The 46,690-nt window shown below is 55.4% G+C and carries 45 protein-coding genes; 25 read left to right on the plus strand and 20 right to left on the minus strand.

The window, feature by feature from the left end; all coding sequences use genetic code 11:
• A partial coding sequence (locus WEB54_RS12210; protein WP_368055950.1) for a hypothetical protein occupies positions 1–963 on the plus strand: 963 nt, incomplete at its 5' end.
• Positions 964–1,167: 204 nt separating this feature from the next.
• Here WEB54_RS12210 and WEB54_RS12215 read toward each other — a convergent pair.
• The 3 genes from WEB54_RS12215 to WEB54_RS12225 form a co-directional block, all read right to left on the minus strand.
• Positions 1,168–1,989, minus strand: coding sequence for a sterol desaturase family protein (locus WEB54_RS12215; RefSeq protein WP_368055991.1), 822 nt, complete (start codon positions 1,987–1,989; stop codon positions 1,168–1,170).
• Positions 1,990–2,012: 23 nt separating this feature from the next.
• Positions 2,013–2,669, minus strand: a complete 657-nt coding sequence (locus WEB54_RS12220) for an ArsR/SmtB family transcription factor (RefSeq protein WP_368055951.1) — start codon at positions 2,667–2,669, stop codon at positions 2,013–2,015.
• A 220-nt stretch (positions 2,670–2,889) separates the two neighbouring features.
• The gene (locus tag WEB54_RS12225) at positions 2,890–3,348 is read right to left on the minus strand and encodes an ATPase (RefSeq protein WP_368055953.1); all 459 of its coding nucleotides are present in this window, start codon (positions 3,346–3,348) and stop codon (positions 2,890–2,892) included.
• Positions 3,349–3,591: 243 nt separating this feature from the next.
• Between WEB54_RS12225 and WEB54_RS12230 the strand changes: the two genes are divergently transcribed.
• On the plus strand, positions 3,592–4,212 hold the full coding sequence (locus WEB54_RS12230; RefSeq protein WP_368055955.1) for a hypothetical protein: 621 nt from the start codon (positions 3,592–3,594) through the stop codon (positions 4,210–4,212).
• 107 nt (positions 4,213–4,319) lie between these two features.
• On the opposite strand, the gene WEB54_RS12235 is transcribed toward WEB54_RS12230, so the two are convergent.
• Positions 4,320–4,922 (minus strand): thymidine kinase, encoded by a 603-nt coding sequence (locus tag WEB54_RS12235; RefSeq protein ID WP_368055319.1) that lies wholly within the window; start codon positions 4,920–4,922, stop codon positions 4,320–4,322.
• A gap of 280 nt (positions 4,923–5,202) precedes the next feature.
• Between WEB54_RS12235 and xthA the strand changes: the two genes are divergently transcribed.
• Positions 5,203–6,042 carry an exodeoxyribonuclease III gene (xthA, locus tag WEB54_RS12240; protein WP_368055957.1) on the plus strand — a complete coding sequence of 280 codons (840 nt, stop codon included), beginning with the start codon at positions 5,203–5,205 and terminating at the stop codon, positions 6,040–6,042.
• A gap of 55 nt (positions 6,043–6,097) precedes the next feature.
• On the opposite strand, the gene WEB54_RS12245 is transcribed toward xthA, so the two are convergent.
• Positions 6,098–8,728, minus strand: coding sequence for a collagen binding domain-containing protein (locus WEB54_RS12245; protein ID WP_368055959.1), 2,631 nt, complete (start codon positions 8,726–8,728; stop codon positions 6,098–6,100).
• Positions 8,729–9,206: 478 nt separating this feature from the next.
• On the opposite strand from WEB54_RS12245, the gene WEB54_RS12250 reads away from it, so the two are divergent.
• The 4 genes from WEB54_RS12250 to WEB54_RS12265 all read left to right on the plus strand — a co-directional run bounded on the left by WEB54_RS12250 (position 9,207) and on the right by WEB54_RS12265 (position 11,178).
• The gene (locus WEB54_RS12250; protein ID WP_368055314.1) at positions 9,207–9,758 is read left to right on the plus strand and encodes a DUF4402 domain-containing protein; all 552 of its coding nucleotides are present in this window, start codon (positions 9,207–9,209) and stop codon (positions 9,756–9,758) included.
• Positions 9,759–9,863: 105 nt separating this feature from the next.
• Positions 9,864–10,448: a molecular chaperone gene (locus tag WEB54_RS12255; RefSeq protein ID WP_368055961.1), complete on the plus strand. Its 585-nt coding sequence runs from the start codon at positions 9,864–9,866 to the stop codon at positions 10,446–10,448.
• Positions 10,403–10,708: a hypothetical protein gene (locus WEB54_RS12260; protein ID WP_368055963.1), complete on the plus strand. Its 306-nt coding sequence runs from the start codon at positions 10,403–10,405 to the stop codon at positions 10,706–10,708. Before WEB54_RS12255 ends, WEB54_RS12260 begins: the two co-directional genes overlap by 46 nt.
• Positions 10,705–11,178 (plus strand): DUF4402 domain-containing protein, encoded by a 474-nt coding sequence (locus WEB54_RS12265; RefSeq protein WP_368055964.1) that lies wholly within the window; start codon positions 10,705–10,707, stop codon positions 11,176–11,178. Before WEB54_RS12260 ends, WEB54_RS12265 begins: the two co-directional genes overlap by 4 nt.
• 25 nt (positions 11,179–11,203) lie before the next feature.
• On the opposite strand, the gene WEB54_RS12270 is transcribed toward WEB54_RS12265, so the two are convergent.
• Positions 11,204–14,119 (minus strand): insulinase family protein, encoded by a 2,916-nt coding sequence (locus tag WEB54_RS12270; protein WP_368055966.1) that lies wholly within the window; start codon positions 14,117–14,119, stop codon positions 11,204–11,206.
• A 245-nt stretch (positions 14,120–14,364) separates the two neighbouring features.
• Here WEB54_RS12270 and WEB54_RS12275 point away from each other — a divergent pair, with 245 nt between their 5' ends.
• Both WEB54_RS12275 and WEB54_RS12280 read left to right on the plus strand, forming a co-directional pair.
• A complete protein-coding gene (locus WEB54_RS12275; RefSeq protein ID WP_368055967.1) occupies positions 14,365–17,025 on the plus strand; it encodes a helicase-related protein in 2,661 nt (886 codons plus the stop codon).
• A 119-nt stretch (positions 17,026–17,144) separates the two neighbouring features.
• A complete protein-coding gene (locus tag WEB54_RS12280) occupies positions 17,145–17,936 on the plus strand; it encodes an enoyl-CoA hydratase-related protein (RefSeq protein ID WP_368055969.1) in 792 nt (263 codons plus the stop codon).
• Here WEB54_RS12280 and WEB54_RS12285 read toward each other — a convergent pair.
• Positions 17,933–18,562, minus strand: coding sequence for a TetR/AcrR family transcriptional regulator (locus WEB54_RS12285; protein ID WP_368055303.1), 630 nt, complete (start codon positions 18,560–18,562; stop codon positions 17,933–17,935). The two genes, WEB54_RS12280 and WEB54_RS12285, sit on opposite strands and share 4 nt — an antisense overlap.
• A 356-nt stretch (positions 18,563–18,918) precedes the next feature.
• Between WEB54_RS12285 and WEB54_RS12290 the strand changes: the two genes are divergently transcribed.
• The 6 genes from WEB54_RS12290 to WEB54_RS12315 all read left to right on the plus strand — a co-directional run bounded on the left by WEB54_RS12290 (position 18,919) and on the right by WEB54_RS12315 (position 22,088).
• Entirely contained in the window at positions 18,919–19,587 is a 669-nt protein-coding gene (locus tag WEB54_RS12290; protein WP_368055301.1) for a Bax inhibitor-1/YccA family protein, read from the plus strand.
• A gap of 69 nt (positions 19,588–19,656) precedes the next feature.
• Positions 19,657–20,046: a sulfurtransferase complex subunit TusD gene (gene tusD, locus WEB54_RS12295; RefSeq protein WP_368055299.1), complete on the plus strand. Its 390-nt coding sequence runs from the start codon at positions 19,657–19,659 to the stop codon at positions 20,044–20,046.
• On the plus strand, positions 20,043–20,432 hold the full coding sequence (locus WEB54_RS12300) for a DsrE family protein (RefSeq protein WP_368055297.1): 390 nt from the start codon (positions 20,043–20,045) through the stop codon (positions 20,430–20,432). The genes tusD and WEB54_RS12300 overlap by 4 nt, the downstream gene beginning before the upstream one ends.
• Positions 20,432–20,695 carry a hypothetical protein gene (locus WEB54_RS12305; RefSeq protein ID WP_368055295.1) on the plus strand — a complete coding sequence of 88 codons (264 nt, stop codon included), beginning with the start codon at positions 20,432–20,434 and terminating at the stop codon, positions 20,693–20,695. Before WEB54_RS12300 ends, WEB54_RS12305 begins: the two co-directional genes overlap by 1 nt.
• A gap of 65 nt (positions 20,696–20,760) precedes the next feature.
• Positions 20,761–21,078 (plus strand): TusE/DsrC/DsvC family sulfur relay protein, encoded by a 318-nt coding sequence (locus tag WEB54_RS12310; protein WP_368055294.1) that lies wholly within the window; start codon positions 20,761–20,763, stop codon positions 21,076–21,078.
• 29 nt (positions 21,079–21,107) lie between these two features.
• On the plus strand, positions 21,108–22,088 hold the full coding sequence (locus WEB54_RS12315) for a glycosyl transferase family protein (RefSeq protein WP_368055292.1): 981 nt from the start codon (positions 21,108–21,110) through the stop codon (positions 22,086–22,088).
• Positions 22,089–22,119: 31 nt separating this feature from the next.
• Here WEB54_RS12315 and cysG read toward each other — a convergent pair whose 3' ends face one another.
• The 6 genes from cysG to WEB54_RS12345 all read right to left on the minus strand — a co-directional run bounded on the left by cysG (position 22,120) and on the right by WEB54_RS12345 (position 30,228).
• On the minus strand, positions 22,120–23,499 hold the full coding sequence (cysG, locus tag WEB54_RS12320) for a siroheme synthase CysG (RefSeq protein WP_368055971.1): 1,380 nt from the start codon (positions 23,497–23,499) through the stop codon (positions 22,120–22,122).
• Positions 23,500–23,836: 337 nt separating this feature from the next.
• On the minus strand, positions 23,837–25,126 hold the full coding sequence (gene serS / locus WEB54_RS12325; protein ID WP_368055819.1) for a serine--tRNA ligase: 1,290 nt from the start codon (positions 25,124–25,126) through the stop codon (positions 23,837–23,839).
• Positions 25,127–25,202: 76 nt separating this feature from the next.
• Entirely contained in the window at positions 25,203–25,595 is a 393-nt protein-coding gene (crcB, locus tag WEB54_RS12330) for a fluoride efflux transporter CrcB (protein ID WP_368055817.1), read from the minus strand.
• A 122-nt stretch (positions 25,596–25,717) separates the two neighbouring features.
• Positions 25,718–27,034: a replication-associated recombination protein A gene (locus WEB54_RS12335; RefSeq protein WP_368055972.1), complete on the minus strand. Its 1,317-nt coding sequence runs from the start codon at positions 27,032–27,034 to the stop codon at positions 25,718–25,720.
• 5 nt (positions 27,035–27,039) lie between these two features.
• Positions 27,040–27,678, minus strand: a complete 639-nt coding sequence (gene lolA / locus WEB54_RS12340; RefSeq protein ID WP_368055813.1) for an outer membrane lipoprotein chaperone LolA — start codon at positions 27,676–27,678, stop codon at positions 27,040–27,042.
• A gap of 270 nt (positions 27,679–27,948) precedes the next feature.
• On the minus strand, positions 27,949–30,228 hold the full coding sequence (locus tag WEB54_RS12345) for a DNA translocase FtsK (RefSeq protein WP_368055992.1): 2,280 nt from the start codon (positions 30,226–30,228) through the stop codon (positions 27,949–27,951).
• A gap of 284 nt (positions 30,229–30,512) precedes the next feature.
• Here WEB54_RS12345 and aat point away from each other — a divergent pair, with 284 nt between their 5' ends.
• The 3 genes from aat to infA all read left to right on the plus strand — a co-directional run bounded on the left by aat (position 30,513) and on the right by infA (position 32,429).
• A complete protein-coding gene (gene aat / locus WEB54_RS12350) occupies positions 30,513–31,289 on the plus strand; it encodes a leucyl/phenylalanyl-tRNA--protein transferase (RefSeq protein WP_368055811.1) in 777 nt (258 codons plus the stop codon).
• A complete protein-coding gene (locus tag WEB54_RS12355) occupies positions 31,279–32,031 on the plus strand; it encodes an arginyltransferase (RefSeq protein ID WP_368055974.1) in 753 nt (250 codons plus the stop codon). The genes aat and WEB54_RS12355 overlap by 11 nt, the downstream gene beginning before the upstream one ends.
• Positions 32,032–32,210: 179 nt before the next feature.
• Positions 32,211–32,429, plus strand: coding sequence for a translation initiation factor IF-1 (gene infA, locus WEB54_RS12360; RefSeq protein ID WP_008043370.1), 219 nt, complete (start codon positions 32,211–32,213; stop codon positions 32,427–32,429).
• A gap of 169 nt (positions 32,430–32,598) precedes the next feature.
• On the opposite strand, the gene clpA is transcribed toward infA, so the two are convergent.
• Together clpA and clpS are read right to left on the minus strand one after the other, a co-directional pair.
• A complete protein-coding gene (clpA, locus tag WEB54_RS12365) occupies positions 32,599–34,869 on the minus strand; it encodes an ATP-dependent Clp protease ATP-binding subunit ClpA (RefSeq protein ID WP_368055807.1) in 2,271 nt (756 codons plus the stop codon).
• Between the two features lie 21 nt (positions 34,870–34,890).
• On the minus strand, positions 34,891–35,295 hold the full coding sequence (clpS, locus tag WEB54_RS12370) for an ATP-dependent Clp protease adapter ClpS (protein WP_368055976.1): 405 nt from the start codon (positions 35,293–35,295) through the stop codon (positions 34,891–34,893).
• Between the two features lie 688 nt (positions 35,296–35,983).
• Here clpS and WEB54_RS12375 point away from each other — a divergent pair.
• Positions 35,984–36,286 (plus strand): cold shock domain-containing protein, encoded by a 303-nt coding sequence (locus WEB54_RS12375; protein WP_368055803.1) that lies wholly within the window; start codon positions 35,984–35,986, stop codon positions 36,284–36,286.
• 116 nt (positions 36,287–36,402) lie between these two features.
• Here the strand turns inward: WEB54_RS12375 and icd are convergent, their stop codons facing one another.
• Positions 36,403–37,662, minus strand: coding sequence for an NADP-dependent isocitrate dehydrogenase (gene icd / locus WEB54_RS12380; protein WP_368055801.1), 1,260 nt, complete (start codon positions 37,660–37,662; stop codon positions 36,403–36,405).
• 161 nt (positions 37,663–37,823) lie between these two features.
• Here icd and WEB54_RS12385 point away from each other — a divergent pair, with 161 nt between their 5' ends.
• Complete coding sequence (locus tag WEB54_RS12385; protein ID WP_368055978.1) at positions 37,824–38,561, plus strand: pseudouridine synthase; 738 nt, start codon at positions 37,824–37,826, stop codon at positions 38,559–38,561.
• Here the strand turns inward: WEB54_RS12385 and fabV are convergent.
• Entirely contained in the window at positions 38,455–39,636 is a 1,182-nt protein-coding gene (gene fabV, locus WEB54_RS12390) for an enoyl-ACP reductase FabV (RefSeq protein WP_368055797.1), read from the minus strand. The genes WEB54_RS12385 and fabV overlap by 107 nt on opposite strands.
• A gap of 227 nt (positions 39,637–39,863) precedes the next feature.
• On the opposite strand from fabV, the gene WEB54_RS12395 reads away from it, so the two are divergent.
• The 5 genes from WEB54_RS12395 (at position 39,864) to WEB54_RS12415 (ending at position 45,059) form a co-directional block, all read left to right on the plus strand.
• Entirely contained in the window at positions 39,864–40,334 is a 471-nt protein-coding gene (locus WEB54_RS12395) for an NUDIX domain-containing protein (RefSeq protein WP_368055795.1), read from the plus strand.
• A gap of 4 nt (positions 40,335–40,338) precedes the next feature.
• The gene (mnmA, locus tag WEB54_RS12400) at positions 40,339–41,430 is read left to right on the plus strand and encodes a tRNA 2-thiouridine(34) synthase MnmA (protein ID WP_368055793.1); all 1,092 of its coding nucleotides are present in this window, start codon (positions 40,339–40,341) and stop codon (positions 41,428–41,430) included.
• 101 nt (positions 41,431–41,531) lie between these two features.
• Positions 41,532–42,155, plus strand: coding sequence for a high frequency lysogenization protein HflD (gene hflD / locus WEB54_RS12405; protein ID WP_368055791.1), 624 nt, complete (start codon positions 41,532–41,534; stop codon positions 42,153–42,155).
• A 275-nt stretch (positions 42,156–42,430) separates the two neighbouring features.
• The gene (gene purB / locus WEB54_RS12410; protein WP_368055789.1) at positions 42,431–43,807 is read left to right on the plus strand and encodes an adenylosuccinate lyase; all 1,377 of its coding nucleotides are present in this window, start codon (positions 42,431–42,433) and stop codon (positions 43,805–43,807) included.
• Between the two features lie 130 nt (positions 43,808–43,937).
• The gene (locus WEB54_RS12415; RefSeq protein WP_368055787.1) at positions 43,938–45,059 is read left to right on the plus strand and encodes a cupin domain-containing protein; all 1,122 of its coding nucleotides are present in this window, start codon (positions 43,938–43,940) and stop codon (positions 45,057–45,059) included.
• A 172-nt stretch (positions 45,060–45,231) separates the two neighbouring features.
• On the opposite strand, the gene WEB54_RS12420 is transcribed toward WEB54_RS12415, so the two are convergent.
• The 3 genes from WEB54_RS12420 to WEB54_RS12430 all read right to left on the minus strand — a co-directional run bounded on the left by WEB54_RS12420 (position 45,232) and on the right by WEB54_RS12430 (position 46,605).
• Positions 45,232–45,465: a hypothetical protein gene (locus WEB54_RS12420; protein WP_368055785.1), complete on the minus strand. Its 234-nt coding sequence runs from the start codon at positions 45,463–45,465 to the stop codon at positions 45,232–45,234.
• Positions 45,466–45,561: 96 nt separating this feature from the next.
• On the minus strand, positions 45,562–46,041 hold the full coding sequence (locus WEB54_RS12425; protein WP_368055783.1) for a DUF6586 family protein: 480 nt from the start codon (positions 46,039–46,041) through the stop codon (positions 45,562–45,564).
• Positions 46,042–46,044: 3 nt separating this feature from the next.
• Positions 46,045–46,605: a YfaZ family outer membrane protein gene (locus WEB54_RS12430; RefSeq protein WP_368055781.1), complete on the minus strand. Its 561-nt coding sequence runs from the start codon at positions 46,603–46,605 to the stop codon at positions 46,045–46,047.
• Between the last annotated feature and the right edge of the window lie 85 nt (positions 46,606–46,690).

The raw sequence follows: 46,690 nt of genomic DNA on the forward strand, positions 1-46,690 counted from the left end.
CTACGCTATCGCATTAGACTGACGATTCTCAGATGTGGTTTGTGGAGCGCTTACGTGTTAACGTACTTGCCATCACATCAGTCGATAGGCAGTGAAATATTTAAGGGATGTGAAGACGACCGTTTTCTTGCTTTAAACCTAAAAAAGACGGCGCTAAAACCAAATGATGGTCCTAATTATTTATTGTCTGTTTACGAACGTTTTTGCTCGTTTACATCGTCAAAATTGCGTGTTTTGGCGGAATTCCAGGAACTTATTAGAGTACAAGTCCCAGCACATAGCCGATTTATAGATGATTGCGACACATACGAACACGCGAACTGCCCTATTTGTCGGGCGGTTTACTATTATTTACTGCTTATATTTAAAGACTATTGGCGAGGAAGTAGTGCTCTTGAAAGTTATTCAAGACTTTACTCCCTTTGGCTCGATCCATGCCAAATTCGAACTGAGGCCGGATTATACTTTTCGCTAAGTAAGCAAGACTGCGAGCAGCTATTAGAAAATGAACTTTGGCGGCTCCTTAAATGGCTTCTCGCTTATCAATTCAATCTATGTAATACGTCTGGATATCGCGCGATGAATTCTACGGTGAGCCATAATGATTGGTTTCTAAAGTTAGCCCCTTCAGTAGCGGGTATTCGTTCATATAGAGGTAAAACAGAGTTAGTGCTAAAAAATGGTACATCACTGCTGCCTTTCTCTGAAATATTGGCTTTAGTGAACAAAAGTGAAGAAGCTAAAAATTGCCCCAATCAGTCCGATTGGTCTATTTCAGACGAGCTAAAAGGAATACTTCCCCCGCATACAGAATTAACTCAGTACATTGGCATTGTTCAATTCATTCATCAATTGATGGGAAATCAGGTCTCTCACCACGAAATAAGAGCGGCTGAAGAACTATGTGATGGCCGCTATTCCTTTCAATACGATTATCTAGACCAGAAAAAGCTATATAACTAATCGTTTTAATCTTTTATGAGGCATCCTATGATAAGGCATGATTTTTGCGTTTATTAAATATTTCCAAATTTACATGGAAATCACGGAATTAAACTATTGTTAATTGACCATCGTTAGATTTTCCATTTTTATGTGGGAAATCACGTTAAATAGTTGATTTTTCGATCATCGAGTTTCCAATTTTCTTTGGTTGCTTATCTCTTATCAGCGCTGCTCCTGCCTCTCATCCCGGACAGAGTTTTTAAACGGCTGCAGAAGCATGCGACCCAACCGAAGGTCGTTAGAATCCCTGAACTGCTCTATGCCTATTACCATCTTGAGGTGTCCTCCGGTTGGCTGATCGATATAGGTGCCAAATAATCGATCCCACCAGGGAATATTGAAGCCGAAGTTGCTATCGGTTTCCCGGCGGACGATGGAATGGTGAACACGGTGCATGTCAGGTGTCACCAGAAGAAAACGCAGCCAGCGATCAACACTGGCTGGCAAATTGACATTGCCGTGGTTGAACATTGAAGTCGCGTTGAGAATAACCTCGAAGATGATCACTGATACCGCAGGCGCTCCAAGTAACATCACTGCGATGAGCTTGATACCCATGGATATCAGTATTTCCAAGGGGTGAAATCGAAGCCCTGTGGTGACATCGAACTCCAGGTCCGCGTGGTGCATTCGATGCAGCCGCCACAGCCACGGAATCGCATGGAAAAGCCGGTGCTGAAAATAGATGGCCAAGTCCAGAATCAGAACGGACAAGACCAACGCCAGCCATACAGGCGTTTCGACGATATTGAAGAGACCCCAGCCCCGCTCGGAAGCCAAAAATGCAGCTCCGACTCCGGCCAGAGGAAAAACCAGTCGAACCACCATAGTATCGAGGACTACTATCGCCAGATTAGCAGGCCATCGCTGGCGACGGCTGATGCTCTGGTGGCGACGTTCGGCCACGATTTCCCAGACAGCCACCGCCAGTAAAATCACGATGAAAACTGCGCCACGGATCACCGGTTCATGAGTTAACAGCATGTCTGTCAAAGCAATGTCCCCTATCACACAACCGTTAAGCCCGCCGCTTTCCATTCCGGATAACCTTCTTCAAAGCGACGAACCTGGTAACCGAGTTGACGCAAGCGCTGAACAGCCTGGTGCGACAGAACACAATAGGGTCCGCGGCAATAAGCAACAATTTCCTTATCTTTAGGCAGCTTATCCAGCATGTCCTCCAACTGCGCCAATGGGATATTGATGGCTTCAGGCAGGTGCCCTGCTTTAAATTCCATTTCAGGACGCACATCCAATAGTGTCATCTTACCGGTGGTCATCCCCGTCAGCAGCTCATCCCGACTGACCGCCTGTAAAGCTCCAGCAGCGTTATCATCTGCGAATAGCCGACTGACCAGGCGCTCCATCTCAGCCAGGTTTGTTTCGGCCACCTGTCTGAGCAAGGTCACTAGAGTGACGATTCGTTCGTCGGTTAGTCGATAGAGCATTTGTTTGCCGTCACGCCTGGCAGTGACAAGCCCTGCCCTGCGCAGCTGCTGAAGGTGTTGGGATGCGTTACCGACAGACAGGTCAGCCGTTTCGGCCAGTGCCTCTACCGAAGCTTCTGTTTGTGCCAGGCGCTCCACCAACGCCAGTCGGTGACCATTGCCCAAGGCACGGGCAACGGAGGCGAGCGTATCCAGTAGTTCCTGTTTTGAAGTCATTTGAATCTCTCCGGGCGAAGCTCAAGCATCACACTGCTTGACACGACTTCAGAAATCTACCCGTAATTCTATCAATCAATAGAATGATATTAAGTAGAGACACGGTTCTGGATTCAAAACAGCGGGAAAAACGCAAGGTAGCCATGTTGCCGCTCATTCTATTGGTACTCCTGGGCACACTTTGGCTCAGGCAGGATATAAACCCTGGCTTCCCGGATGACTATAGCGTGCGGCCAGCATCAATCTGCTTGGCCAGACGCATGGATTCGTGTTCTTCCATGTCCAGTAGCGATTGCATCAGTTCGCGGGCGTTGGCCGTCTCTGCTTTGCCGATAAGGCTCTTGTACAGATCGATCAACTGGGTGTGATAGTCGAATACTTCTCGGGAAATGCCTTCGTAATCGAGTGTATCGTAAGGGGTATTGCAGGTTCGGTGCGTGGTAACCGGTCCGTTGGATAAATAATCATACACATGGGTTTTCAGGGCTTTTGAGTCGGCCTTTTGCTCAAAAGAAATTACCATTTCTTCCAGGGCCTTTTCGTGATCAGCCAGATATCTTAGTAGTTCCTTTGCCCTTTCATCGGTTTGTGCCTTCATACCGGATTGCATACACCGATTCATCTGGTGGTGAAGCTCTCGACTCCATTCAATGAGGTCTTCAAAGGTTTTAATCTCCATAATAAACTCTCCTTTTGCGGTATATCGATTGGTTTAGCCGGGATCTGATATGCAACCCGCCCTCGGAAATTCAACCATAGGGAACCCTGGTCTTTGTCTGCTGGCCCCCGTTTATAAAACAGATTCCGCAACTAAGGAGGTCTTGACTCATTCCCGGCCCATACTGACTCATAGGGGAACCTAACCCGGGCTGCTATACTCGGAGCCCTATCTCGGAAAAACCGACCAATCAGGAGCTACTGTTTGAACGACCGCTTGAACAAGACTGTCAATTATCGCGAGCTGATACTCAGCGCCGACCAGAAATCCCGCGAGAACAATTTGCCGCACCGTACTTTGACTTACGACGGGGATTCACTGCAGACCGCAGAGCTTAAGCGCTGCATGATGTTGGGTGTCGCCGCTAGAAACGCCCTGACCTTTACCTCCAAGGACCCGCTGCGCAACGCGCCTGAGATTTGTCTGGCGGCCAGCAAAGCCCTGACCGAGGCCGGGTTTGAGCATGAAGTTACCCTGGGCAACCTGATTCGCCGCGGCAAACACCTGGTCAGCAATGTCTCTGCCAATGCGATCACTGAGGCGTTTCAGACACCGGAGTCGACCGCCCGACCCAACTGTTACTGCTGGATAACGCTCAATGACGGCTCAGTCTTCGATTTTGCGCTGCTATCTGAAGTCAAACCCCCGGTCCGTGCCCCCATCCAGAAAGGTCGGGTTCGACCGCCGAAGCCCAAAAAACTTAACCTGGCGGACACGGTGTTGATGCTCAACCCAACCGAACACGGCCCACTCTACAGCTTTGTACCCGAACTCGTAGGTTATGAAGTCTTGCAAGAGTTAGTAAACCGCACTCCGGGGCGCTGATTTCTGACCAGGCAACTGATGTGGATACTCAGGCCATCAATGATGGCTGAATTTGATCAGGTGCCAGCAGAACCACTGATACTGCCAGCTCCACGGAGCTTAATTGACTACCGTGTAGATGAAATAGGGGTCGACCAGGCAGGTTTAACAGCTTCTTTATAATGTTTGCGACACATCGACACATAGCGGTCGTTGCCGCCGATCTCGACCTGATCCCCCTCGCTGATGGCTCGTCCCTGCTCATCCAGCCGAGCCACCATGATGGCTTTGCGCCCACAATGGCATACCGTTTTCAGTTCGCTCAGCTTATCGGCCAGGGCCAGTAAACGCGCTGAACCCGGGAACAGGTTACCCAGAAAGTCCGTTCGAATGCCGTAACACAATACCGGTACATTGGCGGCGTCGACCAGATCCGACAGCTGATTGACCTGTTCCGGCGTCAGAAACTGAGCCTCATCGACCAGAATACAGTCGGTATGACCGTCCAAGGCATTGAACCAGGCTTTCAGATCAGTGGTCTTGGTAAAGGTATCCGCCGCCTTCTCCAGCCCGATGCGCGAACTGATGCGCCCTGCCCCATAGCGCTGATCGATTTGCGCCGTCAGCAGGCGCGTTGTCATGCCGCGTTCACGGTAGTTGTATTCCGATTGCAGTAAGGATGTCGATTTGCCAGCGTTCATCGCTGAGTAGTAAAAATAGAGCTGGGCCATGGGGGCTTCCTGATCCGGGGTTTCAATACGGCGGTCGAGGGGGAATAATAGCGTGACAGTGCTTGGCGTTATAGTTCAATTGGGCGTTTTCAGATGAGCCTAAACACTCAAGCTTGGGAGTTTGCAACCAATCGAGTGTCAGGTGCTGGGTATGCTTATCCGGGGAAGTCCGAAACATGGATGTTGCGGTCTAGGCCCCATGGACGGGTTCACGCCGACCCCGGAGAAGCATACCCGGTGCCTGATACGGACTCCTGGCACCACCTTTCATAGGAATACCATGCGCATTATATCCTTTAATATCAATGGCATACGCGCCAGACTTCATCAACTGGAAGCACTTCGCGACCAGCAAAAGCCAGATATCCTCTGTTTGCAGGAGATCAAGGTCCACGACGATATGTACCCGCATCCGGATGTGGAAGCTGCTTCCGGGTTCGGCTCGGTGACGCATGGTCAGAAGGGGCACTACGGCGTTGCCACACTGACTGCAGAGCCACCACGAACTGTGCAGCGTGGCTTCAGCGGCGATACCGAAGATGACCAGAAACGCCTGATCATCACCCATCACCCCCTGACCGATGGTCGTCACCTGACGGTAATCAATGGCTATTTCCCCCAGGGTGAAAACATCAGCCACCTGACCAAATGGTCGGCAAAACGGAAGTTCTATGCAGACCTGAGCCGATGGCTCGACACCGAAGCCAAGCCAGATGATTTACTGGTGATTCTGGGTGATTTCAACGTTGCTCCGGTCGATGAAGACATTGGCATCGGTGAGAAAAATGCCCAACGCTGGCTGCGTGAAGGCAAATCCGCCTTCCAGCCCGAAGAACGCGCCTGGTTTGAAAAACTGCGCGCCTGGGGCCTGACGGATAGCTACCGGCACCTATATCCGGATTCCAACGACCGCTTCAGCTGGTTCGACTACCGCTCGCGCGGCTTCGAAGATGACCCCAAACGTGGTCTGCGTATCGACCACATTATGGTCTCCCAACCGCTGGTGCCGCTGATCGAAGACGCAGGCATCGATTACAAAACACGAAGCCTGGAAAAACCCTCAGACCACGCTCCTGTTTGGCTGGACCTGGATTTGACCCTGGCCAAACTGGCTTTGTAATCACCCGATACCATCACCGCAAATATCGGGTGCGGGCGGCTGGGGCCGCCCCGGGCTAACGGCTTTGGGTGTTGTGTCGCGGCCAGAGCGCGAGGGTGACGCCGGAGACCAGGTCGTTACCGACGGTGATGAACTGGCGCTGGGTGTCCAGCCGGAGCCGCAGGCGCTCCAGGTCGTCGTCCGCTAAGCCAATGCTGTACGGACCCTGGGGCACCCGACTGAAGTAGTAATAACCGTCGTAAGCGGTGCGCGTGCTCTGCACCCGTTCGCCGTCGATATCACGCAATTCGACCTCTACCCCGGCCAACGGCCGGGAGTTGCGGCCGATGCCGCTCTGGACAATGCCTTCCAACTCGCCGCTGAGGGTGATCGGGAATTCCACCCGGGCACTGTGTCCGGGCCGGGTTTGCACGCTCTTGCCGCTAACGCCGGGGACCCAGGCCGGGTCCTCCAGGGTCTCGGTTGCCAGCGAGAGGTTAACGGTCCGGTAAGGTTTCAGTCCGGTTATAAAGGCAATGCCTTCAGCGTCGCTGGCGACCGCGACCGGCTGGCCATCGACCCTGAAGCCGATATCGCTCACGGCTCTTTCTCCGGCTTCCCGGGTGCCATTATTATTGTCATCGATAAAGACATGTACCGACACCGTGCCAGCCGTCGCCAACGAGGCCGCGCTCAGTGTCGGGCGCAGCTGGCTCGGTTCCACGCCCAGGCTGGTCGAGGCGGACAGGCTGAAAGCAGTGGCTCCGTCGGAGGTTTGCGAGGCATTGAAGCCCAGGGAAAGCCGCCCCTGTGTCTTGCTCAGTTGGGCTGAATACTGATCCTGACCAGACTCGACCACGTGGTTGATGCCCAGACCGAACTGGTACCCGGGGGCCAGCAGCGGGCCCTCCAGACGCCCGTTCAGACTGACGGCTTCCTGTACAGGAAACAAGGTGTAGTTGATCTGGCCGCTGGTCTTGTAGCGTCCGGCCCGGTAGGACAGCTGGAAAGTGCCAGTGGCCCTGTTCACCTGATCATCCTGATAATCGGCTTGCAGAGAATTATTGAACGACAGCCCCAGCAGCCGACCGGACAGCCGGTGGCCCAGCTCACCGCTCTGGCGGCCAGAGGCCAGGCGGTCCCGGGTCAGCGTTGCGGACATGGGCACGCGGCCCAGCGGCCCCAGTGGCAAGGTGGTGGCGAGGTTCAGCCGATCCCGGGTTTGCACCGGGTCGGTTGATGCCGGGAACACCTCGCTGACGTAGTCGTCCAGCCAAATACGGCTCAGGCTCAGGCCGACTCCGGCGAGGCGGGTCTGCACACCGATTTCATCGGCGCGGCCGCCATCCTGGCTGATGACGCTGTCGGTATGGGCATACCAGCGCCCCCGGAAAGCACGCAGCCCAAAGCGACCATATTGCCGGGGCTCCGGGGCGCTCTCTCCGGGCAGACGGGCGTAACCCGCCGCCACGGAGAAGTTCCGGGTCAGCCCCAGGTCGGACTGAAAGGTCAGGCGCCCCTCCGGGTCATCGCCCGGGGTGACCGCTAAACGGTAATGGAACTGACCGGGCGGGGTCAGGCTATCGCCGAGTAAAAAGCTCCGGTATTCCTCGCGCTGCTGGCCATGGGGGCCATAAAACACCAGTTTGAAACGGTTCATGCCGAACACCAGCGGGACCGAGTTGAAGTGGTATCGGCCCTGGTCGGCGCTGCCCTGGAAGTCGACCAGCACCCCGTTTCGATACAGCTCAACCGACCAGCCCGGTGCCAGGTCGCCCTGGAAGGTATGGCGATCGAATTCGCTTTGCTGGCTCAGCGGGTAGCGGCTGATTTGCAAGCCGGGCTGGGGAGCCTGGGTCCGGGCGATCAGCGTCTGGCCCGGGTGGTTCAAATGCCCCAGGCTGTATGAACGCGCGCCAAGCGGGCCCAGTAAGTCGGCCTGCGGTGCCTTGCGGCCCAGGGTGACCCGAACGTCATCAATCGACTCCTCCCCGCCGGCCAGATACCAGGACGATTCGTGGTACAGCAGGTCAGCCGTGGCATAGGTGGTGAAACTGACATCATGCTGTACCGGCCCCGAGGCCAGTGTCTGACGGGACAACAAAAGGCTCTGGTCGATAAACGGCGGAGAGACCAGATGGTACGGATGCGGCTGGCGCGGATAATCGGGCCGGGTTGGTGCCGGGTCGCGCAGCAGTGCCCAGCGCTGTTCCCGCTCGGCGCGCTGCTGGCTGGGCAGCGCCTCACGGGCGGTCACGATCAGCCGGGCGGTGCCGGTTTCAACCCGGATATCGATCGGCAGCCACCGGGTGACCAGGCCAGCCTCGACATAGATGTCGTCGCTGTGTATCTGGATCCGGGTCGGATCAACGCTGTGTTCCCGGCCGTTCAGCTGTACTGTCCCTGTGGCGGGGTTCAGCTGGAAACGCCGTTGCGCGTCGAGGATAAACCCCTGAACGATGTCGGTGCCGGGCGGACGGTTCAGTGCCAGTTCGAGCGATTGGGCCAGAGCGGTCAGCGGCAGGAAGGTACCCTGGCCGGATTGGTAGACCATGAGCGGTTCCGGGCCAACGGCCTGGCCATCGAGCTGGACCTCCAGCAACAACAGCGTCTCCTCATCCTGGACCGGCTCGGCCAGGGCATTACCGGCACCCAGCAGCAGACACAGCAGGCACCCCAGCATGGCACCGGAACAACGGGCCGCCATCCGCCTGTATAAGGGACAAGGAATGATACGCTCTACCACCACTGCAAAAGAGACCCATCGGTATTGTCGATCGGGCCTATAAAAAAGACATGCCTGGTCAGGAATGGTTTGGCGGCATGATCGGCCAGCCTCTCCATGCCGACGGCCCGCTGCCGTAGCCAAAGTACCCTTATTTACTTTATTGAGGCAAGGCTGTTGTGTAGCCCATGCCGGTTACGGAGTGATGGTTATCACAGATATCACGATCAAGCTAGAACCGGATGTTAATTTGTGATTCATATCACATTAACAGAGCCGGATTTGTGGATCGTTTAGGTTTTCGGCCGGAACTGCTATATCATAGCCTCGCACTGGGTGGAAAAGCTACCCGGCGCAATGGAGTAAGCAGCAGGGACCGTTGCCAAACGTAGTCATAGCCATGACTCGTGCCGGGCAAACTGAACATCCCGGCGCGGCCACCAATCTTTGGAGAATACCCATGTCAGTATCTACCCAGACCGCTGTGGCTCGCACCACGGCCCAGTTTCGTTCGTTCCCGAAAATCACCGCCCTGACGCTTGCCTGCGCGGCGCTGGCGCCATCCACCATGGCGGCGACCGCCACCGGAGACGCTTCGGCGACCGTGGTTACCCCGATCGCGATCACCGCCGTCAACGCGCTGGATTTCGGTACCGTCGTTGCCAGTGGTACCGCCGGTACCGTGGTGATGGGCACCGACGGTACGCGTACGGTTACCGGTGGCACGACCCTGTCGAGCAAAAGCGCGGGCACGGCCGGCACCTTCGACGTAACCGGTGAGGGCGACGCAACCTACGCCATCACACTGCCCGCCAGCATCAGCATTGCAGACACTGAAGCAACGCCGAATACCATGACGGTTGATACCTTCACCAGCAACCCCGCTACGACCGGTACGCTGGATGTCAACGGTGCCGAAACGATCTCTGTCGGCGCCACGCTCAACGTCGAAGCCAGCCAGGTGGCCAACACCTATACCGGCACCTATGATGTGACGGTAGACTATAACTGAGCGGTGACGGGATCCTGATCCGTATGTAAGCGTAAGGGGCTGCTTGTCAGCCCTTTTTTTATCTCCAACGGTTAATCCAAACCGATTTCTTATCTGGAGTGTGTAATGACTTTGACACGGCAAGCGGTGGGTTTTGTAACCAGTCGGTGGCGGTGGCTGCCAACGTTTCTGGCACTGCTACCCGGCCTGGCACTGGGTTATGGCGAGTTAATGGTGCACCCGACGCGCGTCGTGCTGGAACCGGGCGAGCACTCGGCGCAGCTGGAAGTGATCAACAACGGTGCCGAGACAGTGACTTATCGGGTTGCCCTGATCAATAAACGCATGACCGAGGACGGCCAGTTCGAGCCGGTACCCGAGGGTGAGCCGGGCTACTACGCCGACCCCTTCGTGCGTTACACACCGCGCCAGTTCACGCTGGCGCCGGGTACCTCGCAGATTGTGCGGCTGCTGGCCCGCTTGCCGGCCGATGTCGAACCCGGCGAGTACCGCTCCCACCTGTCGATACGGGCCCTGCCCCCGGCTCGCGCGCCCGGCACGGAGCAGCCCGACCAGGGCTTTGCCGTGCAACTGACCCCGATTTATGGCGTCAGCCTGCCGGTCATCCTGCGCCCCAGCGGGTTGTCGGGCTGGGCGGCCTGGAATTGCGCGAGGCACCGGCACCGTCTCAGCAGGCCGGCGGCCTGCTGATTCGTCTGACGCGCGACGGCAACCGCTCCACCTACGGTAATGTCACGGTCTTTTTTACCCCGTCTGGCGGTGGTGACGAACAGGTGATCGGCCGGGCCAACGGCGTGGCCGTCTATACGCCCAATCGGGTCCGTACCCTGGAAGTACCGCTGACGCTGGCGCCGGCGACGCTGCAGGGCGGTTCGCTGCGGGTGCTCTATCGCCAGAAGGCGGAAGACGGTGGCGGTGTCTGGCTGAACCAGAGTTTTAAGGTGCAATGATGAAGCCGCTGTTGAACCGGGGAAAAACCCCCTGGCTCTGTCTGGCCCTGGCCGGTGTCCCGTTGCCCGGTTTGGCGGCGGCCATCGGCATTACACTGCAGCAGCATCTGGTGTTTGGTCGTTTTGCGCCGACCGCCAGCGCCGGCAGCGTGACCATCAGCACCGCTGGCGGGCGCACCGGCAGTAACGTGGCGCTGATCAGTGGTGCCTATGCCCAGGCAATTTTCAAGGTCACCGGCGATGCCGATGCCACCTACAGCATCACGCTGCCAGCGCTCGACACCGTATTGCTGGCCAGCGGCACCAACACCATGATGGTGCAGCAATTTCGCAGTACGCCGGCCACCACCGGTACGCTGGATGCCAATGGCCAGCAATTGCTGCATATCGGGGCAACGCTGGAGGTGGGCAGCAACCAGGCCCGCGGCGATTACTCCGCGACCTTCGATATTACCGTCGAATACCAGTGATGCCCTTGCCCTGCCCGCATGTCGCTCAATTCAGCGATTCGACCTCAAACCCCTTCCCGGCCAGTTCTTCAGCGTGTTGGCGGTCGGTAACCACGGCTGTTGATGCCCCGGCTTCGTCAAAATAGCTGCTGGCAACGCGCTGGACATCTCTGGCGGTTACGCCGAGCAGCGCTTCCCGATAGGCTTTGCGGAAGGCATCGGTACGGCCAAACAGGCGGTTCTGAAAGGCCTGCTTGGCTTCACCCGCCGGTGACCCGGGTTTATCCATCGAACTGATGACACCCAGAATCGAAGATTCGACTTGCTCCTGGTTAACGCCCTGTCCGGTTACCCAGTCGAGGCTGGCGCGAAAATCATCCAGCGTGCCTTCAATGCGTGGATCCCGGTAGGAATAGAAGCGGAACGTACCGGTATTGCTGTCGTGTGATGCACCGCCGCCGTAAGCCCCACCCTGCTCGCGAATGGTGCGATGCAGGAAGTTGTCGCGCAGTACACCACCCAGTACCGTCAGCGGCGCTGAATCGGCGTGGCCAGGCATCACGGTTCGGTAGGCGGCTGAGCAAAAATTCACCTGGGTGTTAACGCTCCAGGCGGTGTTCTGCTTGGGCATTAACCAATCTGCGGTCTGACTGGCCGCTTCCAGACCCTGCTCCCGGTTTTGCAGCCCTTGCTCTCGCAGCAGGCCGGTTAGTGCTTCCAATTCGCCCGGTTCAGCAATCAAAACCGCGTGCGAGCGTTGCTGCTGTATTTTCTGGTGCAAGCCGCTGATGGCGGCTAGCCACTCGGTCAACGCCTGTTGATCAGCGGTAAAGGCATCCACCCAGCCTTTCACCCGGCGAATGGCCGGTAAGCCACCCATATCATAGGTTAGAGCGCTGGCACGGCTGTGAAAGGCGCTGCTGGTCTGCATCGCCAACACATGGCCCTGTCCGGTGACACTCTGCTGACGCCGGGCACTCAGTTGTTTGAGTAAATCAAAGACTCTCGATTGTTCATCGAAGCGCGGGGCCGACCAGTGCTGGGTCAGTATCTGGGTCAGCTCATCCACATGCCGGACCAGCGCCCGGCCCGACAGCACCACATAGCCAGCCACCTCATCGGCGTTCTCCAACGGGTTGCGGAACTGGCTGTAGAAGCTGACGCTGCCGGTGCGAGCCGCCTGCCATTGCTGCATGGCCAGGTAATCCCTGTCGCCGGCGCCAATTTCGGTCAGCAACGCCGTATAAACCGGCAACAATGCCAACTCGTCGGCGCTTAGCTTGGGCAACGGCACAAACCATTGCTGATAAGCGATGCCGTTGGTACCGGCGGTGTAACGGGTTATGTCATCGGCGGCTTTCGGCGCAATGCGTTTAACATCCGGTTTAACATCGGCCAGTGTCACCTTGGGCAGCAGACCAACGTCATCTTCCTGTTCCTGGCGGGCTTTCAGTTTGCTGGCCTGGTCAACGAGATGCTGTTTTTCGGTATCACTAAGACCGGCCTGAATGCGGGCCAGGCGGGCGGCTTCGTTATCCAGCTGGCGCTGATGCAGCTCGGCATCCGGCCGCAGGGTCAGGCGCACCCGGTGGACGTTGTCGAGCAGTAGAGTGCGAATCAGGCCCGGAATGTAGGCCGGGTCCTGGCTGCGCTCGCGCAGAATGGCCAGTGTCGGGTCAATGTCGAGTGATTCCATAACGGAACCACCGTGGGTGGCCGCGCCGATCACCGAGAAAATCAACTGCAAGCCATAGGGTGCGCTGTCGCCGGTAATCTCTCGTTGCGACAGTTCCAGCTGATGCAACATGGCTTCCACGTCTTCATATGGCACGCCGGACTGCTCGACCTGTTCGAGCGTTTCGATCACCAGGCGTTCAAACTCGGCGGCTTTCTCGGGCTCGCTACCCTCCAGACCACAGAGAAACATCATTTCCCGGTTGGAGTCTTCCAGGCCGCACATGGGCGATGGATTACTGCCAATATCCGTCTGCTCCAGCGCCTTGCGCAGGGGCGACGAGCTGTTATCGAGCAGCACATCGCTGAGCAAATGGGCTTCCAGTTGACCCAGTAAATCGGTTGATTCGCCCAGTAACCAGCCCATCACATGGTGCGTTTTACCCGTTAGATCGCCGGGTTCGGCGGCATAGCCGTTCTCAACCCGCAAGACCGAGTTGTAACGACGCTCCAATGGCACCGACAGCTTGTGGTCGAGGGCTTCAAAGCGGTGTAAAGCCTGCTCATGAACCCGTTTCTGAACATCCACAGCAGGCCGGTCACCGAAGGTGAAGAAGGTCGCGTTGCTGGGGTGGTAATGGGTTTTGTAGAACGCTTTCAGGTCTTCGTAGGTCAGGTCTGGAATGGCTTCCGGGTCGCCACCACTGTTGAAGTGGTAGGTGTTGTTGGGAAACAGATAATGCTTGGCAGCCTGGTACAACTGGCTGACCGGCGAGCTCATGGCGCCCTTCATTTCGTTGAACACCACACCCTTGAACGTCAGCGGTGATGCTGGGTTGTCGGGTTCGGTAAATTCCAGGCGGTGTCCTTCCTGCAGGAAGTCGAGTTCATTCAGGTTGGAGAAAAACACCGCATCCAGATAGACGCTGAGCAGGTTCTCGTAATCCTGATCGTTTTCACTGGCGAACGGGTACGCTGTCCAGTCGCTGCTGGTCATGGCATTCATGAACGTATTCAGGGAACGACGCGTCATCATGAAAAACGGATCACGCACTGGAAATTGTTCGCTGCCACACAGGGCCGTGTGCTCAAGAATGTGAGCGACCCCGGAGGAGTCTTTCGGCATGGTGCGCAAGGCCACCATAAAGACGTTCTCTGGGTTATCGGAACTGATGTGGAAATGATCGGCTCCGGTCGCGCGATGCCGGTAATGTTCCAGCGTCACGTTCAAAGAGTCGATGGTGCGTGATTCGATCGCATCAAAAGCGGTGTGCGCATTAAGAGTCATACAACAGAAGTACCTCGATTCATGTACCCCTAATAATGGGGCAATAGGGCCAACTGGCAAGCCCCAAACACATGATTTTGCACTCTGATGATCATCGAACCGGGCTATCGGATAAACGGGGCCGGCTGAACCGCCAACTTTTACTAGACTAATTATCGAACAATCGCCGACTATTAACGGTTATCTCTTTCAAGACTCGACAGATTCCGTAGAATAGCGGCCCTTTTTGGGAATACGAGGACGCCATGTCAGACTTTATACAGGGCCAGCGCTGGCTGGCCGATGGTGAACCCGAGCTCGGGCTCGGTATGGTGCAAAGCTTGGATGAGCGCACCCTCACACTCTATTTCCCTGCCGTTGACGATGAACGCTGTTACGCACTGCGCCAACCTCCCCTGACCCGCATTCGTTTCGAACGTGGCGAGGAGATCCAGCGCCGGGATCAGCGCAAAGCTGAGGTCAAAGCCGTCCACAATCTGAACGGCCTTCATGTCTACGAAACGCTCGATGGCGACATGGTGCCAGAAACTGAACTGGCCGATACGCTGGACCGAAACAGCCCACTGACGCGGCTGATGACCGGCCAGACCGATCACCCCAACTGGTTCAATTTTCGCGCTGCGCTGAATGCCGGGCACCAGGCCATTTGGTCGGCCCATTTAAATGGTTTGCTCGGAACTCGCTCCACCTTATTACCGCACCAACTCTACGTTGCGAAGCAAGCGACAGAACGCACCCGGGTTCGGGCACTGTTGTCTGATGAAGTTGGCCTGGGTAAAACCATTGAAGCCGGGTTGATCATCAATCGGCTGCGTCAGCAAGGCCGGGCTAGCCGGGTTCTGATCGCGGTGCCCGACGCCCTGCAGGCTCAGTGGCTGGTTGAGCTGGTTCGCCGGTTTTCCATTCACTGCGAGTTCTACCAGTCGGAAGATCACGACTTCGGCCTGGGCCAGGTGCACCTGATTCCCCACCGGCTGCTGACCGATATCGAGGAAATGCCCTGGATTACCGCCCAGGACTGGGATGTACTCGTGGTAGATGAGGCGCACCACCTCTCGCTGGAGGCCGCCGAAGACCTCGACGACACCGAAAGCTGGGTAGCCCTGGCCCGGAAAACACCTCATTTATTGCTGCTGACCGCTACACCAGAACAACTTGGCCAGGAAGCCCACTTTAACCGGTTGCAACTGCTAGACGCTTCCCGGTTCACCCGCTTTGAAGACTACCAGGCGGACGAATCGCATTTTATGGAACTTTCCTCTGTCGCCTCGGCTCTGTACAACGACACCATAGACGATGCGGTGCTCGATCATCTCGCGTCGCTGGGCATCGAGTGGCATAACGACAGCCGCCGAGCCCTGTCCGAAGTCTTGGACCGCCATGGCCCGGGACGCGTGGTCTACCGCAATACCCGGCGCGGCGTCGCCGGCTTTTTCCCACGGGAAGTGCATTTACACCCGGCGGAATCTGAAACCGATCGTCAACACTGGCTGGTCGATTGGCTCAAAGCCAACCGGACCGACAAAGTTCTGCTGATTACTCAAACCGCAGACGTCGCCCAGGAACTGTCACACCACCTCTGGCATGATCACGGTTTGGAATCCACCGCCTTTCATGAAGGGCTGAACCTGATCGAGCGCGACCGCGCCGCCGCGCATTTTGCCAATGAGGAAGACGGTGCCCAGATTCTGGTGTGCTCTGAAATCGGCGGCGAAGGCCGGAACTTCCAGTTCAGTCATCACCTGGTGTTGTGGGACCTGCCGGACTATCCGGACGTGCTGGAACAACGCATTGGCCGGCTCGACCGCATTGGCCAGGATCAAACCATCCATATTCACCTGCCCTTCCTAACCGACGGCCCGGATGCCGCAGGCGTACGCTGGTATAACGAGGTGCTGGGCTGTATTGAAACGCTGCAGCCGGCCGCAGGCGCTATCCATGAGCGCTTCGCTGAAGCCTGGTTCGCCAGCCCCGATGACTCCGCCCTGACACAGGAAGTACAACAGACCCTGGCCGAACTGAACCGCGAACTGGAATCCGGCCGCGATGTCATGCTCGAGCTTAACTCTTGCCGGCAACCCGAAGCCGACGAGCTTGCCAGCCAGGTTGCCGAAGTTGAGCAGCACAGCGCAGAAGACGTCGTTGAAATGGCGGCCAATCTTCTGAACCTGCATTTTGAAGAACTCGATGAGGGTATCTTCGAGCTGATCCCTTCAGACAACATGATGATCCCGGTCATTCCCGGCATCCCTGAAGGTGGTGCCGTCATTACCTTTGACCGGCAGCGGGCTTTGGTGCGTGAGGATGTGTTGTTTGTATCCTGGGAGCATCCGTTAATCGTCGGGTTGATGGACATTCTGACCAGCACGCAGCTCGGGCAGGCCAGTGTAGCCCTGCTGGAAACCAAGCAGGTGCCGGCCGGTCAGGTGCTGCTGGAAGTTCAGTGGCAAATTGCTATTCTGCCGCGGCTCGCCCATGCGCTTAAACCCTATCTGAATCACAATCTGCTGCGTACCCTGACGCTTGAAGGCGGCACCGCTGATCTGTCGTCAGCCCTGACGGAAACCTCTCTGGCACCGCAGATAAAAACGTTGCCCGTTAAAATGGTGCGTAAACTGATTCAGTCGGCCAAAGAGCGTATTCCGCCCATTTATGATGTGGGTCTTGGTCATGCCAAGGCTCAGTTCGAGACGGTATTGGCTAATGCCCGCAAGGAGCATGAAGCGGCCTGCGACGCCAGAATTGAGCGTACCCGCTACCTGGCCAGCGTGAACCCTCTGGTCAACGAGCAAGATGTTGTTAAAGCCGAAATGCAGGCTGAAATGCAGCGTCAGGCCTGGGATGACGTGGAATTGCAGCCGGTGGGTGTGCGCATGATTCTGTGTGCGCCGCCGGGAACCGTCTGAACGGTATAGGCTAGAACTATACAAAAAATATACAGATGCAAGGGCTGCCTGTGAGTGGCAGCCTTTGTATTTCTGGTTTAGTGTGAATCTACCCTTCGCTAAAAAGAACAAAAAAACCCATGAAGGAAACCGTACTGATCGAGCGTCTGGAAGATGGGTTGGCTCGGGTAATCCTCAATAAACCCGAGACCGGAAACGCCTACGACGACGAAATGATTTGCACCCTGGTCACAGCACTTGATGATCTGGCCGATGATACGACGCTGAAACTGGTGTGGCTGAGTGGAAAAGGTGCGCACTTTTGCAGCGGGCCAGACCGGCAATGGCTGGCGCGTCGTGAAGGTGTGGGCCGCCCGGAACATCAGCAGGATGCTGAGCAAATGTCTCGCTTGCTGGAAACCCTGTATCAGTTCCCGGTACCGGTTTTGCTGACGGTCCGCGGTGATGTGAATGCGGTAGCGGTGGGAATTGCCAGTTGCTGCGATATGGTACTGGCGAGTGACCGAACCTCTTTTTGTATCACAGAGTCTCTGTTTGGCCAGGTGCCTGCGTTGAGCAGCCCCTATCTATACAAAGCACTGGGCGAGCGCGCTGCCAAATACTATTCGCTAACCGGTGAGATCATGGACGCCTACACCGCAACTCGCCTTGGGCTGGTGCATCGGCTGGTGCCTGGCGATGAACTGGAAGCGGTCGCCACCGTTCTGGCGCGCGGCATCCTGTCTCGTAGTCAGGATGCCCTGCGGGTCACCAAGGCAACTTTCAATTTAGTGGCCAATGAGCCCTACGATGAATCCCTCCTGGAAACCATGATTGAATGCTCAGCTGATATAAGGCTGACGCAGTCGGAGACGCTTCGGCAGCGCCGCCATCATGGTCGCTCAACGATCATAGAACCTAAAAACGATTAGCGTTCCAGCGCTGCCGCCAAAAACGGTATCAACTGATTCATAACGTCCTCTACTCCGGAGTCCTCGCCGGTATCGGCCCTGGACATCTCGCGCAGTACCTCAATGCTCGACATGGTGAACACACAGGCGCCGATGGCGAAATGGATGCGCCAGAAGATCTCCCGGGGTGACAGTTCGGGGTGGGCGGCGCGCAAGTACAAGATGAATCGGCTATAGGTCTGGTGGTAATTCTCTTTCAAAAAGCGTCGCAGATGCCCCTGTGCCTGGGTATAGGCCAAGCCCAGCAAGCGCATAAATACAGACAGTTTGCGGGTACCCGCCGTGGAATTGACGCCGGTCAACATGGTTCTGGCCAGCACATCCAGCACGTCACGCAACCCGGGTTCAGAGTTAGCCGCCGCCATTACGCTAAGTTCTCTGTCCAGCTTGGTGCAGAAAGGGCTTAGGAAGCGTGCGAAAACGGCCTGAATCAAATCTTTTTTCGACCCGAAATGATAGTTCACGGCCGCCAGGTTGACCTTGGCCCGGGTGGTAATCATCCTCAGCGAGGTTTCTGCGAACCCTTTTTCGGCAAACAGTTCTTCCGCTGAATCCAGAATACGGGTGACAGTATCGGCTTGGCTCATGGCTCGGTCTCGAATAGGGCATAGGCGAGGCTGACAACAACCCCAGTCACTGGTTAACTGATCGTAATCTTCGCCAACTACTTTCGTGCGATTGTTTAAAACGACCGTTTAAAACGTGAATATACATGACTTATAGCCACTTTGCAGGCCTTTTTCACCCATCCGGACAGGTATTCCCCCAGCGGCGCGTGATGTTCGGGTACCGGATGGTAAAAACACCGATCGAAGCTGACAGCTACTGGCATATCCTGTACTGTCAGCAGCAGGTATAGCTGGTGCTGAGGCAAGCGATAGCGCTTGAAAAACGGCAACTGGCCTATACTATTGATTCGGGTTCACATTATGGAGGTTTGCCCATGGCTGACTATCAAGGTACCGTCACGTCGCGTTCGGAATCGGCGCTGGCGACCAATAAAGTATTACGAAATACCTATCTGTTGTTGTCGATGACACTGGTGTTCAGTGCTGTTACGGCAATGATTGCCATGGCCGTAGGAATGCCTCAGGGCGGTGCGCTTATCATGATGCTTGCCGCCATCGGCATCGTCTGGTTTGTGCTGCCGCGCGCTTACAATTCAAGCATGGGGATCGTCTGGACCTTCGCCTTCGCGGGCCTGATGGGTGCGAGCCTGGGACCCATGCTGACCGCCTATCTGGCAATGGCTAACGGCCCGGCAATCGTCGCACAGGCACTGGGTGGCACCGCACTGGTAACGTTTGGCCTGTCGGCTTACGCCGTTACTACCAAGAAAGACTTCAGCTTCCTCGGCGGTTTCGTCATGGTCGGCATGATCGTCGCGCTGGTCGCGATTCTGGCTAACCTGTTTCTGGCGATCCCTGCACTGAGCCTGGCGATTTCGGCCGGCGTGGTGTTGCTGATGTCTCTGTTGATCCTGTTCGACACAAGCCGCATTGTGAACGGTGGTGAAACCAACTACGTGCGTGCGACCGTGTCGCTGTATCTGGACATCTACAACCTCTTTGTCCACTTGCTGGTGCTGGTTGGCGCTCTGTCGGACGAATGACAATTAAGCAGGTAACCTTTATCAAAGGCCGCTTTTAGCGGCCTTTTTTGTGTGTGATATGATGCGCCCATGAATATTCAACTGAACCTCTATCAGGCGCCCTGGCACCATGTCAGCCACCGGGATGCCCTAGCCTTCGCCCGTGCCAGCCTGGCCCGGGGGGACCGGATTGATCGGGTGTTTTTCTTTATGGATGCCGTTTACGTGGGTCTGGTCAGTCAGTCGCCGGCTTCCGATGAATTCGATATGAAACAACAGTGGATCGATCTGGCCTCAGAGTTCGGCTGTGAACTGTTATTGTGTATAGCGGCATCGGCCAACCGCGGTTTGCTGAATGACACCGAAGCCGAACGCTACCAAAGCCCTGTGTCCACGGTGACACCACCTTTTCAACTGGTTGGCCTGGGACAGTGGGCTCTGGGGTATGGGGAGGCAGACAAGGTGGTGAGTTTTCGATGAACACGACACTGGATGCAGCGGAACTGCGGGGTTCAGATCACTTTGAGACACTGATTCTGGTCACCCGTCCACCCTATCAGGGCCGGCGCAGCGAAGAAATTCTGGAAGCTGTAATGAGTCTGGCACTGTTCGATCGTGACCATGCCGTTGTGTTTTTTGATCAGGGGCTGGGCTGGTTGGCCGACGGCCAGGCCCCCTCAAACAGCAAAAACCTCAGCAAACAAGTGAGTGCCCTGCCCCTGTATGGCAGCGATGCCTTGTTCTATTGCGCCAGCCATCAAAACCGGGTGTTGGGCCAGGCGGTCGGCCGGGATGACATTCAGGCCTGCTCGCTGAATCAACTGGCTCACTGGATGCGCCAGGCCCGCTATATAGAGGTGTTTTAATGGCATTGCTAACCCTCACAGCCTTGCCCGGTGAAGCGCAACAGGAACTGTTTGATCTGTGGCTACAAACCAGTGATGTTCTGCTGCTGCGGGAAGATGCCCGCCCGCTGATGTGGCAGCCGAACCCGACCCGCGCCCAGGGCTGTATTCGTCAGACTGATGCAGAGGCACTGGGCGGTCAGCGTCATCCGGACTGGACGCTGATCAGTGATCAGCAATGGGCGACCCTGGTTGCCGACCAACACCCTCAACTGACCTGGTAGTGCGGGGCTTCACCCTGAAGCCCGAAAACCCACCTTCAAATCCGACTGAACTGAACGAGAGAACGATGACCGCCACCTTCGAAACCGACCATCTTGGCTTTTTACTGGATGCCCGTCGCTGGACACGGGACTGGTGTCAACAGATAGCTGAACAGCAGGGGCTATCGCTGACCGATCAGGAAATGGCCATCATCGAATCGCTACGCCGCTTTTATTTTGAGTACGATCTGTCTCCCGCGATGCGCCCCCTGGTCAAACATTTGAAGGCTCAGTTCGGTGCCGAGGTTGGCAACAGCATTTTTCTGATGCAACACTTTGGCGAGAGCCCGGCACGCATGCTGGCCTTGCTCGCAGGCCTGCCCAAACCCAAAAACTGCCTGTAACCCCCTACCCTTTGACTGCTGGATTGACCATGACTGAAACCCTAAAGTTTGCCGACCTGATCCGTGCTCTCGGTCGGGGTAAAAATGGCAGCCGCTCGCTGACCCGGGAAGAAGCCCAATTTGCCATGCAGGAAATCTGGCATCAACGCGAAACCCAGGCTCAGTTAGGTGCCCTGCTTATGCTGATGCGGGTTAAAGAGGAAACGGCAGAGGAACTGGCGGGCATGGCACAGGCTGTGCGCAACGAACTCGCCGACTGGGCCGGTCGGCCCATGCACATTGACTGGCCAGCCTATGCCGGAAAACGCCGGCAACCGTCCTGGTATGTGCTGGCAGCCAAGGCACTGTCACAAAATGGCTATCCTGTGTTTATGCACGGCGGCGGTGAGCACACAGCCGGACGCCAATACGCCCGTCAGGCCTGTGAAGCTCTGGGTATAGCTGTCGCTACTTCGTGGCAGAACGCTGCAGCACTGAGCCATAACCATTCAATGGTTTATTGCCCCCTATCCAGCTTTGCGCCGACTCTATCAAACATCATCGATATGAAGCGGGAATTGGGCTTACGCTCACCCGTCAACACTCTGGTCCGCAACCTGAACCCAACCGGCGCCAGAGTAACCTTGCAGGGGATGTTCCACCCCAGCTACAAAACCCTGCACCACGATACAGCCGGTTTGCTCGGCGACGCGCGCAATCTCGTCCTCAAGGGAGACAGTGGCGAATTCGAAGTTCGGCCCGACTCAACTACCGAGGTGCTGGTGCACAGTCCGCATCACCCTGAGCGGGTAGACATACCCAAGCGACTGTCGCAACGAGCAGTACGCCCGAATGAACCCAACCTGGCGTTACTGCAAGCGACCTGGGCCGGTGAGTCGGTGCCCGAATACGGCGTCGCTGCGATTCACGACACCATGGCCCTTGCATTAATGGTCGCCGACGGGGTTTCCCTTCAGGAAGCCCGAAACAAAGCGGCTACCCTGTGGCAGCAACGCTTAATCACCGGCTGAACGAAACGAGAGGAAACAATAACTTGAGTTACTACGTAACCGCTGAACCAATCCAGTTAAGTCGTTCGTGCAATGAAACCACTTCGCCGACGATAATTAGGGTGGGAGCCTGCGGCGGATCGTCTTTTACCAAATCCGGAAGCGTTGCCAACGTACCTACCCAAAGCCGTTGATCCGGCGTGGTGCCCTTTTGCACAAGCGCTATGGGGGTATCGGGCAATCGGCCATGTTGTATCAATTTATTGCAAATCGTCTCCAACCCCATCAAGCCCATATAAAACACCACGGTTTGCTGCGGACTAGCCAGCTCACTCCAGGGTAGGTTCAGGCTGCCATCTTTCAAATGACCAGTCACAAAGCGCACTGACTGGGCGTAATCCCGGTGCGTGAGTGGTATTCCGGTGTAGGTTGAGCACCCCGAAGCAGCGGTAATGCCAGGCACTACCTGAAACGGAATGCCCTGCTCTGCCAGCAAATCGATTTCTTCACCACCGCGCCCAAATATAAAGGGATCACCCCCTTTCAGGCGCAACACCTTTTTACCTTCCAGCGCCAGGTCCACCAGGCGCTGATTGATGTCTTGCTGGGGTACAGAATGGTCAGACCGTTGCTTGCCCACATAAAGACGTTCCGCGTCGCGTCGCACCAGATCCATAATGGCATCCGATACCAGGCGGTCATACAGCACAACATCGGCCTGCTGCATCAGGCGCAGGGCTTTAAACGTCAGCAAGTCCGGGTCACCGGGCCCTGCCCCAACCAGATAGACTTCACCGTGCTGTGCATCGTCGGGCGCATCAATCATCGATTTTAGCTGATGCTCAGCCTGTTCCATCCGCCCGGCATACACATGCTCCGCCACGGTACCGCCAAGCACTTTTTCCCAGAAATAACGCCGGTCGTCCAAACTGGTAAATCGTTTCTTAACAGCGTTACGAAAGCGCGAAGCCAATTGCGCCAAGTGGCCATAACTCGCGGGAATCGTACTCTCCAGCTTCGCCCGGACCGAGCGAGCCAATACCGGCGCCTGGCCACTGGAGGTAATGGCAATAATCAGCGGGTCACGATCAACAATGGAGGGAAAAATAACATCGCACAACTCGGGGGAATCGACCACATTGACCAAAACACCACGCGCCCGTGACTCCTTCGAGACACGCTGGTTTACTACTTCAATGTCGGTGGCACTAACCACCAAAGCCTTGTCATCAATATCGTCCGGCTCAAAAGTCCGCAGTTCGCAGTCGCAATTGGGGTTATTGGCAATTACCGGCAGAATCGAGGGAGCCACCACTTGAATCCGACACCCGGAGCGCTGCAGCAAGTGAATCTTGCGCGCCGCAATATCCCCGCCGCCAACCACCAGGATGGTCTTATCGGATAACTTATGGAACAACGGAAAATATTGCATGACCACTCCTAAAATAAGAACCCGGCACCAGGATCTGTCACCAGGCCCGACACGGCAGACACAGGCTATTTAATGCCGGTGTTAGACCCGCCGTTGGGTCAGTCAATGGTTACCGGGCAAGCCCGGCCAAAAGGTATTTAAGATACTACAGTGCTACAGATTCAAGTGTCGGCTGCCGGGTAGACCTGTTCGGGGTAGTCTGAGGCAGGGATGCCGAAGCCTAGGCCCCATGGACGGGTTCACGCCGACCCCGAACAGGTCTACCCGGTGGCTGACACGAATTACCAGCCACCAAGCCAAAGCAACCTCCAATTCAAATCGTCTCAGAACCTTATTATCAAATTAATTCCAAACCAGCCATATAGGGTTTCAGTACCTCAGGCACCCGAATACGCCCTTCCGCCGTCTGGTAGTTTTCCAGCACCGCTACCAGGGTGCGGCCCACGGCCAAGCCGGAGCCATTGAGAGTATGTAGCAGTTCGGTCTTGTTGGTCTCAGGGTTGCGATAACGGGCCTGCATGCGCCGGGCCTGGAAATCGGTCATGTTCGAGCATGAGGAGATTTCCCGGTATGCCTCTTGAGCGGGCAGCCAGACTTCCAGGTCATACGTCTTGGCGGCACCGAAGCCCAAATCGCCACCGCACAGCAGCACTTTCCGGTAGGGCAACTCGAGGCGCTGCAGGATGCTTTCTGCATGACCTACGAGTTTTTCCAGAGCGTCCATTGATTCTTCAGGGCGCACAATGTGTACCAGCTCGACTTTCTCGAACTGATGCTGGCGAATCATACCGCGAATGTCGCGACCGTAGCTGCCCGCCTCTGAGCGGAAACAGGAGGTGTGCGATGCAAACTTAAGCGGCAGTTCGGCATCGCTGAGGATCTCATCGCGCACCAGATTGGTCAGCGGCACCTCCGAGGTCGGGATCAGGTAATAATCACTGGCGTGATCGGTGTTCAGTTTAAAGAGATCTTCTTCGAACTTCGGCAATTGGCCGGTTCCCAGCAGCGACTCCTGGTTTACTATGAACGGCACCTGAGTTTCCAGGTAACCGTGTTCCTGAACGTGCGTATCGAGCATGAATTGAGCCAGTGCCCGGTGCAGGCGGGCAATGCCACCGCTCATTACAGAGAACCGGCTACCGGTCAGTTTGGCGGCGCGCTCGAAGTCGAGGCCACCAGAGACCGCGCCCAGGTCGACGTGGTCTTTGACCTCGAAATCGAAGGTTGGTGGAGTACCCCAGCGTGCCACTTCTTCGTTGTCGTCTTCGCTTTTGCCCTCTGGTACAGCGGCATCGGGCACGTTGGGAATGCCCAGCAGCAAGTCGTCCAGTTGCGCCTGAATCTGTTTCAGCTCACCCTCTTTGGATCCCAATTGCTCAGCAATGGTATCCAGTGCTTTCTGCACCTGGGCTTTGGCGTCGTCAACAGACATGCCCTGCCCGACCAGCTGACCAATTTGCTTCGACGCCTTCTTGCGCTCGGCCTGCAGCTGCTCGGTTTCAACCTGAACGGACTTGCGGCTCGACTCCAGGGACTCGAAAGCTGACACGTCGAGCTGGTAATGCTTAACCCGAAGTTGTTCAGCAAGCGTGGTAATGTCCTGTCTCAGCCGTTTTATGTCCAGCATGGGTCTGTCTGTCCTGTATGAGTCAATGAGATTGATTGAATGCCGCCGATGGCGGATGTCCCGGCCCGGCGGGCACCTAGAATACCAGCTTACCCACCCCGAAGCCCAGTGCCGCTGCGGCTATGCAGGTTAATACACTGGCCAGGGTATAGCCCAGCGCCATCCAGTAATGCTGTTGTTGCAACAAAACGAGGTTCTCCAGTGCAAAACTGGAAAAGGTGGTGAAGGCACCTAGCAAGCCAATGATCACCAGTCGGTGGAAGAGGTTGTCGGTGCCGGAGAACCGTAAGGTTAAAACGACGAAAACCAAGCCAATGGCGAAGCTGCCCAGGGCGTTTACCACAAAGGTACCCAGTGGGAAATGACTACCGTGTAGCCGATTAAACGCAGATACCATCCAGAATCGAGCCATGGCACCCAAGCTGCCACCCAGCGCAACCGCTATCCAGTGGCTTAATGGAATCGACACTTCGAAATTCTCCCTGATTAAGCCTAGGAGTCTGTCGGACTTAGGATGAATCGGCTGCGGAAGCGGAGCAACGGCCCACTCCCTCGCTTCGAACCCCCTAAGCCCGACAGACTCCTAGTGGTTTATTGTTGACGGTGATTGGCGTCCAAATCACGCAAAAAGGCCAGTTTGTCGGCTATTTTCTTTTCCAAACCCCGGTCTACCGGTTGATAGAATCGCTTGTCTTCCAGTTCTTCAGGCAAATAATGCTCGCCTGCGGCGTACCCGTGGGGCTCATCATGGGCATAACGGTATTCGTGGCCATACCCGAGCTCTTTCATCAGTTTGGTGGGTGCGTTACGCAGGTGTACTGGCACCTCCCGACTCTGATCGGACTGTACCAGTGCCATTACCTGATTGAAGGCTTTATACACCGCATTGCTCTTCGGCGCGCAGGCGAGATACACCACGGCCTGGGCCAGGCTCAACTCCCCTTCCGGGCTGCCCAGCCGCTCCTGAACCTGCCAGGCATCCATCGCCAGTGTTAGAGCGCGGGGGTCTGCATTGCCGATATCCTCACTGGCCATGCGCACCAGTCGGCGGGCGATATATAGCGGATCGCAGCCTCCATCGAGCATTCGGCACAGCCAGTACAGGGCACCGTCCGGTGAGGAGCCGCGAACACTTTTGTGCATGGCTGATATTTGGTCGTAAAACGCATCGCCGCCCTTGTCGAACCGCCGGGTCTGCCCCTGGGTTAACTGGGATAGGCGGTCTAGCGTCAGGCCATCGGGTTCGTCGGCATAGAGGTCTGCAGACAGTTCCAGCAGGTTGTAGAAGCGGCGCGCATCGCCATCGGCCAGTGCAAACAGGCGCTGCTGAACGTTTTCATCGATGGTCAGACGCGCTACGGAAGCATCCTGCTGCCTGGCCTGAACGAGCAAAGCGGCCATGTCGTCAAGTGACACTGACTTCAGCGGATAGACGCGCGCGCGGGACAACAGCGCTGCATTGAGCTCGAAACTGGGGTTCTCGGTAGTCGCGCCAACGAAGATGAAGGTGCCGTCTTCAACATAAGGCAGGAACGCATCCTGCTGGGCCTTGTTAAAGCGATGCACTTCATCGACAAATAACAGTGTGCGTCGACTCTCGGCTTTGGCTTGCAGCGCCCGCTCCGCTGCGGCCTTGATGTCTTTGACACCGGATTGAACCGCCGACAGGGATTCAAAACGCGAGGCGGTGGAATGGGCCAGCAACCGGGCCAGCGTTGTCTTGCCGACTCCAGGTGGGCCCCATAAGATCATAGAATGCAGCTGATCCTGCTCAATCGCGAGGCGCAATGGTTGCCCCGGGCCCAGTATATGCCCCTGGCCGATGTAGCCAGCCAGCGCTGTGGGCCTCATCCGCTCTGCCAGAGGTGCAAAGGGGTTGGAGTTGGTGGAGTTGAACAGGTCGGCCATAAAAATCACATCTGTTCGAAGACGTCGGTGCCTTCGGGCGGAGTAAATTCGAAGTCTGTCGCGTCCAGTGTCAGGCCCGTTTCAACGTTACTGAAGGTGATGCGGGTATCCTGACCCAGGTTATCGCTGAGCCTCAGTTCACTGATCCGGCCGTTTTCAAACAACAGCGTCATGTCCTCGAAGACGGCATTTTCGTCCAACGGGTATAACCGATACGCAGTCAGGCTGTCGTTGGCTGCTTCCGTCACCTCGTAAGACATTTTGAGGGTGGACTCAGGCTGGCTCAGGATCATAGCGGGAGATTGCTGCAACTGATCGGTAACTGGCTGGTAAGTCGCCTGCAGCAGGTCCGGGTCGTGAACCCACAACGTAATGCCATCGGAGATAACGGACTGTTCATATGGCGCTGTAACCTGCCAGACAAACTTCAGAGGGCGGGCAATCTTCATGATCCCTTCTGCCTGGTCGCCGCGCAACTCGCCATCGGCATAGGTTTCCTGGCGAAACTCCGCTTGCAGCGTCTCGGTCGACTGCAACAACTCAATGAGTCGCTGACGGGCGGCTTCATCGGCATTCACCTGGGGTGCTACGGCCACCCAACTGAGCAACAGGACGGCGCCGGACCGGGCAATTGAACTCAACATGTAATGCTCTCCTGAGCTATTAACGAAAAAAATGGGGCTCTACTATCCACTGCTGCACAATTTAACGGTAACTCAAACTTCGGAGTTCGTACCAGCTGAGTGCCAGGTGCCGGGGGTTCCTATCCGGGAAGTCCGCAACATGGATGTTGCGGTCTAGGCCCCATGGACGGGTTCACGCCGACCCCGGATAGGCACCCCCGGTGCCTGGCACGGACTCCTGGCAATACAACGAAACTGAACTCCGAAACTTGAGTAGTAAGAATTAACCCCCTAGTCTGCCGGGGGCGGTGGCGCCAATACTTCGCGGCTACCATTGTGGCCCGCCGAGCTGACAATCCCGGCGGCCTCCATCGTATCAACCAGCCGAGCTGCGCGGTTATAGCCGATGCGCAATTTACGCTGTACTGAAGATATTGATGCTTTGCGGGTCTGGGTCACGAAGGCCACGGCTTCATCGAACAAGGGGTCGCTTTCGGCATTGTCATCGCTGTCATCCAGCGACGGCATGCCCGGAATATCCGCTTCGCCACCTTGCAGAATGTCTTCGATGTAATCCGGCTGGCCGCGCTTCTTCCACTCGGCGACGACCCGGTGCACTTCATCGTCGTCTACAAAGGCGCCGTGAACCCGAACCGGCAATCCAGTGCCCGGCGGCAAGTACAGCATATCGCCGTGGCCCAGTAGCTGCTCGGCCCCGCCCTGGTCGAGAATGGTTCGGGAATCGATTTTAGACGACACCTGAAACGCAATACGGGTAGGAATGTTGGCTTTGATCAAACCGGTGATCACGTCCACCGACGGTCGCTGCGTCGCCAATATCAGATGAATGCCCGCCGCCCTGGCCTTCTGGGCCAGCCGGGCGATCAGTTCTTCCACCTTCTTGCCAACGATCATCATCATGTCGGCAAATTCATCGACTACCACGACAATAAACGGCAAGGGCTCCAGCTCTGGCGTCGGCGCGTGCGGGTCGAGTGTATCAAAGGGCTCATAGAGCGGATCGAGCAAGGGTTCGCCATTGTGCTTGGCATCGACAACCTTCTTGTTGAAGCCGGCAATGTTACGCACCCCGACCTTCGACATCAGTTTGTAGCGACGCTCCATCTCGGCAACACACCAGCGCAAGCCATTGGCCGCGTCTTTCATGTCGGTGATTACTGGCGTCAGCAGGTGCGGAATGCCTTCATAGACCGACAGTTCCAGCATTTTCGGGTCAACCAGAATCAGCCGGACTTCATCGGGGGTTGCCTTAAACAACAAACTGCACAACATGGAGTTAACACCGACGGATTTACCGGAACCGGTGGTACCGGCGACCAGCAAATGCGGCATCTTGCCCAAATCCGCCACTACCGGGGCACCACCGATGTCGTGGCCCAACGCCAGCGTTAGCGCTGATTTGGCCCGGTCATAAGCGCTGGATTGAAGTACGTCGCTGAGCCGCACAATGTCGCGCTTCTCATTGGGAATCTCGATGCCCACCGTCGTTTTACCGGGAATGATCTCCACTACCCGAACGCTGACCAGCGCCATCGATCGCGCCAGATCTTTCGCCAAATTGGAGATTTTCGACACCTTGATGCCGGCCGCTGGCTGAATTTCAAAACGGGTAATGACCGGTCCGGGCGCTACTTCGGTTACCTCGGCATCGACATTAAAGTCCTTCAGTTTGATTTCCAGCATACGTGACATGGCTTCCAGGGCTTCCTGGCTGTAGCCATTGTTGGTGTCGTGTTCGCCCGAGGTCAGCAGGCTCAGCGCGGGCAGTGGCGTGTTTGAGTCGCTTCCGGTAAACAGCGGCTGCTGCTTTTCTTTCTGCACCCTTTCACTGGGCTCGGGAGCCTTCGGTTGCAACGGTTTGATTTGGGGCGGCTTACGCTTCGACTGCTTTTCGATCTGAATGTCCAGATTCGCCTTGCGCGTTTCCACTACCTGCCTGACCTGTGCTTTTTCGGCCTGACGCCGACGCCGGGACTGCAATCGATCTCGAAGGGCTGTCACACCGGAAAACAACAACAGACCGATGCGTTCCATCAGCCGCAACCAGGAAACGTTCATCGCCAGTGTCAGCGAAATAAACCAGAGCACGACCAGCAACAAGGTGGTGCCGGTCATACCGAGAATGGGAAATATCCACTCAGATAACCCAATACCCAGCCAACCACCTGCGCTAGCTTCAGCGTCAGAGGCAAGGTGAACAGTGGCGAGTGTACAGCTAACAGTAACGAAAAGAGCCCATCCGAGGGTCCGGATAATGACTAACAATGGATTCCATGCCAGCCCTGCTCTTCTATCACGGAACGTAGACCATGCTCGATACAAAAAAATGGCTGGTAGCCCATATGCAAGCCCGCCAACTAGCGTAAAGAGAAATGACGACAGCTTTGCGCCTGCAGAACCAGCCAGATTACGAATACCTTCACCTGAACCAGAAAATTGGAAACCAGGATCAGCAGGATGATGGGTCGCCAAGGCAATCAGAAAATAGACACCCACAGCCAAAGACAGCAGCAGGCTGCCCTCGTGCAGCAAGCGCTGTTTTACATCCAGAACTCTGTGGTCGTCACGCGCCCGCGTTGTTTCCTGGCGTGCCGAAGCGTTCTTTTGCGTCAAATCGAAGTCACCTGTCTATTGTGTCTGTAATATTGTCTGTACTGCCCTGCACCAGCGACAGAGTCGCATTCTAGCTGAAGCACCCCAGGCACAGAAAGCACCTGTCAACCGGATCGGTCAGCCAGACAGAGACCCAAATAGTCTAAGCGTGGCAGTCCGCAGCAAAGATCACTAAGATACCACAGTATGAAGCCCAACTTATTGATACACCGAGCATTTTTATGCCACAACTAAGCTGGCTGGACGCTGAACAGGAAGCCCACTTTCCACCCACAGATCAGAGTCTGGCCAACCCACCAGGCTTACTGGCCGCGGGCGGCGCCCTAATGCCCAACTGGTTGCTGACCGCCTATGAACGGGGCATTTTCCCCTGGTACAGCGAAGGAGAGCCCATTCTGTGGTGGTCTCCCGAGCCACGAATGGTGTTTATACCGGGCACGATGCACCTGTCGCGCAGTTTACGCAAAGCATACCGCCAGTCTCCACCGACTATCACGACCAACACAGTATTTCCTCGAGTTATTAAGGCCTGCCAGGCACCCAGAGCCAGACAACCGGGCACCTGGATTAGCGCTGAGATGCGCAAGGCCTATACTGAACTGCACACTCAGGGCTGGGCACATTCCATCGAAGTGTGGCGCAACGATGATTTGATTGGCGGTCTTTATGGCATCGGCATCGAAGGTGTATTCTTTGGAGAAAGCATGTTCTCCCGCCAGCCCAATGCATCCAAGTTTGCTTTACTGGCGCTGCAGGAGGCCTCGCTGCTTCAGTCGCTGCGTCTCATCGACTGCCAGGTCTACAATGATCATTTGGCCAGCCTGGGGGCCCGGGAAGTCGAACGAACCTGGTTTGAGCAGCAATTGCCCGTTCTGCGGCGCAAACTGACCTTCCCCAACGCAGATGCAGTGAATCAGGCCATCGCCAGACGAGTAAAGGTTGGCGGTTCCGGGTACTCCCCGGACCCCTCAATCCGGGAACCAGTCAATGAAACCTGAATCCGAGCAACAGGAAGACAGCATCAAGCTGTACCGGACCGGCGAACATAATTGCAGCTATCTGGACGGCCAGCAGGCCCGCACCCTGTTTCTGGACCCGGACCTGCATTTTACCCTGCCCCTCTATGAACAAATGATGCACCTTGGTTTTCGGCGCAGCGGTCATCACCTGTACCGGCCTGATTGCGAGGCCTGCGGTGCCTGCATGCCATCACGCGTGCGGGTCCGCCAGTTCCACTGGAAACGGCGCTTTAGACGTATTCTGAGCAAGAACCAGGACCTGAGCGTACATCGGCTGCCCTGCAAATTCTCGAATGAGCATTACCGCCTGTACGAAGCTTACATCAGTCATCGGCACTATCTGGGCGATATGTACCCGCCATCTGAAGACAGCTACCGGGAATTTCTGGTCAGCCGACCGGACCTGGCGTTTATGCTTGAGTTCCGACAGGACGACCGGGTCGTAGCGGTCGCCTTTACCGATCGAATGGAAACCGGGCTGTCAGCCACCTATACCTTTTTCGACCCTGAGCAGAGCCACCGTGGGCTGGGGGTTTTCAGTATTCTGACCCAGATACAACTCTGTGAGACCCTGGGGCTGCCTTTTCTGTACCTTGGCTACTGGGTTCCGGGTTCCGCACAAATGACCTACAAGGCAGACTACCGCCCGCTGGAAGTCTTAATTAACCGACACTGGCGGCTACTCGATGACCACCTGATCGGGGCTATTGGTATCGAGTAATAAACGACCTGCAGACAGGCACCTACTCAAAGTAATAACAGCCAAATACCTGAATTTGCCCAGTTTTTTGATAATTGCCGGAAATTCAGGCAGAATGCCCGCCGGATCCCATACTTACACGGGGCTGACACCTTCGAGTCGGCCCCAGTTGTTTAAATCAAAGGTGTGTACAAGCATATATGGCAAAAGAAGACGTTATTGAAATGGAAGGCGAGATTCTCGACACCCTTCCCAACACCATGTTCCGGGTTAAACTCGAAAATGGTCATGTCATTACCGCTCATATCTCAGGAAAAATGCGCAAGAACTACATTCGCATCCTGACGGGCGACAAGGTCAAGGTCGAACTGACGCCATACGACCTGACCAAAGGCCGCATCGTCTATCGTGCCCGCTAACGTATTACTGCCCGGGCCAGCGACCTAATACAAAGCCGGACCCTTTAAAAAAGAATACCCTCGTGGTGTTTTTTTTTGCCTGAAGATACCTTGCAAAAACATCAGCCAACAAAGCCAACAAAAAAGGCACCTTTCGGTGCCTTTTGAGGTTTCCCGATAACGCTCGCCGCTAGACGGTCTCAGCCTCTTCCTCGACTTCCAGGGTCAGTTCGTCATTGAGGATGTGTACATGCACTGTGCCACCCCGTGACAGCGGACCAAACAGGATCATGTCGGCCAGTGGCCGTTTTACCTTTTCCTGAATAAGACGGCTCATCGGGCGCGCGCCCATGTGCTCGTCGTAGCCCTTCTCAGCCAGCCAGGCGCGGACGTCATCGTCTACTTCCATCATGACACGCTTGTCGTCCAGTTGTGCCTGCAGTTCGGTCAGGAACTTGTCGACAATGCTGGTAACCACTGCGATCGGCAACGACTTGAACTGAACAATGGCATCCAGACGGTTGCGGAACTCCGGCGTAAACTGCTTGCGGATCATCTCCATGCCGTCGGTGCTGTTGTCCTGTTCCAGGAAGCCCATGGAGCGGCGGTTGATCTCCTGAGCACCAGCGTTGCTGGTCATGATCAGGATGACGTTACGGAAGTCCGCTTTACGGCCATTGTTGTCGGTCAGGGTACCGTGGTCCATCACCTGCAACAGCAGGTTAAAGACATCCGGATGTGCCTTTTCGATTTCATCAAGCAACAGCACACAATGCGGATGCTTGGATACGCCATCGGTCAGCAAACCACCCTGATCGAAGCCAACGTAGCCGGGAGGAGCACCAATAAGCCTTGAGGCGGTGTGGCGCTCCATATATTCCGACATGTCGAAGCGCAGCAGCTCGATGCCCAGAGAGTCAGCCAGCTGTTTTGACACCTCGGTCTTACCAACCCCGGTTGGGCCGGCAAACAGAAAGGAACCAATCGGCTTATCGACCGACTTCAAGCCTGCACGGGCCAGTTTGATGGCCGATGCCAGCTGCTCAATCGCCTGCTCCTGACCAAAGACGGTCATTTTCAGGTTACGCTCGAGATGTTCGAGCACTTCCTTATCATTACGGCTAACGCTTTTCTCAGGAATACGGGCAATGGAGGCTATGACTTTCTCCACGTCACTGACGCTGATCGATTTCTTGCGTTTGCTTGCGGGCAACAATCGCTGGGCGGCCCCGGCTTCGTCGATTACATCAATGGCCTTATCCGGCAAGTGGCGGTCCGTAATGTACCGGGCTGACAGCTCTGCCGCTGCCTTGAGGGCTTTATCAGTGTATTTAAGGTGATGATGCTCCTCAAACCGTGACTTCAGCCCTTTCAGGATTCGATAGGTTTCATCGACAGACGGCTCATTGACATCAATCTTCTGAAACCGACGCGTCAGTGCGCTGTCTTTCTCGAAAATACCCCGAAATTCCTGGAAGGTTGTGGAGCCCATACACCGCAACTCACCCGAACTCAGCATTGGCTTGAGCAGATTGGAAGCATCCATGACACCACCAGAGGCGGCACCAGCACCGATGATGGTGTGAATCTCATCGATAAACAGGATGGATTTTTCCTTTTTCTTCAATTCAGCCAGCAGTGTTTTCAGGCGTTTCTCGAAATCGCCCCGGTATTTGGTACCGGCCAGCAATGCCCCGAGATCCAGGGAAAACACCTGAGCGCCTTCCATGATGTCGGGCACATCGTTATCGATGATGCGCTTGGCCAGGCCTTCAGCGATGGCTGTCTTGCCAACGCCGGTCTCGCCAACCAACAGCGGGTTGTTCTTGCGCCGCCGCGACAGAATCTGGATAACCCGCTCAACTTCGTGCTCGCGGCCAACCAGCGGGTCGATCTGCCCCTTGCGGGCAAGCTCGTTGAGGTTGGAGGCAAAACTCTCCAGGGCACTGCCCTGAACGCCATCACCGCCGCCCTCCTCCTGTTGTTCACCGTTAAAGTCTTCATTCGGCTGAGCATTTTCGCTTTGCACCTTGGATATGCCATGGGCAATAAAATTGACCACGTCGATGCGCGATATGCTCTGCTGCTTGAGGAAAAACACAGCCTGACTTTCCTGTTCGGAAAAAATGGCCACCAGCACATTGGCACCGGTCACCTCTTTCTTGCCAGAGGATTGTACGTGGAAAACCGCCCGCTGCAGTACCCGCTGGAAGCCCAGCGTCGGCTGTGTTTCCCGGTCCTCGTCGTCGGCCGGAATCAGCGGCGTGGTGGAATCGATAAATTCCGTCAGGTCACGACGTAACTGCTGAATATCGGCAGCACAGGCGGTCAGCACTTCGGCTGCGGCGTGATTGTCCAGCAACGCCAGCAACAGGTGTTCCACGGTCATGAACTCATGCCGTTTGCCCCGTGCATCTTTGAACGCATTGTTCAGCGTCAATTCGAGATCTTTACTTAGCATGGTATAAAACCCTCTTGCTGATCACTGGTCATCTGCCTTTTCTACCTCACACACCAGGGGATGTTCATTGTCCCTGGAATACTGGTTCACCATAGCTGCCTTGGTTTCCGCGATATCTCTAGTATAGACGCCACACACGCCTTTGCCCTGTGTATGTACCGCTAACATGACTTGCGTCGCTTTTTCCCGAGACATATAAAAGAAGGCCTCAAGAATATGGACGACGAACTCCATAGGGGTGTAGTCGTCGTTCAGCAAAATAACCCGATACAGCGGGGGTTGCTTGAGTTCAGGATCCTGAATCCGGGTAGCAACGCCATAATCGTCTCCCTGCTCAGGCTCATCCGGCCCTAGTCTTAAGGGCTTAGCGACCCTTCGATTCACTTTGTTCAGATGCAGTTCGTGCTTTCCAGTAGTCGTGGTCATAGGTCGATGTTCAAACTCATTCAGGTTATACGGTGGGGCTGATCCGGTGGTTTTCCAATGACTGGACGACAGTATGTTTTCATGTCGTGCTCAATTGGGTCATGCTTTACACTCGAGCTAAAAAATTCGTACAGCGATCAGAGCTCGGTGCCAGAATTTTGAAGCTTTCTTTTAGTAACATCAGGTGAACACAACGTGCGTTGTTTCGTATGTCAGCTAAAATTGGACTTGACTTCACTGCTCCGACAACCAAACATAGCATTACCGAAGAGCTGTATAAATAGTGAGCAGCGCGCCTCGGTACTTGATGAGGCCTCAGTAGATGATGAGACTGTGGATGTTGATAACAACCGATTGCAGTAACCAGGGTAAGGTTAGTTAATAACCTCTGGCTGTGCCAATGAGTTTAGGCACTCCACCCTGGTCGTCGTCTGCCGTTGGGTTGGGTACGACCGGTTTGCCAGCATTGCATATTGCGCGAGCGAAATGCAATAACCTGGATCGGAACCATCTGCCCAACAGGGTCTTCAGCTGCTTAGGGAAAGAGGCAGGCTGGACCTATATTTTCAAGCCATGAACAGGCTGTCCATCGCTATACAGGCGTTATTGTTAACAGAGTCGACCCGATCATTCAGATGACTTTGGTCGATTTCAGGTTGAAATCAAACGTGGTTGTAAGGAGTCCGTTATGCCCGTAGGGAAAGTAAAGTGGTTCAACAATGCGAAAGGGTTCGGGTTCGTCGTCTGTGACGAACATGAAGAGGATCTATTCGCCCATTTCTCCTCCATTCAGATGGAAGGCTACAAGACACTCAAGGCAGGCCAGCCGGTAGAATTTGATACGGTAAAGGCTGATCGCGGTATTCATGCCGTCAATATCCGGGCGTTGCCAGAACCGGAAACACACAAAACCACCTCACCCGGTCAATCCAGTGAAACTGCCCAACCTGCCAAAGAGCAAGAGCAAGCCACGAGCGACCACCGGGAATAGGTCAAGTCGACAAGTGAGCTAAGCCTACTAACACGGGACGACATTAAAAAAGCCTGGCATTTGCCAGGCTTTTTGCAGCAAAACCGTCAAAGACGGCTCTGCTCTATGCGTCGTTCTCAGTTATCCATCTGTTTGATGATTTCCTGACCGAACTCGGAAGCCTTGACCAGTGTAGCACCTTCCATCAGGCGCTCGAAGTCATAGGTAACGCGCTTGGAAGCAATGGCATCGGCCATGCCTTTCAACACCAGATCAGCCGCTTCGACCCACCCCATGTGGCGCAACATCATCTCACCAGACAGAATCAACGAACCCGGGTTTACTTTGTCCTGACCGGCATACTTCGGTGCAGTACCGTGAGTGGCCTCAAAGACGGCAATGTCGTCAGAGAGGTTGGCGCCAGGCGCAATACCAATGCCGCCCACTTCAGCCGCCAGGGCGTCTGACAGGTAGTCACCGTTCAGGTTCAGGGTTGCAATAACGTCGTAGTCGGCAGGACGCAACAGGATCTGCTGCAGCATGGCGTCAGCAATCACGTCTTTTACCACAACGTTCTTGCCAGTCTTGGGGTTCTTGAACTGCATCCAGGGGCCGCCGTCGAGCAGCTCGGCACCGAATTCTTCTTTGGCCAGCTCGTAGCCCCAATCTTTGAAGGCACCTTCGGTGAACTTCATGATGTTGCCCTTGTGTACCAGGGTCAGGCTGTCACGATCGTTATCGACGGTGTATTGCAGAGCCTGGCGAACCAGACGCTTGGTGCCTTCTTCCGATACTGGCTTAACGCCGATACCGCACATTTCAGGGAAACGGATTTTAGTGACACCCATTTCTTCGCGCAGGAATTTGATGACCTTCTCTGCTTCCGGGCTGCCCGCTTTCCATTCAACACCGGCATAGATGTCTTCCGAGTTTTCACGGAAGATCACCATATCAACATCGCCAGGGGCTTTAACCGGGCTAGGTACACCGGTGAACCACTGAACGGGACGCTGGCACACGAACAAATCGAGCTCCTGACGAATGGCGACGTTCAGCGAGCGGATACCGCCACCGACGGGCGTCGTCAGCGGGCCTTTAATGCCTACTTTGAATTCACGGAAAGCATCCAGCGTTTCAGTCGGCAACCAGGTATCGGCGTCGTAGATGGTAGTGGCTTTCTCGCCCGCGTAAACTTCCATCCAGCTGATTTTGCGCTCGCTACCATAGGCCTTGGCGACCGCTGCCTCGATGACTGCAATCATCGGAGGGGTGACATCGACCCCGATGCCATCACCTTCGATAAACGGGATAATAGGGTTGTTGGGTACAGTCAGGGACCCTTTGGCGTCGACCGTAATCTTCTCGCCGGCCGGCACTTCAATTTTCTGATATCCCATGGTTCACTCCATCTGTGTATTATGGTTTCAACGGCGGCGGAGTATACCGGAATCGTTTGTCTACTTACAGCACCAAGGGAGACTCTGATTGTGACTTTGGTACTATGTGATGCACGCCGGGTTGCAATTCAATCACCTCTGAAAGGCTCGGATACCCAACAATGACCACCCTGATCATGTTCAACAAACCCTTTCAGGTTCTCTGTCAGTTCACCGATGAACGCACCACACATCCGCGCCGCACCCTGGCCGACTTTATCCCGATTCCAGGCGTTTATGCCGCTGGCCGCCTCGATTTTGATTCTGAAGGTCTTCTGTTGTTGAGTGATGACGGAGGGCTCATACACCAGCTGGCCCACCCGGCTAATAAAGTCGAAAAAACCTATCTGGTACAGGTAGAAGGCATTCCATCTGAGGCAGACCTGGAAGCTTTGCGCCAGGGCGTTCAGCTTAAAGACGGCATGACTCGACCGGCCCTGGTGGAATGCATCAATGAGCCTGTATCGCTGTGGCCACGCCAGCCGCCCATTCGGGAACGTAAGGAGATTCCAACCCAGTGGTTGAATCTGGTGATTGCCGAGGGGCGTAACCGTCAGGTTCGCCGGATGACCGCTCATATCGGCTTTCCAACGTTGAGATTGATTCGCTGGCAAATCGGAGAAATATCACTGGATGACCTGAAGAATGGCGATTACCGGGAGATAAAATCAGAAACAGTTTTAGATAACGGTATAACTAACCTACCAAAAAAAAGGCACCCTGCTGGCGCCTCTTCGGGGAGTTCAAACCGTATTAAACGACCGGATCCACATCGGCGTCGTAATCCACCTGGTCGTAACCGAAGCCGAACAAACGGAAAAACTCCTTCTGGTAACCGTCAAAATCGGACAACTCGGTAAGGTTTTCGGTGGTCACCTGGTGCCACAGCGTCTCTACTTTGCTCTGAACTTCATCGGTCAGTTCTTTCAGGTCCACCCGCACTCGCCCATGATCATCCAGGGTTAGGCTGTCTTTTCCTGAATAGAGCTCGCCTGTCAGTAGCGTATTGATTTGCTCAATACATCCTTCATGAGTGCCCTGCTCTTTCATCACCCGATACAAAAGTGAGATATACAACGGCATGACCGGGATGGCTGAACTGGACTGTGTAACCAGGGCCTTAAGTACCGACACCCGGGCACTGCCGCCGACGCGGTTTTTTAAGGTTTGGTCGATGGCCGCCGCAGCGCGGTCGAGGTCTTCTTTGGCGCGGCCGATAGTGGCTTCACCGTAGATAGGAAAGGTCAATTCGCGGCCAATATACGTATAGGCTGAGGTCTTGGCGCCTTCAGCCAGCACGTCAGCGTCAGCCAGCGCGTTGATCCAGAGTTCCCAGTCTTCCCCGCCCATTACCTTGATTGTGTTGGCAATTTCGTCGTCGTTTGCCGGCTCCAGGGTGATTTCGGAAACCTCGCGGGTATCCGTATTCAGACTTTTGCGAGTCACTGCGCCGCCAATAGGCTTCAGTGTAGACATATAGACATCGCCGGAGTCAGGGTCTTTGCGGCGAGGTGATGCCAGACTGTAGACCACCAGATCCACCTTACCCATAGACGCCTTGATTTCTTCGATTACCTCAGCCTTACACTCATGGCTGAACGCATCAGCGTTGAAGGTTTTCGCGTACAATCCGGCACTGGTCGCTGCTTTTTCAAACGCCCGGGTATTATACCAGCCCGCAGAAGCGGGACGACGCTCCGTAGGTTCTTTCTCAAACATAACGCCCAGGGTGTTGGCCTTGAAGCCAAACCCGGAGACAATGCGCGACGCCAGACCGTAGCCGGTTGAACACCCGATCACCAGTACGTTCTTTGGCCCGGATGCCGCGGGTTGATGCGCTTTCACATAGTCGATTTGCTCTTGAACATGCAGGGCACAGCCAGTCGGGTGTGCGGTGGTGCAAATAAAACCACGTACCTTCGGTTTGATGATCATGCCGGGTTCCTTAATAACGGTTCGCGTATGAGTTGCAGACGTCGTCTCGACGCATTAATTGAGGTCTATTCTACTGCCAGTGCGGGTGTAACGCTCTTGTTGGAATGCAAAAGACTTGTGACGGATACGAACAGTGTCCAGACGCTACAAGCACTGAAACTTATCGTCCGTTGCATTCATTGACGATAACGGGACCAGGTTCATATTTTTAGCCCAATGGAGGCCCAATGCCAGCAACATCCGAAATGCCCCACCTCACAACGGCCGTCATTGTAGAACAAAACCGGTCTATATTAATGGTCAACGAGATAGATAACGGTATAAATGGCTGGAATCAGCCAGCTGGTCATGTGGAACCCGGTGAATCATTATTGGACGCTGCGCTGCGTGAAACCTTGGAAGAAACCCAATACCGCGTGCGTCTGACCAGTCTGGTGGGCATCTATCAGTCGATTCACGCCGCTACCGGCATTCACTACCTGCGCGTCTGTTTCACGGCAGATCAGCCTGAATGGGTTGAAAACAGTCCACGCGACACCGATATTCTGGCCGTAGACTGGCTATCGCTCGATCAATTGCTGGCCGGGCAATTCCCGCTGCGCAGTGCTCTGGTCAGCCAGGCACTGGTCGATTATCAGGCCGGACAGCGTTATCCGCTGACTCTCATTCACCCCATGTTTGCCCCCGGGAGCTTTTAAACCCATGACCTCAGTTGCCTCAACCAAAGTCATCGTCGGTATGTCCGGTGGTGTCGATTCTTCCGTAACGGCGGCACTATTACTGGAGGCCGGGTATCAGGTCGAAGGCCTGTTCATGAAAAACTGGGACGAAGACGACGGCACAGAATACTGCACCGCCAAAGAAGACCTGGCCGACGCCCAGGCTGTCAGTGACCGACTGGGGATACACCTGCACAAAGCCAATTTCGCCGCCGAGTACTGGGATCATGTGTTTGAGCATTTTCTGGAGGAGTACCAGGCTGGCCGCACGCCCAATCCGGATATCCTGTGCAATCGGGAAATCAAATTTAAAGCCTTTCTCGACTACGCCCTGACCCTTGGCGCCGACAAAATCGCCACCGGTCACTATGCCCGCACCCGCACAACCGCCCAGGGCACCCAATTGCTGCGCGGTCTGGATACCAATAAAGACCAGTCCTACTTTCTGCATGCTGTCGGTCACGAAGAATTCGCTAAAACCCTGTTCCCGGTCGGTGAACTGGAAAAGCCCGAGGTACGCCGTATTGCAGAGAAGTACCGGCTGGCCACGGCGCGTAAAAAAGACAGCACCGGCATTTGTTTTATCGGCGAGCGCCGGTTCAGTGATTTTCTGAAGCAATACCTGCCCGCCCGCCCGGGTACGATCGAAACCGATAGCGGCGACGTCATCGGTGAGCACCAGGGGTTGATGTATTACACCATTGGGCAACGACAAGGGCTCGGCATCGGCGGTACACGCAACCATTCTGAAGCCCCCTGGTTCGTAGCAGGTAAAGATCTGGAGCGGAACGTTCTGACCGTGGTCCAGGGCACAGATAACCCTGCGCTGTTTACCCAGACGCTAGTATTAGCGTCAGTCTATTGGGTGGCAGGAGAAGCCCCGTCATTACCTGTCACGCTGATGTGCAAACACCGCTACCGGCAACCGGACCAGGCATGCAAGATGACAGCCACCGACACCGGTTATCAGGTTCAGTTCGAACAGCCACAACGAGCCATTACCCCCGGGCAATCAGCGGTGTTTTATCAGGGCGAGGTTTGTCTCGGTGGTGGCGTGATCGAGCGCACCTGGTGACCAGTACCTTTGAGACAACGGAATATCGCGTTTCTCTATAATTAGATCTAACATTAATGATGATAATCAACCCTTTGATATAAAAGGCATTAAGGAAGTTAATGAGTCACTTTAGCAATCAGGTTCTGGCTCTGGCCGGTGTCTTTCAATCTGCCCTAATGGTCGAGCAGTTGGCTCGTCAGGGCAGCCTTGAACGTCCGCGACTGGAACAAACCATCCGCACCGTTCTCAATCTGAACCCCAGCTCGGTTGAAGACGTTTATGGTGGCGCAACGGGTGTGCAAACCGGACTTGTGGGGCTGAAGAAGGTGCTGGCCAAACGTGGCAAGGGGATGTCTCCCGACGTACTACGTTACGCCATGGGTATTCTACATGCCCAGCGCAAACTCATGGCGCGGGACGATCTGATGGAGACGCTCAGTCAGCATCTGACACGCGCGGTAGACCAATGTCGCTATTTTGATGACCCGCTGCACGAATCAGTCATCGCCGCCGTCGCCAACAGCTATCAACAAAGTGTGAGCAAACTGGACTTCCGCATTCGCGTCATGGGTAACCCAAGCTACCTGCAAAACCAAAACATTGCCGAACAAGTCCGGACTGCACTGCTGTTTGGTATTCGCAGCGCTCATTTGTGGCACCAACTGGGTGGCCGGCGCTGGCATATCGTGGTGAAACGTTCAAAACTGCACGACACCGCTGAACAATTGCTCGCGAGAATATAACCAGATTTTTCGGCATTTTTATAACGCAGGTTTCAGAAATCGCCTGGGAGACGAGCGGAGGGTGCCGGGTGTGCCCCTGCGGACTAGACTCCATGGACGGATCTACGCCGCCCCCACAGGGGCATACCCGGTGCCCGTGCGGGCCAATGCCTCCCAAGTGAAGAGAACTCCGGAACTTGAGAACTGTTAAACGCATTCGTGCCCGAAGCATTGGCCTGTGTGGCGGCTGACCGGTATAATCGCCCGCCTTCACGCACCGACGGGAACCAGGCACCATGGAATTAAACGCGCTCACCGCGATCTCCCCTATCGATGGCCGATACGGCTCTAAAACCGAAGCTTTTCGCACCGTTTTCAGCGAATACGGCCTGATCAAAGCTCGGGTCACCGTTGAAGTGCGTTGGCTTCAGCAACTGGCCAGCCACGCTGACGTCACAGAACTAGCGCCCTTTACAGCGGAGGCAAACTCCTTCCTTGATAGCATTATTGATCAGTTCTCTCTTGCAGAGGCCGAGGCCATTAAAGCCATAGAGCGCACCACCAATCATGACGTCAAAGCCATTGAGTATTTCCTGAAAACCAAGCTCAGCGAGCGGGAAGAGCTTAGCAAGGTCACCGAATTCGTCCATTTCGCCTGCACCTCGGAAGACATCAACAACCTGTCACATGCCCTGATGCTCAAAACCGGCATCACCGAAGTATTGCTGCCGCAGATGCGGACTATTCGGGACGACATTGCCGCACTGGCCAAAACCCATGCCGACCAGCCCATGCTCAGCCGTACCCATGGTCAGACAGCATCGCCTACCACCCTGGGCAAAGAGATGGCGAACGTCGCACACCGGCTCGGCCGCCAAATTAAGCAGGTTGAAACAGTGGAGTATCTGGGCAAAATCAACGGGGCGGTGGGCAACTACAACGCGCACCTGTCTGCTTATCCAGCCATTGACTGGGCCGCAAACGCCGACGCCTTTATTACCTCCCTGGGCTTAACGCCCAACCCCTACACGACGCAGATTGAACCCCACGACTACATGGCCGAGCTGTTTGACGCCATCGCCCGGTACAACACCATCCTGATCGATTTCGATCGGGATATTTGGGGCTACATCTCACTGGGTTATTTCAAACAGCGCACCATCGCTGGCGAAGTGGGCAGCTCGACCATGCCGCACAAGGTCAACCCGATCGATTTCGAGAACTCAGAGGGCAACCTGGGCCTGGCCAATGCTATTCTGGCTCATCTGGCGGCGAAACTGCCAATTTCCCGCTGGCAGCGGGACCTGACCGACTCCACAGTTTTGCGCTCCATGGGCGTCGGCCTGGCACATAGCCTGATCGCCTATCAGGCTACCCAGAAAGGCATCAGCAAGCTGGAGGCCAACCCGGATCGATTGAATCAGGATTTGAACCAGGCCTGGGAAGTAATGGCCGAGGCCATTCAAACAGTAATGCGCCGCCATGGCATTGAAGAGCCCTACGAAAAACTAAAAGCCTTCACCCGCGGCAAAGCCATTACCGAGCCGATGATGCAGGACTTCGTCAACCAGCTCGACCTGCCCGATGCGGCTAAACAGTCGTTGCTGGCAATGACACCAGCCACCTATCTGGGCAATGCGGCCGAACAAGCCAAGGCGATCGACTCTTTTTAATACCCGGCGGTCAGGCCAGAACCCCCTGACCGCACTGTCCTTGTACAATCGCCGCTTTGCTGCAAAACTGAAGGGCAATGGCGGCTCCTTTCCCAGCAGTTTCACTTCTCATCAGACTCAGGTGACTCCCATGGATATGCTCGGTGGCCTCAGTGCTCAGAAATTTCTGAGCCAGTACTGGCAGAAAACCCCCTACCTGGTGCGTCAGGCGTTTACCGATCTGTTTGAAATCAGTGGCGATGAACTGGCGGGTCTGGCCACAGAACCCGAGGTTGAATCCCGCCTGGTAACGGCCAATGACTGGACTTTGCGCCACGGCCCCTTCTTTGAGGAAGACTTTGCCAACTTACCCGAAAAAGACTGGACCTTGCTGGTCCAGGCAGTTGACCACTGGGTTCCTGAAATAGCCGCATTGTTTGATGCCTTCAGCTTTATCCCGTCGTGGCGAATGGATGACGTGATGGTGTCCTATGCCACACCCGGTGGTGGCGTCGGGCCGCATTTCGACCATTACGATGTGTTTCTGATTCAGGTATCCGGAGAACGCGAATGGTGCATTGGCCAGACCTGTACCGAAGCCGATGACCGCCGCGACGATACCGACCTGAGCATACTTGCCCACTTTCAGGAGCAGGAACGCTGGGTGCTCCAACCAGGCGACATGCTCTATGTTCCGCCAGGCATTGCTCACTGCGGAACAGCCCTGAGCAAAGACTGCATCACCTATTCGATCGGTTTCCGCGCGCCCAGCCAGGCCGAAACTTTGGTCGAATTTGCACAATTCGTTGCCAACAATTGCTCGGATTTTGACCGCTATCATGACGCTGATCTAGAAGCTCGGGAAGATAACCATCTCATTACCGGGGCCGATGTAGACCGCATTCACCGTATGCTGCAAACCCTGGTACAGGACCGTGACGCCATGGCCCGGTGGTTTGGCCGTTACATGACTCAGCCCAAATACGGCGATGCCCCCCTTGAGGAGCCGTCGCTGAACAAGACGGACATCGCCCGTCAGTTACAACGGCAACCGTTGATCCGCAATGACGCGGTCAGACTCGCCTACCAACCCGGCACACTCTTTGTGGATGGTGAAGCCATTGATACCGACTTGCCAGCAGATGGATTGCGCTGGCTGTGTGAGCAAAAGCGAATCAGCGCAACTGATCTCGGCAGCCAGGACAATGCGACGCGCCTGTCTATACTGACATCACTGGTCGGCCACGACGCTTTCTATTTCGACGACGAATAACGCGGGAGCAGTGACCCTTCCACCCTATCCGGAGACTCAAACCTTCATGTCTGCAATTAAACGCTGGTATCCAGGGGTATCGGTAATTCGTTCGAAGGATCTTGGAGGGTAATAACAAAAGGCGCACAACCTTTTGACACATAGGAATACGTCTTTGCCTCAGGCAATCAACTCAGTGAAGAATCACCTCTTCATCTTCCATCGTATCGGTTTCTTCACCGGACTCTATTTCCGTTGCCACCTGTACGCCAGCTGAAATCATGGCGCGGGCAACGTCTAGCCGTTGCTCTTTCAGACGCTCTTTGGCTTCATCAGAAAACCGGATGACCAGCAAGGGGGCATCGTTGGAATCAGCGCGGCGCAGTGCCACTTCGCCGTTAGCCAGCTCGATAATTTCCCAGTACATAATGCTCCTTGTCGCTTCGTTGAGCGCATCCGAAGTGATGGTTTTAAGTCACCAGGGAACTCTCAAACTGCCTCATTCAAACAGGGTTAACCTTGGTCAACTGTGGTCGCTTTGTGCTCTTACATCGTCGACCCATTGTTGCAGCTCATCCAGACATCTGCGGTAATATTTTGTTGGTTCTTGGTTATCGTCAGACACCAGCGCAATGCGGTTTGGATCGGCTTTTTTGACGTTTTCTGATACCAAACCCGACGACCATTGGTTCAGATCGCGATGCAGCTGCTGCATCCAGTGACCAGATTGTTCCAGCCCGGCTTGAACCGATTTCAGCTCCCAGGCATCGGGCCGGGCACGGTGCCAGAAATTCAGCAACTCATCCAGTAGCATTTCCGGTGCCAGCTTCACTCCATAGGGTTCGGCCGCTTCACACACAGCCGCCTTCCAGGCACGGTATGCCAGCACTTCAAAGGCCGACTCACACGCCTGGCGCTGCGCCGCTGCCGCGTCCTGTTCCGCCAAAGCCAACATCAGCCGGGACTGATACAACAATGCATTGGTAAGACCGCGTCGGTTCATGACTCAGTAGTTCATCCGAAAACCAATGTTGAAAGTATTGTCTACGCGGCTGGGGCCACCTGAGGTGTCGTGGTAATAGCCAGCGATATCATGCCAGCCTACAAACACGCGCGCCTGCGGCAGTACCTTGTAAGTCACCCGTGCTATTACTTCCTGAAAAGCGACAACGTCACCAAAACTGAGGATATCGGGTGCGTAATACAGTTGGGCTTCGGTACCCAGGCCGTTCATGAAATCCGGCTGCCAGCGCAGAAATCCACCCACGCCCAGTGCAAAACCAGGTTCGCCGGCATCAAACAGAAAACCCTTGAACCCAATCCCTCCGATCATTTCCTGATTGGCCATTGTTGCATCGACGGCATTAAAGCCAGCACTGAATGCATAGGCCTGATTGTCTTCACTGTAGGCAAGACCAGTGGTGATGTGTGCACCGGAGCCCACCCGAACGGCCTCGTGCTCCAGTCTGACCGAGGTATTGGACAGCGCAATGTCAAGCGAACCGCCAGCCTGAACGCCGAAGGGAATCAATACGGCACAGGCTGCTAGCCAGGTCTTGAGGGTCATTTCACTACTCCAGAATAAAGTTTGGGGGGGCATTGTACTGAATTATGACGGTATCCACACCAAGCGGGGGGGGGGGGGGGGGGGG

Origin of the sequence: Saccharospirillum sp. (genome assembly GCF_040881935.1) — a bacterium.
In the GTDB taxonomy this organism is placed as follows: Bacteria; Pseudomonadota; Gammaproteobacteria; order Pseudomonadales; family Natronospirillaceae; genus Saccharospirillum.

What these genes read in the sequence shown, in the direction of transcription:
- WEB54_RS12215 (WP_368055991.1), bottom strand. Translation starts at nt 1,989, where the DNA reads ATGCTGTTAACTCATGAACCGGTGATCCGTGGCGCAGTTTTCATCGTG.
- WEB54_RS12220 (WP_368055951.1), bottom strand. Translation starts at nt 2,669, where the DNA reads ATGACTTCAAAACAGGAACTACTGGATACGCTCGCCTCCGTTGCCCGT.
- WEB54_RS12225 (WP_368055953.1), bottom strand. Translation starts at nt 3,348, where the DNA reads ATGGAGATTAAAACCTTTGAAGACCTCATTGAATGGAGTCGAGAGCTT.
- WEB54_RS12235 (WP_368055319.1), bottom strand. Translation starts at nt 4,922, where the DNA reads ATGGCCCAGCTCTATTTTTACTACTCAGCGATGAACGCTGGCAAATCG.
- xthA (WP_368055957.1), top strand. Translation starts at nt 5,203, where the DNA reads ATGCGCATTATATCCTTTAATATCAATGGCATACGCGCCAGACTTCAT.
- WEB54_RS12245 (WP_368055959.1), bottom strand. Translation starts at nt 8,728, where the DNA reads ATGGCGGCCCGTTGTTCCGGTGCCATGCTGGGGTGCCTGCTGTGTCTG.
- WEB54_RS12250 (WP_368055314.1), top strand. Translation starts at nt 9,207, where the DNA reads ATGTCAGTATCTACCCAGACCGCTGTGGCTCGCACCACGGCCCAGTTT.
- WEB54_RS12255 (WP_368055961.1), top strand. Translation starts at nt 9,864, where the DNA reads ATGACTTTGACACGGCAAGCGGTGGGTTTTGTAACCAGTCGGTGGCGG.
- WEB54_RS12265 (WP_368055964.1), top strand. Translation starts at nt 10,705, where the DNA reads ATGATGAAGCCGCTGTTGAACCGGGGAAAAACCCCCTGGCTCTGTCTG.
- WEB54_RS12270 (WP_368055966.1), bottom strand. Translation starts at nt 14,119, where the DNA reads ATGACTCTTAATGCGCACACCGCTTTTGATGCGATCGAATCACGCACC.
- WEB54_RS12275 (WP_368055967.1), top strand. Translation starts at nt 14,365, where the DNA reads ATGTCAGACTTTATACAGGGCCAGCGCTGGCTGGCCGATGGTGAACCC.
- WEB54_RS12280 (WP_368055969.1), top strand. Translation starts at nt 17,145, where the DNA reads ATGAAGGAAACCGTACTGATCGAGCGTCTGGAAGATGGGTTGGCTCGG.
- WEB54_RS12285 (WP_368055303.1), bottom strand. Translation starts at nt 18,562, where the DNA reads ATGAGCCAAGCCGATACTGTCACCCGTATTCTGGATTCAGCGGAAGAA.
- WEB54_RS12290 (WP_368055301.1), top strand. Translation starts at nt 18,919, where the DNA reads ATGGCTGACTATCAAGGTACCGTCACGTCGCGTTCGGAATCGGCGCTG.
- tusD (WP_368055299.1), top strand. Translation starts at nt 19,657, where the DNA reads ATGAATATTCAACTGAACCTCTATCAGGCGCCCTGGCACCATGTCAGC.
- WEB54_RS12300 (WP_368055297.1), top strand. Translation starts at nt 20,043, where the DNA reads ATGAACACGACACTGGATGCAGCGGAACTGCGGGGTTCAGATCACTTT.
- WEB54_RS12305 (WP_368055295.1), top strand. Translation starts at nt 20,432, where the DNA reads ATGGCATTGCTAACCCTCACAGCCTTGCCCGGTGAAGCGCAACAGGAA.
- WEB54_RS12310 (WP_368055294.1), top strand. Translation starts at nt 20,761, where the DNA reads ATGACCGCCACCTTCGAAACCGACCATCTTGGCTTTTTACTGGATGCC.
- WEB54_RS12315 (WP_368055292.1), top strand. Translation starts at nt 21,108, where the DNA reads ATGACTGAAACCCTAAAGTTTGCCGACCTGATCCGTGCTCTCGGTCGG.
- cysG (WP_368055971.1), bottom strand. Translation starts at nt 23,499, where the DNA reads ATGCAATATTTTCCGTTGTTCCATAAGTTATCCGATAAGACCATCCTG.
- serS (WP_368055819.1), bottom strand. Translation starts at nt 25,126, where the DNA reads ATGCTGGACATAAAACGGCTGAGACAGGACATTACCACGCTTGCTGAA.
- WEB54_RS12335 (WP_368055972.1), bottom strand. Translation starts at nt 27,034, where the DNA reads ATGGCCGACCTGTTCAACTCCACCAACTCCAACCCCTTTGCACCTCTG.
- lolA (WP_368055813.1), bottom strand. Translation starts at nt 27,678, where the DNA reads ATGTTGAGTTCAATTGCCCGGTCCGGCGCCGTCCTGTTGCTCAGTTGG.
- aat (WP_368055811.1), top strand. Translation starts at nt 30,513, where the DNA reads ATGCCACAACTAAGCTGGCTGGACGCTGAACAGGAAGCCCACTTTCCA.
- WEB54_RS12355 (WP_368055974.1), top strand. Translation starts at nt 31,279, where the DNA reads ATGAAACCTGAATCCGAGCAACAGGAAGACAGCATCAAGCTGTACCGG.
- infA (WP_008043370.1), top strand. Translation starts at nt 32,211, where the DNA reads ATGGCAAAAGAAGACGTTATTGAAATGGAAGGCGAGATTCTCGACACC.
- clpA (WP_368055807.1), bottom strand. Translation starts at nt 34,869, where the DNA reads ATGCTAAGTAAAGATCTCGAATTGACGCTGAACAATGCGTTCAAAGAT.
- clpS (WP_368055976.1), bottom strand. Translation starts at nt 35,295, where the DNA reads ATGACCACGACTACTGGAAAGCACGAACTGCATCTGAACAAAGTGAAT.
- WEB54_RS12375 (WP_368055803.1), top strand. Translation starts at nt 35,984, where the DNA reads ATGCCCGTAGGGAAAGTAAAGTGGTTCAACAATGCGAAAGGGTTCGGG.
- icd (WP_368055801.1), bottom strand. Translation starts at nt 37,662, where the DNA reads ATGGGATATCAGAAAATTGAAGTGCCGGCCGGCGAGAAGATTACGGTC.
- WEB54_RS12385 (WP_368055978.1), top strand. Translation starts at nt 37,824, where the DNA reads ATGACCACCCTGATCATGTTCAACAAACCCTTTCAGGTTCTCTGTCAG.
- fabV (WP_368055797.1), bottom strand. Translation starts at nt 39,636, where the DNA reads ATGATCATCAAACCGAAGGTACGTGGTTTTATTTGCACCACCGCACAC.
- WEB54_RS12395 (WP_368055795.1), top strand. Translation starts at nt 39,864, where the DNA reads ATGCCAGCAACATCCGAAATGCCCCACCTCACAACGGCCGTCATTGTA.
- mnmA (WP_368055793.1), top strand. Translation starts at nt 40,339, where the DNA reads ATGACCTCAGTTGCCTCAACCAAAGTCATCGTCGGTATGTCCGGTGGT.
- hflD (WP_368055791.1), top strand. Translation starts at nt 41,532, where the DNA reads ATGAGTCACTTTAGCAATCAGGTTCTGGCTCTGGCCGGTGTCTTTCAA.
- purB (WP_368055789.1), top strand. Translation starts at nt 42,431, where the DNA reads ATGGAATTAAACGCGCTCACCGCGATCTCCCCTATCGATGGCCGATAC.
- WEB54_RS12415 (WP_368055787.1), top strand. Translation starts at nt 43,938, where the DNA reads ATGGATATGCTCGGTGGCCTCAGTGCTCAGAAATTTCTGAGCCAGTAC.
- WEB54_RS12420 (WP_368055785.1), bottom strand. Translation starts at nt 45,465, where the DNA reads ATGTACTGGGAAATTATCGAGCTGGCTAACGGCGAAGTGGCACTGCGC.
- WEB54_RS12425 (WP_368055783.1), bottom strand. Translation starts at nt 46,041, where the DNA reads ATGAACCGACGCGGTCTTACCAATGCATTGTTGTATCAGTCCCGGCTG.
- WEB54_RS12430 (WP_368055781.1), bottom strand. Translation starts at nt 46,605, where the DNA reads ATGACCCTCAAGACCTGGCTAGCAGCCTGTGCCGTATTGATTCCCTTC.